A 53,468-nucleotide genomic window follows, 5' to 3' on the forward strand; every position below is an offset into this window, starting at 1 on the left:
GCTCCATCACCGTCGCGCTGGCAGGGCCGGGGGGCGTTTCACCGTCCATCAGGCGGATTGCCAGCTCTTCTAGGCGCTCGATCGTGTCGCCGGTGCTGCGCCATTTGCCGCCCGTCAGAATGTCGGGGCGGGGGCCTGACCAAGGTTGCGCCAGATCGGCCGACAGCGGGTCGAAACCCAGCTTCAGATCGTCAGCCAGTGCACGGATCAGTGACGCGTCCGCGCCTGTGCCATCGCCGCGCGCCACGCGGGTCAGGGCGATGGTCAGGTCACGAGCTTGGACGCCTTCGGGCGAGACCCCGAAAATGTGCAGGCCGTCGCGGATCTGGGCCTCTTTCAATTCGCAGAGATAGGCGTCCAGCTTGGCGAGGTCGGTTTCCTCGTCGCCGGACAGACCTACGTCTTCGGCCAAGCCTGTGGCCGAGGTCATGGACAGGATTTCGCGGCGCAGATGCTCGATGCGACGCGGATCGACGCCTGCGGCCTCGTAGTATTCGTCGACCAGCGCTTCGAGGTCTTTCAGCGGCCCGTAGGTCTCCGCCCGCGTCATGGGCGGGGTCAGGTGGTCGATGATCACCGCTTGCGCACGGCGCTTGGCTTGGGTGCCTTCGCCGGGGTCGTTGACGATAAACGGGTACACGTGCGGCATCGGGCCGAGGGCCGCCTCGGGCCAGCATTCCTCGGACAGGGCGAGCGCCTTGCCGGGCAGCCATTCGAGGTTTCCGTGCTTGCCCAGATGGACGATGGCGTGCGCGCGAAATTCGTGGCGCAGCCAGAAGTAGAAGGCGAGGTAGTTATGCGGCGGCACGAGGTCGGGCGAGTGGTAGGTGTCCGTTGGGTCAATGTTGTACCCACGGGCCGGTTGCAACCCGACGACCACATTGCCGTAATGCAGGACCGACAGGGCGAAGCGTCCGCAATCTACCTCACCCGCTTTGAAGAACGGGTCTGTTTCGGGGGCGCCCCAGCGGTCCTCGATCTGTTGGCGCAGGGCGTAGGGCAGTTGCGCGTAGTCGCGGTGGTAGTCGGCAAGTGACAGATCGACGCCGCCGGTACGCACATGGCGGTCGGTCAGCCAGTTGGTCGGGCCAGCCATCATTGCCTTCATCAGGGCGTCGCTGTCGGGGGGCGGGTTGGCGACGTGGTAGCCTTCATCCGCTAGCAGCTTCAGCACATGAGAGGTCGCGGCGGGCGTGTCTAGGCCGACGCCGTTGGCGAGCCGTCCGTCCTTGTTGGGATAGTTGGCGAGGATCAGCGCGATCTTGCGCTCCGATGTTTTGGCGCGGCGCAGCTTGGTCCAGTTGGCGGCAAGATCGGCCACGAACTGGATGCGGTCGCCGCGTGCGCGATAGGTGGCGATGGGACATTCGGTGGCCTCGTCGAAATAGGCCTCGTCCTTGAAGCTGACCGCGCGGGACAGAACGCGGCCGTCCACCTCGGGCAGGGCCACGTTCATCGCGATGTCGCGGCCGGACAGGCCAGTGAGACCGTCAGCCCACGCGGCCTCGGTCGAGCTGGAGAAGATGACCTGAAAGACCGGGGCCTTATTGGTGAAGGGGGCGGCGAGTGGGTTGAACACCTCCGCGTCGCCTTGATGCGGAGAACCCGTGGCGAAGGAAGTCGCGTTCAGGATTACCTCGGGCGGGGCTTGCCTCAGCAGGTGCTCCAGCGTGGCGAGGCTGACGGGGTCTTTCAGGGAGGCCACAAAGATTGGAAGCGGGTTCAGCCCGTTGCGCAGCAGCGACTTCACCAGCCGGTTCACGGGGTTCAGGCCCGCGCCCTGCACCAACGCGCGGTAGAAGATCAATGGCACGACAGGCGCGTCATCGGCCCATGCCTCTTGCGCGGCGGCGAGGTCGGAGATGCCCGAACCCGGCCAATAGACGCCTGCACGCAGCAGGGGGGAGGCTGGTGACGGGCGCTCGGTTCCGGCGACCATCGCTTGGGCATAGCCTAGGAAGTTTTCCGAATTGGCGGGTCCACCTTCGACGAGATAGGCCCAAAGCGCGTCGTAGTCTTCGTCCGAGACTGTGGAAAGTCCGCGCAACTCGGCGTCGGGTTTGTCGTCGCCGGGGAGCAGCGCCAAAGGGATGCCCGAGTCATGCAGGTGGGCTGCGTATTGCTCCGCGCCGTATTTCCAATAGCCCACACCGCCCAGAACGCGGGCGATCACCAGCTTGGATTTGGTCGCGCAGGCCTCGATATGCAGGTCCACCGACATCGGGTGGATCAGGTGCATCATGGAAGCGAGGCGCAGGCTGGGTGGGGCCGCCATTTCGCCGCGCGCGGCGGAGAGGGCGGCCAGTTCGGTATCGGCGGCGGAGATCACCACGATTTCGGCGGGCGTCTGACCTAAATCAACCGGCTCTTGGCCGTTGTCTATGCTTCCGGGGGTTGCTGCAAGTAGGTGCATGTCAGCGCCTTATGGCTGGCGGAGGATGCCTCCGGCGGGAATATTTTAGCCAAGATGAAACCTAGAGCGGCTTCTCCATGAAGATGCTCGTCTCATTGGCGGCGTAGTCGCCGAACGGGCCGCAGGGTGTAAAGCCGTGCTTGGCGTAGAGGCTGTGGGCGGCGTTCAGGCCTTTACCGGTCTCGAGTTTGAGTGAGGACAGGCGCAGTGCGCGGGTGTGTTTGACGATGTGATCGAGGATGGCGGATGCCGCACCTTTGCCACGGGCGGCCTTGGCGGTGAACATGGATTTCAGTTCTCCATAGTTTCCGATTTGCTTGACCGCGCCGCAGCCGAGCAGCGTGTCATCCTCGCTGGCCACAAAGAAATCAACCTCAGGCGCGCAGAGCGCGTCGATGGAGAGGTAGTGGTTTTCCTCGGGCGGAAACAGCGATGTCATCAGCGCGTGGCTGGCTTGCAAGAGCGCGGTGACCTGCGGGTCACGGGGATCACCGCGCTTTACCATCATGCTTGCAGCGCCGCCGTGATCGCGGCTTGGTCAAGGCCGGATTGACCAATGACGACGAGGCGGGTTTCGCGTGGGGCGCTGCCGAAGGGGCGGTCAAAATACGTATCTACCCGTGGCCCCACGGCTTGCAGGGTCAGGCGCATCGGTTTGCCTTCGACTGCCGCAAAGCCCTTGAGGCGCAAGATGTCGTGGCCGCGGATCACGGTTGCGACTTGCTCGGAGAAAGCCTTGGGGTCTGTAATCTCGCTGCGGGTGACGACGAAGCTCTCGAACTCGTCATGGCCGTGCTCATGTTCGTGATCATGATGGTCGTCGTCATCGTCGTGATGGTGGTGGTGATGCACCTCATGGCGGGCCTCCAGATCGGCCTCTGCGCCCATGCCCTGGCCCAGCAACACATCGACCGGGATTTTGCCCATGGAGGCGCGCACGACCTGAACACCGTCGCGGCTGTCGGCTTTCAGGCTTGCGACCAGCGCGTCCGCCTCATCTTCGCCGAGCAGGTCGGATTTGTTGACCACGATCATGTCGGCGCAGGCGATTTGATCCTCGAACAGCTCTGACAGGGGCGTTTCGTGGTCAAGGTTCTCGTCCAGTTTGCGCTGGGCATCCACGGCGGCGACGTTATGGGCGAAACGGCCTTCGGAGACGGCTTTACCATCGACCACCGTCACCACGCCATCGACCGTTACCTTGGTCGAAATCTCAGGCCAGTTGAAGGCGCGGATCAAGGGTTGGGGCAGGGCGAGACCCGAGGTCTCGATCACAATGTGATCGGGGCGGTTTTCGCGGGCCAGCAGCTTTTCCATGGTCGGGATGAAGTCGTCGGCCACGGTGCAGCAGATGCAGCCGTTGGACAGCTCCATGATGTCATCCTCGGTGCAGGTCTCGTCGCCGCAGCCTTTCAGGATGTCGCCATCCACGCCCAGATCACCGAATTCGTTGATGATGAGCGCGATGCGTTTGCCCTTGGCGTTCTCCAGCATGTGCCGGATCAGGGTTGTCTTACCGGCGCCTAGGAAGCCGGTGACGACGGTGGCGGGGATTTTTTGCATTGGGTTAATCCTGTTGCAGTTTGACCCAGAACCAGGCGCAGCACAGGCCGAGCATGGTCCAAGTCAAAGCGGTTGCGGCCAAAGCGGAGCCGACGAAATGGGCGGCGAGCTCTGGTGCGGCAAAGCCGAAATACGTGTCGAGCCGGGGGGATCCGATGATATGCGGTGCAAATAGCAACACGGCGGCCAAAACCATTGGCCAGACGCCGCGCCCGAAGGCGATGAGGCCAAGCGCGGTTGCAGTACACAGAATGGTTAACAGCCACCAGAGTTGGCGTGGCACCACTTCTGGCCCTGGCGTCGCAGGCAATTGCGGTGGCATGCCCATGGCGGGGGCCAGCTGGAACGTGATAAAGCCGCACAGGCCCCAGATCAGCCCTTGGCGCATGGTCAGCTTGTGGCCATAGCGTTCCGCCAAAGCCATGCCTGCGATCATCAAGAACGCATAGCCCGTGAAGGTCACAACGCTAAATGCGGCAGGCATAAGGTGGCGCGCGGGGTCGTCCATGATGGAGGGGCTGCCCGCGTCGGATTGGGGGGAGCCGTCCACCGCGAAGTGGACCCGCTCACCGGATTCGTAAAGCTCGCCTTCCATGACCATTGGAATGACGGCCCACAGGTTAATGACCGCTGCGAAGAGCCCCGCAACGATCCCAGCGAACACCGCGCTGGTCAAAATATGTTTAAGCATGGCTTAGTGGCAGGGAAACGCCATGGCGTGACGCATGTCGTGGGAGCTGTCGTGCATGACTGTTGCTTGCGCGAAGCCTGCGGAAAACAGCAAGATGGCACCCAGCATGATGGCACCGGCAATGCCCATGAGGCCAGAGTCGACCTTTGCAGTATCTGGCGATTGGGCGATTACTTTAACGTCGTCGTTCATGTCTTTATCTCCTTGCCCCGTCACACCCGACGGGAGGGGTTTCATTGCGCATGGCTGGTCTCCTGGCTCGCGGGTCGATGCATCCTGCCGCCTTCCCAGATTACTCCAGTGGCTCGTTGGCAGGGTGCTCACCGCATACAGTCGCGGGGGCGGCTCCGGAGTTGCGTCCCTAATTGGGTCACGCCTACCGAATTCCCATTTTTCCCCACTGTGCTTTGCACGTCGCGGGGAACCATGCTTGGGCACAATGCGTCAGGGGCGCCGTGCGGGTCAAGGTCGATTCCGACAGCCCACATGCATTTCGCGGCACGCTAACTTAAGCGAAAATTCGCAACATCTTGGGGATAACCCTGTCTAGTCGGCCATATGCAGTGGTTTTACGTTGACTCATAGGGGCTAGGTTCAAACAATAACCCACTACACACCGATTCCCCCGCGAGGTCCGCATTGCGCTTCTCTAAACTCAGACTGAACGGCTTCAAAAGCTTCGTGGACCCCACGGAGCTGGTGATAGCTGACGGCCTGACGGGTGTTGTGGGGCCAAATGGCTGCGGCAAGTCCAACCTTTTGGAGGCGCTGCGCTGGGTGATGGGTGAGAATCGCGCCAAGTCGATGCGCGGCTCTGGTATGGAAGACGTGATCTTCGCGGGGGCGTCGTCGCGTCCGGCGCGAAACTTCGCGGAAGTGTCCCTGCAAATCGACAATTCGGAGCGTTTGGCCCCTGCGGGGTTCAACGATCTCGACACGCTGGAAATCATCCGCCGGATCACCCGAGACGCAGGATCTGCCTACAAGACCAATGGCAAGGATGTGCGGGCGCGGGACGTGCAGATGTTGTTCGCGGATGCATCGACCGGTGCACATTCGCCTGCTTTGGTGCGTCAGGGGCAGATTTCCGAGTTGATCAACGCGCGGCCCAAGGCACGCCGTCGTATCCTTGAGGAAGCGGCGGGTATCTCGGGGCTGTATCAACGTCGCCATGAAGCGGAATTGAAGCTGAACGGGGCGGAGACCAACCTGTCCCGCGTTGATGATGTAATCGAACAGCTTGCGGCGCAACTGGCCCAACTGGCCCGCCAAGCGCGCCAAGCCGCGCGGTATCGCGAAATCGGGGAGGAGTTGCGCAAGTCCGAAGGGATGCTGCTCTACCGTCGTTGGAAAGAGGCCGAAGACGCGAACCTGACCGCCAGCCAAATCCTGACAGAACGCACGAAACAGGCCGCTATGTCCGAAGCGCAAGTGCGTGAGGTCGCCAAACTGCGTCAAGCGATGGAAGACACCTTGCCGCCATTGCGCGAGGAAGAAGCGATCGCCGCCGCCGTTCTGCAACGCCTGCAGGTTCAGCGCGACACGCTGACGGATCAGGAACGTCAGGCCCAGCAAACGATAGAAACACTGACCGCGCGGATTGATCAGCTGGCCCGCGATATCGAACGCGAAACCGCGCTGAACCGCGATGCGGGCGAGACGATCGAGCGGCTGGAATGGGAAGCCCGCGAAATCGCCAAGGCGTCCGAAGGGCATGTTGCGAAGCTGGACGCCGCCGCGACCGAGGCGCGCGAAGCCGCGACCGTGCTGCAAGATCGCGAGACGCAACTGGCCGAGCATACCGAGGACGTCGCCCGCCTTGCTGCGCGCCACCAATCCGCGCACCGTCTGCGCGAAGACGCCGCCAAGACATTGCAGCGTTACGAGGACGAGGCGAACAAAGCCCGTGCCTCGGTTGATCACGCACAGGCCGCCGCGACCAACGCGGATACGTCGCTGATCGCGGCGCAAACGGCGTTGTCCCAAGCGTCGGTTCAGGCTGAAAAATCCGATACCGATTTGACCGCTGCCGAAGCGGCGCGTTCCGAAGCGCAGAACCGCGAAAGCGACGCCCGCTCACAACGCTCGGAGGCTGAGGGCGAAGCAAACGCCCTGCGTGCGGAGGCCACCGCGCTGTCACGCTTGGTGGATCGGGACACGTCGGAGCAAGGCCAGCTGCTCGATGTCGTTCAGGTCAAATCGGGTTATGAGAAAGCGCTTGGCGCGGCCTTGGCCGATGACCTGCGTGCACCGCAAATCGACGATGACGAAGTCACAGGTTGGGCGCGCCTTGCGGCCTATCCTCAGCCGCAACGCTTGCCGGAAGGCGTTAACCCGCTCACCACCTACGTGACGATTCCCGATGTGCTGGCCCGCCGCATGTCGCAAGTAGGTTTGGTGGATGCCAGCGATGGCAACCGCCTGCAAGAGTCCCTGTTGCCGGGGCAGCGATTGGTCTCGGTGGAGGGTGACGTCTGGCGCTGGGACGGGTTCCGCACGGGGGCTGACGATGCACCTTCGGCGGCTGCGATGCGTCTGCAACAGCTCAACCGACTTGAAGAGTTGAAGCAAGCGCTTGAGGGCGCGACGGCACGTGCCGACGGTGCGCGTCAAGCGCATGAGATGCTGACCAAAGAGCTGGCCGAAGCGGCGCAAGCTGACCGTGACGCGCGAGAAGCCCGCAAGGACGCCGACCGTGCAATGGCCGATGCGTCGCGTGCGGTGTCACGTGCCGAGGGCGAGAAGTCCATTGCCGCAGGCCGCGTCGAAAGCCTTGAACTGGCCGTGACCCGCTATGAGGAAGAGGCGATGGCCGCCCGCGAACGCCTTCGTGAAGCCGACAAGGGTGTGGCTGATCTTGGGGATCTGGACGCTGCCCGTGCCGAGGTCGAAGACGTCAAAATGACCGTCGAGGCGTCGCGCATGACCATGCTGGCGAAACGATCCTCACATGATGAATTGCGCCGCGAGGGCGAAGCGCGGACCAAGCGCAGTCAGGAAATCACCACAGAAGTTAGCGGCTGGAAGCATCGTCTGGAAACCGCTGGCAAACGGATCGGCGAGCTGGAGGAGCGCAAGGTAACCTCCGAGGCAGAGCTGAAAGAAGCCTCAGCCGCGCCGTCGGAGCTGGCCGCCAAGCGCGACGAGCTGACAACCGCGATTGACGAAGCCGAGATGCGCCGGAAAGCGGCGGCAGACAATCTGGCGGAGGCCGAAACAGCCCTGCGTGAAGGTGTGCAAACAGAACGCGAGGCTGAACGCGAAGCGTCCGAGGCCCGCGAAGCCCGCGCCCGTGCGGATGCCCGGGCCGAGGCCGCCAAAGAAACGGTGACCTACGCGGTGGAGCGTATTCGTGAGGACATGGAAACCACGCCGCAGGCGTTGCTCGAAACCTTGGACACTAACCCGGATGACATGCCCCCGGCAGAGCGGGTCGAGGCTGACGTGAACCGTCTGAAACGCCAACGGGATGCGTTGGGTGCCGTGAACCTGCGTGCGGAAGAAGACGCCAAAGAGGTTTCGGAAGAGCACGACAACCTGTTCGGTGAAAAGACTGATCTAGAAGCGGCAATTTCTGCCCTGCGCACCGGTATCGCCTCGCTCAACAAAGAGGGTCGTGAGCGTCTGCTGACAGCGTTTGAGGAAGTGAACTCTAGTTTTGCCACGCTGTTCAAGCACTTGTTTGGCGGCGGCGAGGCGAAGCTGGTCATGGTCGAAAGCGACGATCCGCTGGAAGCCGGCCTGGAGATCATGTGCCAACCACCCGGCAAGAAGCTGTCGACCCTGTCACTGCTGTCCGGGGGCGAGCAAACGCTGACGGCACTGGCGCTGATCTTCGCGGTGTTCCTTGCGAACCCTGCGCCAATCTGTGTGCTCGACGAGGTCGACGCCCCGCTGGACGACGCCAACGTGACGCGGTTCTGTGATCTGCTGGACGAAATGGCTCGCCGGACCGACACGCGCTTCCTGATCATCACACACCACGCGGTGACGATGGCGCGGATGGATCGCCTGTTCGGGGTAACCATGGCGGAGCTGGGCGTCTCGCAACTGGTGTCTGTTGATCTGAAGAAAGCGGAACAGCTGGTCGCGTAACGCACGAAAAATGGGCGCGCAGAACCTCCGCGCGCCCAAATATTTTCGGATTAGTAAGTTTAGCCTTTGTCGTTCCATTCAGGCAGCGCTTCCAAAGTTTCCTTTGTCTGATCAACGTAGACCCGCAGGTCGTCGCCATTGGTTTCGCGCAGGATGTTCAGCTCGCTCATCGCCAGTGCGACCGGCTTCTCGCCGAGGCCGATGAAACCACCCACATCAATGACGGCTTGAGTGATCTCGCCGGCGTCATTCAGGAGCAGTTTCGACACCTCACCGATGTGCTCGTCGTTCTGGTCGTACACGGCAGCTCCGGTCACCATTTCAGTTGTCAGCTTCGATGGATCATAGTTGGTGTAACCGTCGCGTTCCGTAGCGAGCCGAGGTTCGGCCTCATCAGACTTCATATCCATGTGGGCTTCGGTCCACCCACCGACTGAATCTTCGTCGAACTCAGGTGCGCCCTCCAAAGTGGCGCGGTTCGATGTGAAGACTACGAAGTAATCGCCGGCATCATCGCCATCTGCCACCAATTTGAGTTCGCCCATGTTCACGGCAACGGTCTTCTCACCAATGCCAAGGAACCCGCCAATATCCAGAAGAATTGCGCGTGTTTTGCCATCGCGAGACATGATCACGTCGTTAATCTCGCCGATATCTTCCCAATCCGTGGACGCCTCATTTGCGACGGCGTCGACATCGGTTTCAGCGGTATAGATGCGTTTGCCGATCAGGTCCGAAACACGAAGTTCGGCTGCGGTCATGGTGCTCTCTTTAGCGCTGTCGAGAAATGTCATGTTGCTGGAGTGGCCGTCGGCAAGCGCAGGCAGTGCAAGGCCGGTTACGAGGGCGGTGGTAATGAGGAAAGTCTTCATCAGTCTATTCTCCTTTGTCAGTTTTTACGCTTGAAGCGTGTCTGATAGGAGAACGTGAAATTGTGCTGTCCGTTCCCAAAATATACATGGAATATTCTTGGAACTTTAGCGCAGGTCGGGCGTTTTCGGCGTTGTCTTAGGGGCTTCCGGAAAAGCCGAAAGCCCCTGAAACAGTATTGTTTAAACCTTGAAGTCTTCCAAAGATTTTCCGGACTTCAACGCATCTTTCAACCAAAGCGGGCGAGCGCCGCGGCCTGCCCATGTTTTGCTGGCATCATCAGGATGGCGATAAGCTGCCTTCGCAGGTTTTTTTGCGGTCGATTTCTTCGCAGATGTGCGGCCTGTCAAATCATCCAGCGAGAAGCCCAGCTCCTTTGCCTTTGCTTTCACAACGGCCAGTGCTTTTGTTTTTTGTTTTTTGTCGTGACGGGCGATTGCTTTTTCGACACGCAATTTCAGCGATTTGAGTTCTGCCAGTGACAGTGGTTTTAGATCAACTTTTGCCATTTGTTTTATTTAGCTCCCCAGCTTTGTGAATGATGGAGGCAATAAAGCAATTTTTTCCCAATTCCAAGAGTTTCGTGTCCTAGAGCTTTTTGAGCAATTCAACAGTTGGCCAGGCATCCGCCGGCAAGCCAAGGCGCTTTTGTTCCGCCTGCACAGCGCCGCGTGTTCCCGAGCCCAGTATGCCGTCAATCTTGCCAACGTCATGCCCGCGCGCAGCCAGTTTTTTCTGAAGGGCCTTCATATTCGCGTCGGAAAGGCCCGGATCGGGATTGCCCGCATTGTAGACCGGTGCGCCGGAAAGGCGGGTGGCGAAATAAGCGGCTGTCGTCACATAGACGAAGCTTTGGTTCCACTCGAAATAAACGCGAAAATTCGGATAAGCGATAAATGCCGGACCTTTCCGGCCCATTGGCAAAAGAATGGAGCCGCTGTTTCCCTGAAAATTTCCTGATCGTGGTTTGACGCCCATTGCCGCCCACTCGGTCACACCTAGCGTGCTGTCCAACCCTGTTTTCGACCAGTCCATTTGGGACGGGACCTGCACCTCTTGCAGCCACGCCTGACCGGGGGTCCACCCCAAAGACCGCAGCATTTTGGCGCCGGACAGAAGCGCGTCCGGGGCTGATGTTTTCAGGCTGACCTTACCGTCACCATCACCGTCCACACCGTTTTCAATGATGTCCTCCGGCAGCATTTGCACCATGCCAATTTCGCCTGCCCATGCGCCTTTGGTGGTTTTCGGATCGAAGTTGCCACGTTCGAACAATTCCAAAGCCGCGAAAATTTGCGGGCGAAAGAGCTCGGGGCGGCGGCAGTCATGGCTTAGGGTCATCAATGCGTTGAACGTGTTGAAGTCGCCTTGCACAGCGCCGTAATCGGTTTCCAGTGCCCAGAACGCGAGCAGGACGCCAGCAGGCACGCCATAGTCCCGCTCGGCGCGTTGGAAAACAGACGCGTATTTTTTAGCGTTGCTCCGGCCTTTATTAATGCGCGACTGAGAAATGACGCGGCGCGAGAAATCAATGAAATCGCGTTTGAACACACCTTGGGAGCGGTCGGCTTTCAGGACCTTGGGATCCTGACGGGCGGATGAAAAGAAGCGATCAACATCGGATTTGGAATGACCCTTCGATATCGCTTCGGTCTTCATATCGCCAACGAATGAGGCCCAGCTTCCCCCGCAAGCAGCAAAGGCGGCGGGGGTGATCAATGAAAAGACAAGGGCAAGGCAGAGGTGGCGCATTTAAAACTCCAAAAACAATTCCGGCGCAGCCTATGCAATCACCCCCCAGAGGGCAACGAACGCTAGCGTGAGGCACCAGGTCTTCCAAAGCACCGTGACCGATGCATCGATGTCGTCTGGTCCCACGTGGCGGCGGCCCTCTGGGTTCACAAAGGGCTCGTCGCGCAAGGTTCCATCATAGCTGCGCGGACCTGACAGCGAGATACCCAGCACCGACGCCATAGCCGCTTCGGGCCATCCAGCATTCGGGGACCGGTGCAGTCCCGCGTCGCGCTGTGCCACTGTCATGGCGTCAGGTCGCAAATGCACCAACGCGATCAGGATCGCGGTAAGGCGGGCAGCGGGCCAGTTCACCAGATCGTCGAGGCGAGCGGAGGCCCAGCCGAATTCTTCGTACCGGTCGTTTTTGTAGCCGACCATGCTGTCAGCGGTATTGATGATTTTGTAGGCCAGCAATCCGGGAAGGCCGAGCAGCGCAAACCAGAAGACCGGCGCGATCACCCCGTCGCTCAGGTTCTCGGCGGCGCTTTCTATCGCGCCCCGCGCCACGCCGGATTGGTCGAGCGTTTTGACGTCCCGCCCGACAATCCTCGCGACCATTATGCGTCCGTCCCCAAGGCTTAGGCGCAGGGCGCGGGCGACGTCTGACACGTGGTCCGCCAAAGAGCGCTGCGCGATCAGAATTGCACCGATGACGATCTCGACAAGCGGCCCGAACGCGGACAGCACAGCGCCTGCGACCAGTGCGGCTGCAACCAGAAGGACAATCAGCAGGATGCCCTTCGCGCGACGGTCCTTGCCGGTATTCAGCCGGGTCTCAAACCATGAAATCCCCTGACCCATCAGCACGGCAGGATGCGGCACGCGGTCCCAAAGCCATTTCGGCTCGCCCAGAACTGCGTCGAGAAGCATCGCAAATACGACAGTCATAACGCGGCCTCCAGTTGGTCCCAGCGATCCGGCGCAGGCAGGCCAAGGCGCAACCAGCGGTCGGAATACGGGAAGATGCGCGACCAGACGTGACCTTGCGCAAGCTTGTCCTGCCACGCCGCCGCATCACCGACATCATAAAGGCGGAACAGTGTGGTACCGCCTTCCAGCTTGGCACCGGCCTTGGCCATCAGCAAATCCAGCCGCGCCGCGTCCTTGCACAGGCGCGCCCGCGTCTCGTCGGCCCAAGCCAAATCCTCCAGAGCCCTTGCTCCGATTTCCAAGGCTGGCCCAGAGACGGCCCATGGCCCCATCAGATCGCCCAAGCGTTCGATGGTCGCGGGATGCGCAATCGCAAAGCCAAGGCGCAGCCCCGCCAGCCCCCAGAATTTGCCGAAGCTTTTCAGCACAACCCTGTCGATGCGCCAACTGTCGGCGACATGGCTCAGCTCTGGCATGACGTCACAAAAGCTTTCGTCGATGATGGTGTTGCCGGATATGTCTTCTGCACCCCAAACCCGTCCATCGGGATTGTTGGGATGCACCAGAACCGTTACGTCTGACGGGTCGCGATCCTGAACCGCCCAAGCGGCGGCACGAAAGGCGGCGGCGTGCTCGTTATAGGTTGGCGTCGGGATGGTGACGGTCGCGCCCTCAAACAGATGTGGCGCGCGTGCGATCAGGGCCGAGGCCCCTGCGGCAGCGATAGTTTCCGCCTCGTCCGGCACGTCCCAAAACCTGCGTGCGGCCAGAATGATCCGGTCTTGCGCAGCGCGGTCGGGCAGGGCGGTCCAGGCGTCGGATTGAATGGTGCCTATCGGATAGGGAACGGGATTGATGCCCGTCGACAGATCCAGCCATTGCTCTCGTAATCCGCCATAGTGTTCGACGGCGGCGTCTAATCCGCCACCGTGGTCGCGGGGGAGGTTACTCATCGGTCGGCAATGGTGGATGGCGGGTTACGAAATGGCCTTTAATAGCCTGAGGCCATTGCTTGTACGGCACCTGCCCGCTCTCGCTTTCGGCGTGCAGGGCGGCATATCCGACGACGGCTTCGGCGGCTTCTTGCGACGGCTCAAACTCACCGACGGTGTAGTTCAACTTGTTCGCCCCTTGGATCGACACATTGCAGCCGCGCGCACAACCCATCAGGCAGGAATGGCGTCGTGTGCGGACATCTGCGGTTCCCGCTGCGGCGGCTTCGATGAGGTCTGCGAACACTTCGCCGTCAGTCACCCCGGGCGCGCGGGCGTCCCAGTCGTCGCGTTTGCATGTGTCGCAGATGGTGATCCAGGTAGTCATCGGGGGGCTCGCGTTGCAATTCGGTTCAGGGGACCATGAAGCGGAAAATCGCAAAAGACGCAAGAAGCTCACGGTGGCTACCGTTTGTTAACCATTCGTTAGGGAGTCGGAGCGCAATATAGGGCGTCCCTTCAGCACAGGGACCAAAAAGAATTGAATTTTGCGGGAAGCGTACCGGCCAACCCTCGCCTAGGTCGGAGTAGTTAATGGAAGTTCTCATTGTTGAAAATGGGGGTGGCCTCGGCCAGCTCTGGGCTGATCATGTTGGTCGGCTCGGGTGCGAAGTTGCCCTCGTTCATACTCAAACGGAAGCAGAGGCGCTGTTGCGACAGCAGTCGTTCGATGTTCTCGTCATAAATCTCAACCTTCACCCGCGTGCGGGTGATGCGTCAGCCATCGCGGATTATGCAAATTTCCGGCGGCCGGAAGCCAAGGTGGTCTTCGTGACCAGCAACAGCTTCTTCTCCGACGGATCGATTTTCCGCTACATGCCAAATGCATGCGCGATGGTTCCCACCAATACCTTGCCGTCAGACTTGGCGGCATTGGTGGAGTATCACGGCCGCTAGGCCCTAGCCCCGACCGTGTGGCTCCTGCCAATCCAGAACCGGATTGATGGGAATGATGCGGTTGGGGTTAATCGTGTCATGGCTGTAGTGGTAATGGCGCACGATGTGATTGAAATTCACCGTCTCGGCCACGCCTTTCCATTGATACAATTCGCGCGTGTAGGCCCATAGCTTGGGATAGTCGATCAGCCGCTTGCGGTTGCATTTGAAGTGCATGTGATACACCAGATCGAACCGCGCCAACGTGGTGAACAACCGCCAATCCGCTTCGGTGATTATATCGCCCATCAGATAGCGGTTTTCACCCAATCGGTTTTCCAGCCAGTCAAGACTGTCAAAGAGCGGGCCGACAGCTTTGTCGTAGGCGCTTTGGGTAGTCGCAAACCCGGATTTGTAGACCCCGTTATTTACCGTGCTGTAAATGCGATCGTTAACCTCTTCGATGCCGTCGCGCAGCGCTTCGGGCCAGAAATCCAGCGTATTGTCGGTGATCCCGTCAAATGCCGAGTTCAACATGCGAATAATTTCAGAGGATTCGTTGCTGACAATCGTCTCGCGTTGCTTGTCCCACAAGATCGGCACAGTGACGCGGCCAGACACCTGCGGATCCGCCTTCAGATAAATATCGCGGGCAAAGGGAAGCCCGTACAACCTGTCACCCGTCGCACCATGGCTGTCTGTTTCAAATGTCCAACCGTCACCCAGCATGTCGGGATGAACGACCGACACGTCGATCAGCTCTTCCAGCCCTTTAAGCTTGCGGAAGATCAGCGTGCGATGCGCCCAAGGGCACGCATGGGATACATAAAGATGGTAGCGACCGGCCTCCGCCTTGAAGCCTCCCTCGCCGGACGGCCCTGCGCTGCCGTCTGCCGTGATCCAGTTGCGAAAACTGGCAGTCGAGCGTTTGAACGCGCCGCCTGTCGATTTTGTGTCATACCAAGTGTCGTGCCAAACGCCGTCTACGAGTTGTCCCAAGGAAATACCCTCCGCTTTCAATCCGAACTCTAGCCCGCGCCGCCACACCCGTCACCTCGCGTGAATGCACAGAAACTGCGCTTCACGCCGGTTTTGGAACCTCGCCCGCCGCTCTGCCCCATTGCAGCGGGCGGTCTCGCCCCATATACCTCCGAGTCGAAAGACGAGGGCTTGAAGCCCAGAGAGGTTGGCGGCCTTCGGATCGACCCAGATAGGGGGTCCAACGGTTGCATCGTCACGATGCGGGTGCGTGCCCCGATCTCTCCCCTATGGAAGTTTGGATGAAAGGCGCCGCAATGACCCGACTGATTTTCACCTCAATTCTAATGCTGTCGGCGTCTGCCGCCTCAGCCCATGTGGGCCATGTGGGCGAGTTTGCCGGTCACGATCACTGGGTCGCCGGTGCCGCTTTGGGGGCCGCATTGGCCGTGTCCATCTGGGGAGCCTTGAAGGGCAAGAAAGACGCCGACAAAGCAGAGCCTGACACGTCTGACGACGCGGAAGAGGAAGCAGCATGAGCAAAATCGGCGTCATGATCTGCGGCCACGGCTCGCGCTCTCAGGCTGCGGTGGACCAGTTTTCCGTCCTCGCAGAAAAGCTGCCATCCTATCTGCCGCCCGATTGGCCCGTTGAATATGGCTATCTGGAATTTGCCAACCCTGTGATCCGCGACGGCTTGGACAAACTGCGCGAACAAGGCTGCGATAAGATTCTAGCCGTGCCTGGTATGCTGTTTGCCGCGATGCATTCCAAGAACGACATTCCCACCGTGCTGAATACCTATGCGGCCAAGCATGACATCGAAGTCAGCTATGGTCGCGAATTGGGTGTCGACCCCAAGATGATCGCCGCCGCAGGTGCGCGCATTCAAGAAGCCGTCGACGCTGCCAATGCGGTGAAGCATGTGCCGAACGAGGAAACCTGCCTCGTAGTCATCGGGCGCGGCGCGTCTGACCCTGACGCCAATGGCAATGTCGCCAAAATCGCCCGTATGCTGCATGAAGGCATGGGCTTCGGCTGGGTCGAGGTCGGCTATTCCGGCGTCACCTTCCCGTTGGTCGAGCCCTGCCTGACCCATGCCGCCAAGCTCGGCTACAAGCGCATCGTGGTGTTCCCTTACTTCCTGTTCACCGGCATCCTGATCGACCGCATCTACGGCTTCACCGATCAAGTCGCGGCGCAGCATTCTGACATCGAGTTTGTCAAAGCAGGCTATCTGAACGACCATGATAAGGTGCTGGAAACCTTTGCCGAACGGATCACAGAACAGATGGGCGCGAACCCGCCCCCCAATTGCGGCATCTGTGCCTATCGCACGCAAATACTGGCAGGCGAGCACGGCGCGTCCGTGACCATTCCCGCAGAGACCCGCCAAGGTCATCCGGCCTTCTCCGATACGCCACCACCCACCTGCGTTTTGTGCAAATACCGCGTGCAGGTTCTGGGGTTTGAGGGCGAGGTCGGTGCCGTGCAAGAATCACATCACCACCATGTCGAAGGCCAAGGGGCCAATGCACCCGGCTCCAACGTTGCAGATTGCGCGCTGTGCGATACCTTCTGCACCGGCATGTGCCGCCTTCAGGATGCAGGTCACCACCACCACCATCATCACGACCATGCGCATGGCCATGATCACCACCACCACGATCACGACCATCACCATGATCACGACCACCATCACGCACCCTATCCCCATGCCAAACACCCGCATGGACCGGAAAGTGCGCGTAAGGCCAAGATCTGACTGTTTCATCTTGGTCTAAATATTCCCGCCGGAGGCTCCGCCCTCACAACCTGAGAACGCCCGTGAGACCCTACGAAAAAGACCCCTCGGCGATCTACGCCCAAAGCTTCGCCACGGTCCGCGCCGAGGCCAATCTGGACCGTTTTCCGAACGGCCTGGATCGCCTCGCCACACGGGTGATCCACGCCTGTGGTATGGTCGAAGTGGCGGACCGTCTGGCTTTCTCGGAAAACGCCTATACCGTGGGCAACCAAGCGCTCGCCGCAGGCAAGCCGATCCTGTGCGATTGCGAAATGGTCGGGGCAGGCATCATCCGCCGCTACCTGCCCGCAGATAACAAGGTCATCGTGACCCTGAACGACCCATCCACCCCCGACCGCGCTGCCGCGATGCGCAACACAAGGTCGGCCGCGGCGGTCGAATTGTGGGAGCCGCATATTGCAGGTGCCGTGGTCGCCATCGGGAACGCGCCGACCGCTTTGTTTCACCTTTTGGACCTCATAGATCAGGGCTTCCCCAAGCCCGCAGTGATCCTCGGATTCCCCGTGGGCTTCGTCGGGGCGGCTGAGTCCAAGGCCGAGCTGGCCGCCAACCCGCGTGGCTGTGAATTCGTCGCACTCAGGGGCCGCAAAGGCGGCTCCGCCCTTGCGTCGGCCGCCGTTAACGCCTTGGCCGCTGGCCTGCCGGAGGATCGTTCATGACCGAAAAATGGCTCCACATCGTTGGCATTGGCGAGGACGGCATGGACGGTCTCACCCCCGTCACCCGCGCTGTGGTCGAGGCGGCGGAAGTCATCATCGGCGGCGACCGTCATCACCAGTTATCCGACGACGTCACCGCCACCCGCGTCGCGTGGCCGTCCCCTTTCGACGCGCTGATCGAGACGCTGCAAGGCTACAAGGGCAAGCGCGTCGTGGTGCTGGCGACGGGCGATCCGCTCTGGTTTTCGGTGGGGGCGCGGATCGGGCGGTCCATTGACCCCTCGCAGATCGTCTACCATCCGCAACTGTCCGCATTCCAACTCACAGCCGCCCGCATGGGTTGGAGCCTCGCCGATGTCGAAACCCTCACCGTGCATGGTCGCCCCGTGCAGCAAATGGTGGCCTTCATCCAACCGGATCAGCGCCTGATCATTCTGACTACCGGCGCGGACACGCCTGCGCAGATTGCGAAATTCCTGACCGAACGCGGTTTCGGCCAGTCGCAGATGACCGTGCTCGCCTCCATGGGCGGCGACAAAGAACAACGCTTCGATGGCACCGCCGCCGATTGGTCCCATGAGGTGCCCGCCTTCAACACCCTCGCCGTCCACTGCATCGCCGCCCCTGACGCGGCGCTTCTGCCGCGTGTTCCTGGCCTCGATGACAGCTTGTTCCAGTCCGACGGCACCATGACCAAGCAAGAGGTCCGCGCCGCGACCGTTGCCAAGCTGATGCCAATGCGCGGTGCGCTTCTCTGGGATATCGGCACAGGCTCCGGCTCCGTCGCCATCGAATGGATGCGGGCAGCGCGATATGCGCGCGCGCTGGGGATCGAACCCCGCGCTGACCGCCGGGCCATGGCCGCCGAAAACGCGCTGGCCCTCGGAGCACCTAAGCTGGAACTCATCGACGGCGAAGTCCCCGCAGCCCTACACGGCCTCGACGCGCCCGACGCGATATTTATCGGCGGCGGTCTCAGCCATGAGACCTTCGACATCGCTTGGGTCAACCTGCGCCCCTTGGGCCGATTGGTCGCCAACGCCGTGACGCTGGAAAGCGAGGCAATACTCATTGACCTGCACAAGCAGCACGGCGGCGATCTGGTGAAAATCAGTGTGCAACGCGCCGAACCCGTGGGTCGCCTGACTGGCTGGCGTCCGTCGATGACCGTCACCCAATGGAGCCTCGTAAAACGATGAGTGGCACGCTTTATGGTGTCGGCCTTGGCCCCGGTGATCCCGAGTTGATCACCCTGAAAGCTGCGCGGCTGATTGAAGGCGCGACCACCATCGCCTACCCGACGCTGGCGGGTGGCGACAGCTTCGCCCGCGCCATCGCGGCTGGCCTCATTGCCAACGGCACCCGCGAAATCCGCATGGACGTGCCGATGAGCACCGAACGCCAGCCCGCCCAGGACGCCTACGACACCGGCGCCGCAGAAATCGCCGCAGTGCTGGACGCTGGCGAAGACGTGGTTTGCCTCTGCGAAGGCGACCCGTTTTTCTACGGCTCCTTCATGTACCTCTTCGCACGCCTCTCCAGCCGGTTCGACACCCAAATCATCCCCGGCGTCACCTCCGTCACCGCCTGCGCCGCCCGCGCGGCGATGCCCTTGGCCGCCCGAAACGAACGCCTGACGATTTTGCCCGGTCCGCTGCCTGAGGAAGAATTGCGCCTGCGCATCGACGGGGCCGAAAGCGTCGTCATCATGAAGGTCGGTCGCCACTTGCCGAAAATTCGCGCTGTGATCGACGATCTTGGGCTGACCGATCAAGCCATGTATGTCGAACGCGCCACGCTACCGGAAGAGGTGGTTCTGCCGCTCTCCCAAGCGCCCGAAAAAGCGCCGTATTTCTCAATCATTCTGCTGACCAAAGGGGCCGATCCATGGCTGTAAAACCCGTCATCCTGTGCCTCAACCGCGCGGGCGAGGCCACCGCGCACCGCATTGCCAAGCTGCTGGACGCCCCCGTGCATGGCCGCGAAACCCGCGTCGACCGCGCGGACGTGTTCTTCGCCAACGCGCTCGACCACACGCGGATGTTGTTCCAAGCGGGCACGCCCGTTATCGGCGTCTGCGCGTCCGGCATCCTGATCCGCGCCGTGGCCCCTGTTCTGGCCGACAAAACAGCCGAGCCACCCGTGCTGTCCGTCTCCGACGATGGCGCGGTCGTGGTGCCGCTTTTGGGCGGTCATCGTGGCGCGAACCGTCTGGCGGCGCAAATCGCGGACGCCTTGGGTGCAACCGCCGCCGTGACCACCGCAGGCGACGTGGCGCTTGGCGTGGCACTTGACGAGCCGCCCGCAGGCTACCGTCTCGCCAACCCCGAGAACGCCAAATACGTCATGGCAAAGATGCTCTCCGGCGCAGGTGCAACCGTTGAAGGCACCGCTCCGTGGCTGGCGGACCTGCCCAAAGGCGACGTTGTCACCATCGCCTGCACCACCGCACCCGCCACAGCAGACCTCGTGTTCCACCCGCAGCAGGCCACCCTTGGCGTAGGCTGCGCCCGCAATTGCGCACCGGAAGAGTTGCACGACCTTGTTATGAAAACCCTGACAGAGGCCGACATCGCACCCGCCGCACTTAAGGCGATCTACACGCTAGACCTGAAAGCCGACGAGCCCGCCGTCCACGCCCTTTCCCGCACGCTCGACATCCCCGTGCGGGTTTTTGACGCCGCCGCATTGGAGGCCGAGACCCCGCGTCTTGAAAACCCGTCCAATGTGGTCTTTGCCGAGGTCGGCACCCACGGGGTCTCCGAGGCCGCGGCCTTGGCTGGTGCCGGAGACAAAGCCACCCTGATCGCACCAAAACAGAAAACCAAGAACGCCACATGCGCCATCGCCTTGGCTCCCGCGCCAATCACCGAATTACGCGGTCGCACCCGTGGCAAGCTGTCGATCATCGGGATCGGTCCGGGCCAGCATTCGTGGCGCACGCCCGAGGCGTCGCAGCTGGTGAACGAGGCCGAAGAACTCGTCGGCTACGGCCTATATATCGACCTGCTCGGACCGCTGGCTTACGGCAAACAGCGCTCCGATTTCCCGCTTGGCGGCGAGGAAGACCGATGCCGCTACGCGCTGGAACGCGCGGGCGAGGGGCGTAACGTGGCGCTGATCTGCTCCGGCGACGCGGGCATCTACGCCATGGGCGCGCTGGTGTTCGAACTGCTCGACCGTAGCCCAGAAGACCTCGGCGTCACCGACGCCGCCCGCCGTGTTGAAGTCGTCTCCACCCCCGGTGTCTCGGCCCTGCAAGGCGCCGCTGCCCGCGCGGGTGCGCCCTTGGGTCACGACTTCTGCGCTATCTCGCTATCGGACCTGCTGACCCCGCGCGAAGATATCGTCAAACGCCTGCACGCCGCCGCCGAAGGCGACTTCGTCATCGCCTTCTACAACCCCGTCTCCATGCGCCGCCGCACGCTTTTGGCCGAGGCACGGGACATCTTGCTGCAACACCGCCCTTCCGACACGCCGGTCATGTTGGCATCGTCGCTGGGCCGTCCCGAAGAACACGTGCGCTATCGCCGCTTGGACGAATTGGAGGTCGATGAGGTCGACATGCTAACGGTCGTGCTGGTCGGCTCCAGCCATTCCAAACTGGCGCAGCTGGGCGAAGGCCCGCGCATGTATACCCCGCGCGGCTATGCGCGGAAAATTGACGGCGACCTCGCCCAGACAGGAACTTCCTCATGACCGTTTATTTCATCGGCGCAGGGCCGGGTGACCCCGAACTGCTGACCCTCAAAGCGCAGAAAACCATCGCGCGTTGCCCCGTCTGCCTCTACGCAGGTTCGCTGGTTCCCGAACAGGTCGTCGCGGGCGCACCCGACGGCGCAAAGGTCATGGACACCGCGCCCATGACGCTGGACGACACCCATGCGGAAATCGTCGCGGCCCATGCCAACGGCCAAGACGTGGCCCGCGTCCATTCCGGCGATCCGTCGCTTTACGGCGCAATTGCCGAGCAAATCCGCCGCCTCAAGGCCGCAGGCATCCCCTACGAAATCATCCCCGGTGTCCCCGCCTACGCCGCTGCTGCTGCTGCCTTAGGGCAGGAATTGACCGTGCCGGAAATCGCGCAATCCATCGTTTTGACCCGCATGTCGATGAAATCGACCTCCATGCCCGCAGGCGAAACGCTGGAAAACTTCGCCCGCACGGGGGCCACTTTGGCGATCCACTTGGGCATCCGCGCCTTGCGCGAAATCGAGCGCCAGTTGATCCCGTATTATGGCGAGGACTGCCCCGTGATCGTCGCCTATCGCGCTTCTTGGCCCGATGAGCTTTACCTGCGTGGCACGCTCAAAGACATCCGCGAGAAGGTCCGCGCAGAGAAGATCACCCGCACCGCGCTGATCCTCGTTGGTCCCGCATTGGCAGAGGTGAAGGACTTCCGCGACAGCGCATTATACGACCCCGAGACGCCGCATGTGCTGCGTCCGAAAGTCAAAGTTTCGTAAAATTGTCGTAAAAACTTGATGTTAACGGGTTCGATGCTCAATAATCCCTGAGGGAGAGCAAAGGAATCGCTGCAATGATCGAGTATTTGCCCAAAGACATTGAAGACGGATTGGCTAAGGCGCGGCTGAAAGCCGCCTCCAAAAAGACCCGCCTTCGCGTGCAATCGGGGGAGGATATGATCCCCTTGGTGCGCCTGACCGGCAGCAATTTTGCGATCGAGCGGGAGCTAGCGCCGCGCTTGCGTGGTCTTGTCGACATCTACGATGGGTCGCGTCATTTATATCAGGCTCTGGTCGTCGCGACGTCATTCGACGGTGATGCCGTTGTGTTCGAATTCAAGCGCAATACCGCAACCGCCAAAGGCCCCGCACTGGATTTCGTGGAAGAAGAGGACGCACCAGTCGCTCTTTTACCAAGCCACTAAAGCTCCGCCAGCAACCACGCCTCGAACGCCCTTGCGCTTTCGCTTGGCAATGCGTTGCCATGTACCAGCCAATAGGCGCGGGGCGATGGCAATTCGAATGGATGCACCTGCATCAACTCCCCCCGCTCCATCGCTGCGCGACTGGTCAAGTGGTCGCCTAACGACACCCCCTGTCCGGCCTTCGCGGCCATCTCCATGATCTGTAAATCCTGAAACACCACGCCCGCGTCAGGCGTATCAGTGCTGCCCGCAGCAGCAATCCAGCGCTGCCAGTCCTGACGGTTGTCGAGATGCAGCAAGGGAAAACGGGTTAAGGCGGTGGCATCATGAACCATTTGCCCGCCGACCATGGACGGGGCGGCGACTGGAAAGAAACCGACATCCATGAGCTTGGTAGATCCCGCCGGCACCTCGTCAGGAAGCAGGAAGCTGATATAGAGATCGTTTCGCCGCGCGCCCAAGTCGCCATAGCCACGCGGGGTATTGATCCGCAGGGCAACACCCGGATGCTTGGCGAGAAAACTGCCGATGCGCGGGGCAAGCCAGCTTGCGGCGAAGCCGGAGGCGACGTTTAAGGTCAGCGATCCGGTCAAGGTCTGCGTTTCAGACGCACGTGCAAGCACCTCAAGAGCAGGGCCGATCTCCGATACATATTGGCGCGCGCGCTCCGTCAGTCGCACCCCGCGCCCTTCGCGGCGGATCAGCGGAAAGCCCAACTGCTCCTCCAAAGCCTTCAGTTTATGGCTGATCGCGGATTGGGTCACCGACAACGCCTCCGCCGTGCCGGTGATGGAGCCGGTACGGGCCAGCGTCACCAAGGCGCGCAGGGCAGAGGTCGACGGGATCGGCATATGAATTCACTTCATGTGATAATTGAATAATAATCGTATGACATGAGAAAAAATACAGGTCAAACTGGTGTCTTACTTTTAGATGGGGACAATTCATGGAAGCCAGCTTCTCTCGCCGCAAACTCGTCACGCCGCAGGAACTCCGCGCGCTGAACGAACGGTCCGATCTGAAGGGCGCGATGCAGATGGCCAGCCACATGGGTGCGATTGCGCTCGTGGTCATCCTGCACGCGCAAGCCATGGGCACCGCTTGGGTTTGGCTCACCGGTGCGGCGCTCGGTATTTTGCTGAACTTCCTCTATGCCGCGCAGCACGAACTTAGCCACGCCACCGTGTTCAAAACCCGCAAGGCGAACGAGGTCTTCGGGCGCATCATCGGTTTCATCCAGCTGTTCCCGCGCGACTTTGATCAGGTGATGCACTTCGCCCACCACACCTATACGCAGGATTGGGAACGCGACGGCGAGCTGGTCCGCGAGCCCTATACGCTCACCACCTACCTGCTCTGGCTCAGCGGCATCACCTATTGGCGCAACCGCATTTTCGGCAATATCCGCCGCGCGCGCGGGATCATTCTGGAGCCGTTCATCCGTGCCGAGGAAGAGGCCAAGATCATCCGCGAGGCGCGTATTCACGTCGTCCTCTACGCCTTGATCGCTGTCCTCTCCGTCGCTTCGAGCTCATGGGTCGCGGTCACATTCTGGCTGCTGCCAATGGTGCTGACCAAGCCCATCCACCAGTTGCAAAACACCATTGAGCATCTGGGCCTCAGTCATGAGGATGACATCCTCGAGAACACCCGTTCGACCCGCACCAACGCATTTATCCGCTGGCTGTGCTGGCAAATGCCTTACCACACCGCGCACCACGTCTTCCCCGCCGTGCCGTTCTGGAAGCTGCGGGACTTGAACGAAAAGATCGAAGCCCAAGCGGGCGAGGTGCACCGCATGGGCTGGATCGAATTCCAGATCGAAGTGATCCGCAAGCTCATGGCAAAAGACGAAAGCCAATACCCGATGGACGAGGTCTGGGTCGTCCCCACCTCCGGCGGCCGCGCCGCGCGGATACCGGCGGAATGAGGCGGCTACAGGTCTACACCTCGCTTTGGGCGATGCAGCCGCATGACCATACTGGGGTGAAACTGCCCTATGATCAGGTCTGCGAAATGGTCGCGGGCGCGGGCTTCGACGGCATGGCGATTGACCTTGGCGCGTCCGATGTAGAGGTCGCGCACGCCGTCCGCCCGCATATGGAGCGCAACAACCTGACGCCCCTGATCGTGGCCTTCCCCAAGACGGTGGAAAGCCTCGAAGACACTCTGAAAATGGCCAAGGATTTCGGCGCGCCGTTTGTCGACGTCATCGGGCAGGTTATGCCAATTGCGCTGGATGATATGGTGCCGGTGATCGAGACTTGGATGGAAATGTCAGACAAAATCGGCATGCCGATCCAGTTCGAAACCCACCGCAACTGCATCACCAACGACCTCTACACCATGCTGCAACTTCTGGACTTCATCCCCGAAATGCGGGTCTGCGCCGACCTTAGCCACTACGTCGTGGACCGAGAATTCTGGTATCCGCTGTCGGATCATGACTTAGGCCTGATCAGCCGCGTTCTTGAACGCTCTGACAGCTTCCAAGGCCGCGTCGCGTCCCGCCAGCAGATCCAGTTGCCGCTGGATTTCCCGCAGCACCAGAAATGGGTGGAGCTGTTCAAAGGCTGGTGGCGCGAAGGCATGACAAGCTGGCGCGACCGCAACGAAACAGGCGACTGCATCTTCCTGTGCGAGCTTGGCCCGCCCGAATATGCGATGACGGGGCCGGACGGCAAAGAGCTGTCCAACCGCTGGGAGGAATCGCTGAAAATCAAAGGTTGGGTTGAAGATATCTGGTCCGACTTGAGTGAAGATGAATAATCTTCGATAAATCGGCGCCTGAGCGGGAGTTTCTCCCACCTCATAGCTGCAAGTCAGGATATCACGGACAAAATCCGCAAAACGGCCACCTATGCTGCCTCCAAATCACGCATACGGAGACCTGCCATGATCCAGACCCCATACCTCCTGTTCCTCGGCGACGCACCTGACGCCCTGTCTGCAAAAGTCGCCCAAGGCATCAAGGACTGGCGTCCCGAAAACGCCGTGGGCCAGTTCCGTATGAAGGGCTGCGGCACCACCGTGGGTCTGACCGACATGACCTTGCAAGAGGGTCTGGACGCAGGCGCCAAAACGCTGGTGATCGGGGTGGCAAATCGGGGCGGCTATATCTCGGAAGCGTGGACTAAGGTTCTCGTTGAGGCGCTGGAAATGGGCTACGATATCGCCTCCGGCCTGCACAATCTGCTGCGCGACGAGAACGAAATCCAGCGCGCAGCGAAGGTCCATGGCGGAACGCTGCATGACGTGCGCATCCCCTCGGTTGCCTACCCGATTGCCAATGGCGTCAAGCGTACCGGAAAGCGTTGCCTTGCGGTTGGCACCGATTGCTCGGTCGGTAAAATGTATACTGGTCTGTGCATGGACGCTGAAATGCTCAAGCGCGGGATGAAATCCACCTTCCGCCCCACTGGCCAAACCGGCATCCTGATCACCGGCGGCGGCGTGCCGTTGGACGCTGTGATCGCCGACTTCATGGCAGGCGCGGTCGAATATTTAACGCCCGACAATGACGACGACCACTGGGACCACATCGAGGGGCAAGGCTCGCTCTACCACGTATCCTATTCCGGCGTGACCATGGCGCTGATCCATGGCGGTCAACCGGATGCGCTGGTGCTGTGCCACGAACCGACCCGCAAGCACATGCGCGGCCTGCCAGACTACCAGCAACCGTCGCTCGAAGAGTTACGCGACACGGCGCTGCTGATGGCGCGGGTGGCAAATCCGGCCTGTCAGGTCACCGGTATCTCGATCAACACGCAGCACATGGCCGAGGACGAAGCCCGCGCCTACATCAAAGAGGTCGAGGACCGCATGGGCCTGCCCACCACCGACCCGTTCCGCTTCGGGGCGGAGCGTCTCGTGGATGCGCTCGAAGCACTTTAGGGGGATCGCGCCATGAGCATCACAGTCACCAAGGACGTGTTCCAGCTGGCCGAGGTGTTTACCATCTCGCGCGGCTCGCGCACCGAGGCGCAAGTGCTGACCGTCCGCGTCGACCGCGACGGCGTGGTCGGGCAGGGCGAATGCGTCCCCTATGCCCGCTATGACGAGACGCTGGATTCCGTTATCGCGGAGATCCTGTCGCTGCCCTCCGAGATCACGCGCACCGCCTTGCAAGGCGCGTTACCCGCAGGGGCGGCGCGCAACGCGGTTGATTGCGCCTTATGGGATTGGGAGGCCAAGAAAAAAGGCGTCCGCGTTTGGGACTTGCTGGGCCTGCCCGCACCCAAGCCGGAAATCACCGCATACACCTTGTCACTGGCCGAGCCGGACGCGATGGAGGCAAGTGCGCGCAAGCACAGCCATCGTCCGCTCTTGAAGATCAAGCTCGGCACCCCCAACGACATGCCCCGCCTAGAGGCCGTTCGTCGTGGTGCGCCCGACACGCCGATCATCATCGACGCCAATGAAGGCTGGACGGCGGAGGTCTATTCCGACCTCGCCCCGCATCTTGTGCGCCTTGGCGTGAAGCTGGTGGAACAACCCTTGCCCGCAGGCGCGGACGACATGCTGGCCGAAATCGACCGCCCGCTGCCGGTCTGCGCCGACGAGGCCTGCCACGACCGCGCCTCGCTGCCATCGCTCAAGGGCAAATACGATGTCATCAACATCAAGCTCGACAAAACCGGCGGCCTGACAGAGGCGCTCGCCTTGAAGGATGCAGGGCTGGCGCAAGGATACGGCGTGATGGTCGGCTGCATGGTAGGCTCGTCGCTGGCAATGGCTCCGGCGACCATTTTGGCGCAGGGCGTGGCTTTCACCGACCTTGACGGCCCGCTGCTTCTGGCCGAAGACCGTAGCGAACCTTTGATTTTTGACGAGGCCGGCGTCCACGCGCCCAAGCCCGAGCTATGGGGATAAAAACATGAGCCGCATCGTTTACGTGAACGGAGACTACTTGCCGGAAGAAGAGGCCAAGGTCTCGGTTTTTGATCGCGGCTTCCTGTTTGCCGATGCGGTCTACGAGGTGACGTCGATCCTTGACGGAAAGATCATCGCCTTTGACGGCCACGCCAAACGCCTGAAACGCTCGCTGGGCGAGTTGCAAATGCAGAACCCGATCACGACGGAGGATTTGCTGGAGGTGCATCACCAACTGGTCAAACGCAACGAGCTGACCGAGGGCATGATCTACCTGCAAATCTCGCGCGGCAATCCCGGCGACCGGGACTTCGCCTTCCCGTCCGAGGATGTGACGCCGACAGTGGTGCTATTCACCCAAACGGCCAACTTGCTGAACAACCCGAAAGTTGCGACCGGCATGAAGGTCATCTCGGTTGAAGACCAACGCTGGGCGCGCCGCGACATCAAGACGACGCAGCTTCTGTTCCCGTCCATGGCCAAGATGATGGCCAAAGCCGCTGGCGTCGATGATGCGTGGATGGTCGAAGACGGCCACGTCACCGAGGGCAGCTCCAACAACGCTTATATCGTGAAAGACGGCAAGATCATCACCCGCAATCTGGGCCACGAAATCCTGCACGGCATCACCCGCGCGGCGGTTCTGGCCTATGCCGAAGCGGCACAGATGCAGATCGAGGAACGCCCGTTCACCATCGACGAGGCCAAGAACGCGGACGAGGCATTTATCACCTCGGCCTCGACCTTCGTTATGCCCGTGGTGGAAATTGACGGGGTCGCCTTGGGCGATGGCAAGCCAGGCAAGTCTGCGGCTCGTCTGCGCGAGATTTACCTAGATGAAAGCATGAAGCAGGCGCTCTGAGCGCCTGTCGCGCGTGGCAAATTCTCCCCGAGAATTTGAAATCAGACTTTCCTCGAAAGTCTGGCGCCTACTTCTTCTCGGTGCCGTCCCATCGCAGAATTGTCAGCAACTCCTGACGGAACATATGTGAACGCCCGGAAAACCTAGACGGGGCGTTGCCTAGCTTCATATGCAAAGCTGCTGCCTGCGAGGTCGTCAGTGCTTTATAGTCCACAGGCCCGACGTTCCAGAATGCGAGCCTGTGTTCGATAGAGCGCAGCAATTGCTCGTTCGGCGCGGCACTCACGGGTGCGGATAGCGCCAGCAGAACCGCAAGAAACCCTGCGCGTATCATTGGCGTCCGAACAGCGTTTTCAACAAGCTGTCACCCAGAATAGCTCCGATATTGCCGCGGATTTGCGCTGGCGATTTGTTGCTGTGAAGCAGGTGGTTGATATGCACGACCTGCGCACGGGTCAGCCCGTCCACATCCACGTCGGAATAGCCCCAAGTGGGTAGCTCTTGCTTCAGGTGCTCGCGCATAGGCGCCTGGCTGGCGGCAACCGGCAAGGCCAGTGCGGTCAACAGGGCAGTTAGGGTCAGGCGTTTCATCTTGGTCTCCTTTGCAGTCATCCTATCACATAAGGACGCTGCGACCCAATTCACAGTTAAGTGGCGTCTTTGTGCGAAATCTCGAACGCAGCTTTTTGCGCGTCATTCGCCTCGGTCTGGAATTTCTCGCGCCAGTCGCTGTAGGGCATGCCGTAAAATTCCTCGCGGGCCTCGTCTTTGCTCATCTCGATCCCACGCTCAATCGCGGCTTCCTGATACCAACGGCTCAGGCAATTGCGGCAAAACCCCGTCAAATTCATCATGTCGATATTTTGCACATCCGTGCGCTTTTGCAGGTGGGCTTGCAGCGTGCGGAAAGCGGCGGCTTCCAGTTCCAGCTTGGTTTGGGCGTCCATGGTCAAGGCTCCTTTAGCGTTCGGCATCCGCGACTGCGGCGGTGATCATGGGCGCCAATCGCGCGGCCCATGCCTGTTGTTGTGTCTCACTAGAGATGAGGTCGTTGCGCAGTTCAATCAAGACGTGCAGATGCCCGTGCGTCAAAGCGTGGCGCTCCATCGTGTCGCCGGGAAGGCGTCCGGTATAGGGTTCGTTGTCGCCGACGCACAGATCGCTTTCGGCGCGCAGTCGCGACAGCAGTGGTGCGGCCAGCCGTTCATCATGGGCATACAGCACGCCTACGTGCCAAGGGCGCGGCGGGCGGCCTGCTAATTGTGGCGTGAAGCTGTGGACCGACACGATCACTGGTGCCTCTCGTTGGGCAACAAGGCCTGTGGCGGCATGGTGATAGGGTCGGTGATATGCGTCGAGCCTGCGTTCGCGTTCCAAGTGGCAGGCGTTACGGTTCGCCGGAATGATCGAGCCGTCATAAAGGCGCATCAAAAGCGTCGGGTCGTCCTCGCCGCGGTTCGGATCGATCACCAGACGCGAGAACCGCGACATCAGCGCAGGCCCGTCAAAAGCGTCCGCGAGGGCGCGGGTCACACCCTCCGCGCCGATGTCATAGGCAATGTGGCGGGCCATGTCGCTTTCCGGAAGTCCAAGACGCGGGGGCAGACCATGCGGGACTGTGTTTGTTGCGTGGTCACAAAGGCAGACCACGCGCGACGGGCGGGTCTTGCCCACAATTTCGTAGCTTTCAGCGGTCACGGGATATTTTGCCTGTTACAATTTGGCCCATAATAGCTTTGAATAAGACAAAGCGCCAGTTGCGGTAAGGTGCAAATTCCGTCATATGATACCGCTAACATTTACGCCGACCGAGGGACAATTATGCAAAGACGACTACGCAAGGTAAAGATCGTGGCCACTCTGGGTCCGGCGTCCAATGACTACGATATGATCCGTGCGCTGTTCGAGGCGGGCGCAGATGTGTTCCGTCTGAATATGTCCCATGGCGACCACAGCGAAATTCGCGTGCGCCACCAGATCATACGGCAGATCGAGAAAGATCTGGGGCGGCCCATCTCCATTCTGGCCGACCTTCAGGGGCCAAAACTGCGCGTCGGCGTTTTTGCGAACGGAGAAGAAGAGCTTGTCGTAGGCGCCCCCTTCCGGCTTGACCTTGATCCTGCCGAAGGTGACGTAAACCGTGTGCAGCTACCCCACAAAGAAATTTTCGCAGCGCTAGAGGTAGGCTCCAGCCTGCTGGTGAATGACGGTAAAATCCGCCTCAAGGTTAAAGATTGCGGTGCTGATTTCGCCAATTGCGAAGTTGTTGTTGGCGGCACGATTTCCAACCGCAAGGGCGTGAACGTACCGGACGTTGTGCTGCCATTGGCGGCGCTGTCCGACAAAGACCGCAAGGATCTGGAATTCGTATGCCAACTTGGCGTCGACTGGCTGGCGCTGTCTTTCGTGCAGCGCCCCGAGGACGTAGAAGAGGCCCGGAAACTAGCCGATGGTCGCGCCGCGATCCTGTCGAAGATCGAAAAGCCGGCCGCTGTCACGGCGTTTGACGAAATCCTTGCGGTGTCCGACGGCATCATGGTTGCCCGTGGCGATCTGGGGGTCGAACTTCCGGTGCAAAATGTGCCGCCAATCCAGAAGCGCCTGATCCGCCGCTGCCGCACAGTTGCCAAGCCGGTGATCGTGGCGACACAGATGCTCGAATCGATGATCGACAGCCCCATGCCGACCCGCGCCGAAGTTTCGGACGTGGCGACGGCCATTTACGAAGGCACCGACGCAATCATGCTATCCGCTGAATCTGCGGCTGGCAGCTTCCCGATCGAAGCGGTGACCACGATGAACAACGTGGCCATCGAGGTGGAAAGCGACCCGAACTATCTTGAAATCATCGCAGCACAACGCGGCGGCAAGAAAACGACGATTGCCGATGGCATCGTGGTGGCCGCCCGCGAGATTGCAGAGACGACGAACATCAAGGCCATCTGCTGCTTTACCCAGTCCGGCACAACCGCGTTGCTGGTTTCGCGGGAGCGGCCGCATGTCCCGATCATCGCGCTGACGCCACTGGTCGGCACCGCACGGCGTCTTGCGCTGAGCTGGGGGACGCATTGCGTTGTCACCGCAGGCGTGGTCGAGCGGTTCAAAACCGCTGTGGTCAGCGCTGCACGTGCCGCGCGCGAGGACGGCTTCGCGTCGGAGGACGACCAGATCGTGGTCACCGCCGGTGTTCCGTTCAACCAACCGGGCACAACCAACATTCTTCGCGTGGCCCCATGCGAGGAAAGGTTGATTTACAGCTCCGACCCTGAGTAAATCGTTACATTCCTGTTTGGGAGACGATTATGGACTACGACCTGATCCTTGTTCTGGGTATTATTATTGGTGTGCTCACGGTCCCGGCCATGCTTTCGGCATTCTTGGATGGCAGCGCCCCGCGGGTGGCGACTATCGCTGCCGTGGTGTCGGGCGGGATGATCGTCTTCGCCGCCTATAATGCGCCGGGCGGGTACACCTTTGCGGAACTCCCCGACGTATTCACCAAGGTCGTGGCAGGGTTTGTGCGCTAAACGGGCCACAAGGTAATCCTAATGCTTGCAATGGGTGCGCTTTGGTCCTACGAAGCGCGCTCAAGCCCGTGCGTCCGGCGAATGGCATGCCGAGTCGCGCGTTTTACCACTCGATCTTTGAGGAGATGGAAATGCCGAAGATGAAGACAAAATCAGGCGCTAAAAAGCGCTTTTCGATGACGGCCTCCGGTCGCGTCAAAGCTGGTCAAGCAGGCAAACGCCACGGCATGATCAAGCGCTCGACCAAGTTTATCCGCACCGCCCGTGGCACCACGATCCTCTGCGCAGCAGATGAGAAGATCGTGAAAAAATACATGCCATACGCGCGCTAAGGAGAATTTGAAATGTCCAGAGTTACATCCGGCGTCGTAACACACGCCCGCCACAAGAAAATCATCAAAGCCGCCAAAGGCTACCAAGGTCGCCGCAAGAACACGTTCCGCGTTGCTACGCAGGCCGTGGACAAGGCGAACCAATACGCGACACGTGACCGCAAGAACCGCAAGCGCAACTTCCGCGCGTTGTGGATCCAGCGGATCAACGCTGGCTGTCGTGCCATCGACGAAGCGCTGACATACTCGCGCTTCATCAACGGTCTGTCGCTGGCTGGTATCGAAGTCGACCGCAAAGTTCTGGCCGATCTGGCCGTGAACGAGCCTGAGGCATTTGCCGCAGTGGTCGAAAAAGCGAAAGCCGCATTGGCCTAAGACACTCCGCCATCTGAGGGACAGATGACGACGCGCCGCTCCGGGAAACCGGGGCGGCGTTTTCTATTGCGCAGTTTTGGGTGGTTTATCTGTGGATAAACTGTTTAAACGGGCAGGTTTCACTTGATCTTGTCCTATGCGGCTTACAACACTACTAAATGTGGTTTTAACGATTACCTAGGGAGGCCAGCATGAACCTCACCCGCCTCGTGTATTACAGCCAGCGAAACCCGTCCGAGGATTTGGACATCAATTCGCTGATCGAGACGTGCAAGCGCAACAACCCGCGCCAGAACCTGACGGGCTTGCTTCACTATAATGGTGACCACTTTATTCAGGTGATCGAGGGTGGCCGCGTAGAGGTGTCTGCGTTGTACCACCGCATTGCCCGAGACCCGCGTCATTCCAATATTATTCTGCTGTCTTGCACCGATGTCCGTGAGCGCATGTTCCCGACATGGTCGATGGCCTTGCACCAAGGCATGGACTCGCAAACGCGGAAGGTGTTCCTGCGCTACTTCGCCACCGATATGATGAATCCCGAGGCGGTGAATGTCGACACATTGCTCGACGTCTTGCAGGATCTGATGATGGAAACGCCGACCAAGTTGACGATTTCCGTTTAGCGTCGCTTGCCAGAGGTTCGCTTCATCTTGTCACATTCGAATTTGGAGCGGGCGCTTTGCGCCTCCGCATCGCGCGTGCGTCTGCGCATTCGTAGAACTTCCGATCCCAACATGCGCAATTGCTTGTCGCTTTGCCCAAGATAGCGGTCACGGGCCAAAAAGTATCCGATAGCGCCGCTGGCGGTCATGGCGAACAGCAGGATCAGGAAATTTAGCATGAAACTCGTCCTTCTTTAGCTGTCGGGATCGTTGCGCAGGATTACAAACTCAACGCGGCGATTGCGGTCGTCGTCAGACGCGTCGCCCTGAGAGAGCGGCATACGCGCGCCAAACCCGACAGGCTCGAACTGTGACGTGTCCAACCCTAGCTGCGTAAGAGCGTTCATAGTGCTATCGGCGCGCTTCCAGCTCAGATCAAAGTTGATCAGATCGCTGCCAGTGGTATCGGAATGCCCTGTGATCTGGATTTTCGCTTCGGGGCAGGCATTGGCCATCCGTCCCAGTTGCGACAGGCGTACGAGGTCCGTGCCGTTGAGTTGGGCGCTACCCACCCCGAAATAGAATGTTGCGTTGTCAGCAATCTGCCGCAGCTCGACAAGGCAATCCGGGGCCTCTGGCGCGGTTGATGCCACTTGCGGCGCTGGGGCCGGTGCGACGACCTCGAGGGTTGCGGCTTCCACTATGGCGGGGGCAGGTGCCACTACGGGTTCCACTGGGGCCGGCAGTGTCAGTGAGGCTTGAATCACAGAGGCGTTTTGTGATGCGGGCGCGTCCGCCAGTGGCTCGGGGGTGGTATCTTCGATGCGTGGTTGATCCAGAATTGCTGCAGGTTCTGCCTGTACCGCGGTGACCTGTTCGGAGCGTGCGCTTGCCCCCCCGACCGATTGCATCGCGATGAAAGACAGGCTGCCAACCAGCATGAAGGCAAGGGCGGCAACGACTTCCGTACTTTTGAAATCGAGTTTCGAAAGGTTTGTTTCAAGTCGAAACGCCTGCATGAGGTTCAGCCCCTCGGCACGGTATTTCGCTGCGTTAATTGTACTGAATAGTCCCATTTAAGTCACCCACACACTATACTACCGATAAAAAGTCACCGTTGTCGCGTTCGTCGATTTTTGAATGTCCACCTGAATCCCAAGCGCAGACGCCGTCTCCACCAACACGGCCTCATTGTCTGACAAAGAGACCTTGGCGGTCTCGTCGTCGATCGACATGGTTAGGCCCAGATCAACAACGGTGTGTTGCAGCACCGTCTTGAGGCGATGGGCATAGAGAGTGGCCTGCATTGCTTTCCCCAGCAACTGCTATGTCTTTTGACAGCATTCAATGTAGGCCTACACACATTATTTAGTGTTTTGAACCTCAATCGGCTCTTAGTTTTGTGATATTCGAACTTTTCGCGGGGAATGAGTCCTCTTTGCAACCCCTCAGCCGCGCCGCGCCGTCCACTTGCAATCGGGCCATGTGGCGGATAGCAGAGCGGTAACACCAAATCGGGGGCCGTCATGGACGATCTTAAAGCCAAATATCTAAGCCAAATTGCTGACGCAGCGGATGAAGCCACGCTCGAAGACCTGCGGGTTTCCGCGCTTGGCAAAAAGGGCGAGATCAGCCTGCGGATGCGCGAATTGGGCAAGATGACCCCCGAAGAACGCCAAGTGGCCGGCCCTGCGTTGAATGCGCTGAAGGATGAAGTGAATTCGGCGCTGGTGGCCAAGAAGGCAGGGCTTGCGGATGCGGCTTTGGATGCCCGCCTGCGCACCGAATGGCTGGACGTGACCTTGCCGGGTCGTAGTCGTCCCGCCGGGTCGATCCATCCGATTAGTCAGGTCACCGAAGAGGTGTCCGCCATATTCGCCGATCTGGGCTTCGCGGTTGCCGAAGGTCCGCAGGTCGAAGACGACTGGCACAATTTTGACGCGCTGAACATTCCAAGCCACCACCCCGCCCGCGGCGAGATGGACACGTTTTACATGCACCGCAACGAAGGCGACGACCGCCCGCCGCATGTGCTGCGGACGCATACATCGCCGGTGCAAATCCGCTCCATGTTGGGGCAGGGCGCGCCGATCCGTATCATCTGTCCAGGCCGCGTGTACCGCGCCGACTATGACCAGACCCACACGCCGATGTTCCATCAGGTCGAAGGTTTGGCGATTGATACCGACATCTCCATGGCGAACCTGAAATGGGTGTTGGAGGAGTTTGTGAAATCCTTCTTCGAGGTCGACGACGTCGAGCTGCGCTTCCGCGCATCGCACTTCCCGTTCACCGAGCCTTCCGCAGAAGTCGATATCCGCTGTTCTTGGGAAGGTGGCGTTCTGAAAGTGGGCGAGGGGGACGACTGGTTGGAAATCCTCGGCTCCGGCATGGTGCATCCGAGGGTTCTGGAAGCGGGTGGCATTGACCCGACCAAGTATCAGGGCTTCGCCTTCGGTATGGGCATCGACCGCATCGCGATGCTGAAATACGGCATCCCCGACCTGCGCGCATTCTTCGATAGCGACCTGCGCTGGCTGCGCCACTACGGCTTTGCCGCGCTGGACCAGCCGAATTTGGCAGGCGGGCTTAGTCGGTAGGATGACGCTTGTTTGGGCGGCGCTGCTGCACCTGCATTACGTGACCGCCTTCATCTTCGCTGCTCTATATTACTGCCTTCGCATCACACGCGACTACCGTCTGCGCGTGCGCTTATACATGGCGACCGAAGGCCTTGATGCCGACGCGCTCTATGCGCAATTTCGTCATGCAATGTGGATCGTGGGACTTTACGCCGCCAAGCCGTTTCGCCCCGTGCTTCCGCATCGCAAGGCCGAGGTGGCGCTGGTGCTGGCTACGGTTCTCCGGGAGCGCATTCTTGAACAATCAGGAGGCCCGCTCCCGCGCAGCTATCTGCGCTCGCGAAGGCAACTCCTACGCGAAGCCAAGCGGTACGTGCGTGCCTATGCGTCCGCCGGACCAAATTCCAACTGACGTGCAATATCACAGGCCACGTCATAAAGCTCGAACTCCTCTGCCCAGTGGGCGCGGAGGGCTCGTTCAGCTTGCGGGTTGAGCTTGGGTGCCGGAGCAGGCGCAGTATGGGCTTTCGGCTTCGGTGGCATGTCGAAATCAGGCAGACCCAGTCGCGCCATGATCGCGGGCAAATGCGCGTCGAGATGGGCTAGGTCCACGCAAACGGCGATGTTATCGCGCGCTGCCAGAAGTGTTTCCACCCCGCCCAGATAGTGGCGCAGATCGCCCTTCAGGTGCTGGATAGCGTCGAAGGCAAAGAGTGCTGCAGACTTTTCCCGCTCGTTTTTAGAGGCCAATGCGAGTGCCAGCTCCTCCGCCGTTTCGAACCACAAGAAGGCGGCGGCTTCCTCGGCACTCCATAGGGACTGGTAGGTCGGGCGGCCTTGCCGCTGGCGCGAGTAGAATGCGGATGAAAAACGGGTCACCGGATCGCGCACAACGAAAGCCAGCTGCCGGTCCGCCCCGAACCGTTTCGCAGTGCCTTTCAGCGTCGCACCATGCCCCAGCAGATGCAGGGGGCGAGTCCACCGCGCTTCATTATGTTTGAGGATGGAACGCAAATAGCTGCCACCGGTCTTGCCGATATGCAGCATGCAAATTGAAGGAGTACTTTTGTTCACGATGCCCATTCAGCGACACCTTTGGAAAACGATGCGCCAGGTCCCTGAGCCCGGAATGAAGACCAGCGCTTTAGCGCAGGATACCGTTCGGGCCGCAAACAACGCTCAACAGGCTAGGGCAGCCGAGATTGCTTAGATCAATTGAGTTCTTTTTGACTGAATATGGCGAGTCGTTGAACGAGATGACAGCCAATCCAAACGCGATGGAAAGGGCAATGATCGACGGTTTGAAAACCGAAGCCATGATGTCAAACAAAAAATGCATAACTTTTACCTTAGAACTTAAGAATCACAGTTGTATGCCCCACTTGTGGCTAAGTTGGTTCCAAATTGTGGCGAGAATATGGCCTGAAGCCACAATCCTCAACGCCTGTGCAGTTTCGGATTAGCGCCGAGGCACTTTCACTTGCCTTATTGATGGGGTAGCACGGGGCCAACCGGGCCTGATGGCCCCGACTTATATATATAGACGAAGGCGCGTGGCATGAAATTCACCCTCTCCTGGCTCAAGGACCACCTCGACACCGAGGCCAGCCTTGATGACATCCTCTATGCGTTGACTGACCTTGGCCTTGAGGTCGAAGGCGTCGAGAACCCGTCGGAGCGTCTGTCCGCCTTTACCATCGGCTACGTCAACTCCGCCGAGAAGCACCCCGACGCGGACAAGCTGCGGGTGTGTCAGGTGCAAACCGACGAGGGCGAGTTGCAGATCATCTGTGGCGCGCCCAACGCGCGGCAGGGGATCAAGGTTGTCGTGGCCAAGCCGGGCGTCTATGTGCCGGGCATCGACACTACCATCGGCGTCGGCAAAATCCGCGGCGTGGAAAGCTACGGCATGATGTGTTCCGAGCGCGAAATGGAGCTGTCGGAAGAGCATGACGGCATCATTGAGCTGGACTCCGGTGAGGTCGGGCAGAAATTCACCGATTGGCTGGCGGAAAATGACCCGTCCAAAGTCGACACGGTGATCGAGATCGCCATTACTCCGAACCGCCCCGACGCTTTGGGCGTGCGCGGCATTGCGCGTGACCTGGCGGCGCGTGGTCTAGGCACCTTGAAGGCGCGCGATACTGATCCGATCACAGGCACCTTCCCGTGCCCGATCAACGTGACCATCGACGACACCGACGCCTGCCCTGTTTTCTATGGCCGCGTCATCAAGGGCGTGAAGAACGGCCCCAGCCCTGCGTGGTTGCAGGACGTGTTGAAGGCCATCGGGTTGCGTCCGATTTCGACGTTGGTCGATATCACCAACTTCTTCACCTATGACCGCAACCGGCCTTTGCACGTGTTTGACGCGGCGAAGGTAAAGGGAGACCTGCGGGTACATCTGTCTAAGGGCGGCGAGACATTCGCGGCGCTGGATGACAAAGAATATACGCTGGAAGAGGGTATGACCGTGATCTCCGACGAGAATGGCGTCGAGAGCCTTGGCGGCATTATGGGCGGTTTGAATTCCAGCTGCGACGAGACCACCACCGACGTGTTCCTCGAAGCCGCGTTCTTCGATCCGATCCGCACGGCGCATACGGGGCGCAAGCTCAAGATCAACTCTGACGCGCGGTACCGGTTTGAGCGCGGCATCGACCCCGAATGGACTCCGATCGGCATCGAACACGCGACCCGCATGATTATGGACCTGTGTGGTGGTGAGGCGTCCGAGGTCGTCGTGGCGGGCGCAATGCCTGACCACTCCCGCGCCTACAAGCTCGACTCCGACCGCGTGCAGTCGCTGGTGGGCATGGATATTCCCGCTGCAACCCAACGCGCCTCATTGGAGGCTTTGGGCTTCGTGTTGGATGGCGACATGGCGCAAGTGCCGTCATGGCGGCCCGACGTGATGGGCGAGGCTGACCTGGTGGAAGAGGTCGCCCGCATCGCGTCGCTGACCAAACTGGAAGGCCGCCCGCTGCCCCGCGTTGATGCGGGCATTCCTAAGCCGATCCTGACACCTATGCAAAAGCGCGAGCAGATCGCGCGGCGCACGATGGCGGCGCTAGGATACAACGAGTGCGTTCACTATTCCTTCATCGACGCCAAATCTGCGGCGATGTTTGGTGGCGGTACTGATGCGACCAAGCTGGAAAACCCGATCAGCTCGGAGATGTCCCATATGCGGCCTGCGCTTTTGCCCGGTCTGCTGCAAGCTGCGGCCCGCAATCAGGCGCGTGGCTATAGTGACATGGCGCTGTTCGAAGTCGGGCCCGCATTTCATGGTGGCGAGCCGGAAGAGCAGCACTTGTTGGCGAGCGGCTTGTTGATTGGTCACACAGGCCCCAAGGACGTGCATGGCACCCGCCGCGCCGTCGACGTGTATGACGTGAAGGCAGACGCCGAGGCGGCATTATCCGCGATGGGAGCGCCCACCAAGGTGCAAATTCTGCGCGGTGCGGATGACACATGGCATCCCGGTCGCCACGGCAAAATCTGTCTTGGCCCGAAAAAGGTGCTGGGCGTGTTCGGTGAGGTTCACCCGAAGGTGCTGGCGGCCTACGACATCAAAGGCCCCGCGATGGCGTTTACCTTGTGGCCTGCTGAAATCCCGTTCCCGAAATCGAAAACCGCCACCCGTGCGGCTCTGACCTTGCAGGACTTGCAAGCGGTGGAGCGCGACTTCGCCTTTGTGGTCGATGCCGAGGTCGAGGCGTTGACGCTGGTGAACGCTGCGGCCGGTGCTGACAAGGCGCTGATCGAAGAGGTCCGTGTGTTCGACGAGTTCATCGGCGGCAGCTTGGGCGAGGGGAAGAAATCCCTGGCGATCACGGTGCGCATGCAGCCGGCTGACAAGACTCTGAAGGACGATGATATCGAGGCCGTGAGCGCCAAGATCGTCGAGAAGGTTTCAAAGGCGACTGGTGGCACTTTGCGTGGCTAATTCCGGCTTTCCCGCCTGATTGGGTAGGGAATTCGGGACACATCCTAAAATTGTCTTAAGATTGCTCAGATACCGCCATGGTTTGGTGGTGTCTGTGCCGTGATCCGATGTGTCTGGGGGCATGCGTCGATACTGTGAACGAAGTAAGGATTATGTAATGGTAACGACAGTTTTAGGTACGTCTGGAAACGACGACATCAGCATCCCGCTCCTTGGTCTGGAGGATGAAGAGGGATTTCTGGTTCGCGCGGACAAAGGTAACGACCGCGTCGTTGGTAGCGCTGAAGATGATGTTCTAAGGGGCGGCAAAGGCGAGGATACGCTGTTGGGCGGCTTCGGAGACGACACGATCATCGCGGGCAAGCATGACGACTTCGTCAATGGCGGCGATGGTTCGGACGATATTTCCGGCAACCTTGGCAATGACACGCTGTATGGCGGCAAGGGTGCCGACGTGATCGACGGCGGGTCAGGTGACGACTTCATCTTCGGGGTGAAGGGCAACAACACCCTGAATGGCGGCGCTGGCAGGGATACGATCGACACCGGCCTGCATGGCTCGGTTGTGGATGGGGGATCCGGTCAGGATCACATCATGGCAAACGCCACCAAAGGCGGCTGGCATACGTTAACCGGTGGTTCGCAGGCGGACACGTTCGAATTCTACGGCATGGGGGCCAAAAAACGCTCCCTCGTGACAATTACCGATTTTGAGATTGGCTTGGATGATTTTGTCATCGCGGGCGTGTCGGATGATGACTACATGGCAAGCCTGCTGGCGGGGGAGGCTGACGCGACGCTGACCCAAAGCGGTGACGATCTGGTCTTGCGGCTGGATAGGGGGCTGACGCTGACCTTCGCGGATACCGACATGGATGAATTCGTGGCCGAGTACAGCGCGCCGATGATCGGCTAAATCCACCACAAAATTTTATGAAAACGCCCGCCCCTCGCAAAAGGGGCGGGCGTTTTTTGTGAATTAGCATTTAGAGGTGTTCAAATATAGCGCAACTACACCATCGCCTTAGAGGGTATAAGCGAGACTGACTTCATGGCATTCTATGTCGAAGACCCGATGGCTATCGTCTAAAAGCGCTTGCCTTCGGCGTCGATCACGTCACTTTGCTGCCGAAGCAGAACGAGGAGGACGGAACATGACGCTGAAAGTTTACCTGTCGGGCGAGATTCACACAGATTGGCGCGAGCAGATTATTGCAGGCTGCAAAGGGCTCGATGTGAGCTTCGATGCACCGGTGACCGATCATGATGCCTCGGATGATTGCGGCGTGGCCATTCTGGGCGCCGAGGACCAGAAATACTGGCATGACCACAAGGGCGCGATGGTCAATGCGATCCGCACCCGCAAGGGCATCACAGATGCCGATGTGGTCGTCGTGCGGTTTGGCGAGAAATACAAACAGTGGAACGCGGCGTTTGATGCGGGCTTTGCCGCAGCACTTGGCAAGTCGCTGATCGTGGTGCATGGGCCGGAGCATCAGCATCCGCTCAAAGAGGTCGACGCCGCGGCTTTGGCCGTGACCGAAGACCCTGCGAAGGTGGCTGAAATTCTGCGCTACGTGCTGACGGGCAAACTGCCCGCATAAAGCACAAGCACCAACGCCGCGCGGCCCTGTTTCGGGCGGCGCGGTTTGGCGTGTCTCGGTGTTGTATCTTGCAAAGTGGCGGCGCCGCCGTTTGTGGTCGCGCTGGACGGGGCTTTAATCCCGCACCTTCTGGGGCTTTGTGGCCCCGTTCACCGGTGATCAAAGGCGGCTTCCATAGTACCGGAAGCCCAATTGACCGAATGCTGTCTAGACGGGACAGGTTGTATGCCAAGCGGGTTTAAGAGTTGCTACCCTTGCGTTCGCAGCCCTGCCCGGCGACGTGTGGGGTGTTGTGAGCATCAAAAATTCGATTTCCCCCTAAATCTTAGGGAAACAATCAGTTAAAAAGGGGTGGATTGGTGCATAAAAATGCTATGCACGTTCACAGATGCGCACACACAAAGCAGGCGCACACAAAACGAACAAGGGACGAATGAAACTATGCTTAACGAATTTAAGGATTTTATCGCCAAGGGCAATGTCATGGACATGGCCGTTGGTATCATCATCGGCGCAGCCTTCACCGCAATCGTAAGCTCGCTTGTGGCAGACCTGATCAACCCGATCATCGGGCTGGTTATCGGGGGCATCGACTTCTCCAACATGTACTGGGTGCTGTCCGGCGAAGTTCCTGAGGGCGCATCTTTGGAAGCCGCGCGTGAATCCGGTGCGGCGGTCTTCGCCATCGGATCGTTCATCATGGCGATCATCAACTTCCTGATCATCGCGTTCGTGGTGTTCATGCTGGTGCGCTACGTCAACAAGGTGAAAGCGGCGGCAGAAAAACCGGAAGAAGTGGCACCAGAAGTTGACTCCGGTCCGTCGGAGCTGGACGTATTGCTGGAAATCCGCAACAGCCTCGCGAAGAAATAGGCTTCGCCACGTTTGAATTGAAAAGGCCCGCCGGATGTGGCGGGCCTTTTTGCGTTCAGACGTCGAGCGCTTGCTGCGGTGTGATCGCATCGATCCCAAGCGCCTCGCCCACGGCGGCATAGGTCAGCTGGCCCGCATGGACGTTCAGGCCGTTCAGCAGGTTGGCGTCGTCCTTGCAGGCTTGCTTCCAGCCCTTACCCGCCAATGCAAGCATGAACGGCATGGTGGCGTTGCCAAGGGCGATGGTCGAGGTCCGCGCCACCGCGCCGGGCATGTTGGCGACGCAGTAGTGCACGATGCCGTCGACCTCGTAGATCGGGTCTTGGTGGGTGGTTGCCTTCGAGGTCTCGAAGCAGCCGCCTTGGTCGATGGCCACATCAACAAGCACCGAGCCGGGTTGCATGAGTGACAGTTGTTCGCGGGTGACAAGCTTGGGCGCGGCGGCACCGGGGACGAGTACGGCACCGACGACCATGTCCATACGTGGCAGCAACTCCTCCATCGCGCCCTTGTCCGAGTATTGCGTGGTCAGGCGGCCCATAAAGACATCATCCAGATAGGACAGGCGCGGGACCGAGCGGTCCAGCACAGTGACGTTGGCCCCCATCCCCACCGCAACGCGCGCGGCCGCCGTGCCGACGACCCCACCGCCGATGATGGCCACGTTGGCAGGCCGCACGCCGGGGACGCCGCCCATCAACACGCCGCTCCCACCGTTGGCTTTTTGCAAAGCCCACGCACCCGCTTGCGGTGCAAGACGGCCCGCGACCTCCGACATAGGCGCAAGCAAAGGCAAGCCGCCTTTCGCGTCGGTCACGGTCTCATAGGCAATACAGGTCGCGCCGGAGGCCAACAGGTCCTTGGTCTGCTCGGGGTCCGGAGCAAGGTGCAGGTAGGTAAACAGCAACTGACCCTCACGCAGCATTTTGCGCTCTGGGGCCTGTGGCTCTTTCACCTTCACGATCATGTCGGCCTTGGCAAAGAGGTCTTTCGCCGTCGCCTCGATCTGCGCACCTGCGTCGATATAGGCGGCGTCGTCAAAACCCGCGCCAAGACCTGCGCCGGTTTCGATCAGCACTGTGTGGCCATGGGCCACGGCTTCCCGTGCAGCATTTGGCGTCACTCCGACGCGGAACTCTTGTGGTTTGATTTCCTTCGGGCATCCGATAATCATGGCTGTTTCCTCCTCTAAGCCTTGTCATGACGATAGCGCCGCACCGGATGCAAATTTTCGCAATTTATCTCTTGTGGAACCTAAGCTGAGCACGTTTCATGCGATTTCAGGCCAATTCTTGAGAGGAATCTTCGTTATGACGCTATTCGACGACACGGATGCGCGAATCCTGCGCGTGTTGCAAAAGTCCGGGCGCATGTCGAATGCCGACCTTTCGGAAAAGGTGAACTTGTCGGCCTCGGCCTGTCACCGCCGTGTGCAACGGCTGGAGAAAGAGGGCATCATTCGCGACTATGTGGCGATGTTGGACCCGCGCAAAGTGGGGCGGCCTACGACGGTGTTTGTGGAGATCACCCTGCGCGGTCAGACCGACGAGGTGCTGGACGCGTTCGAGCGGGAGGTGGCCCTGATCCCCGAAGTTCTGGAATGCCACCTGATGGCAGGCACGGCGGACTATCTGCTGAAGGTCGTGGCCGAAGACACCGAAGGCTTCGCCGCTATCCACCGCCGCGCGCTGGCGCGACTGCCGGGGGTGGCGCAGATGCAATCGAGTTTTGCCCTGCGCACGGTGTTCAAGACGACAGCTTTGCCTGTGTGAGAACCGTGTGATGTTGTATTTCATGATTGGAGTCGCGGTGTTGTTCTGGGCGGTTGTCGTTTGGGTTTTAAAGCGAACACCCCGAGCACCGGAAAACCACATTCTCATTGATGGTTCGAACGTGATGTTTTGGGATGATCACACACCCAGAATTGAGACCGTTCAGGATGCAGTTTGCCTTCTTGTCGAGCGAGGATACACGCCCAACGTGATGTTTGATGCGAATGCCGGTTACCTCGTGTCCGAACGGTACCAACATGATCATAACTTTGCGCAGATGCTCGGAATGCCAGAAAATCAGGTGATTGTCGTGGGAAAGGGCGTTCCGGCTGATCCGTTCCTGTTGAAGGCTGCACGCCAATTGGATGCTCGGATTGTCACCAATGATCTCTTTCGTGACTGGGCGAAGGATTTCCCCGAAGTGCGCAACCGCGGGCATCTGATCCATGGCGGGTATCACAAAGGCAAGCTGTGGCTCGACTTTGACGGATCACGGCAGCGCGCGCAAAAACACCGGCGCCGCAAAAAGCGTTAGCCAAGCATGTACTGGACCGCAAATAGGGTGATTGCCCCGCCAAGCATTGCGCGTACTACGCCTTTGGTCCAATACCCTATCCCCACCGTGACAGCCGCCGCCAACAGGCGGGCGGGATCGGGCGAGCCACCTGTCGCCGCAGGAAAGGCAACCAACGGGGCCACAAGCCCGGGCAGGATCGCCACCGACGTGTAGCGAAGGTGGCGCAGTACCCAAGGCGGCATCGGGCGCGACCCGATGAGGCCGATGAACGAGAAGCGGATCAGGAAGGTGCCCACGCCAAGGATGGCGATGATCCACCAAATCGTGGTGTCTGAATAGGTCATGCCATGCGCCTTTCTACTTCCGCGCCAACCATCATGGCGATTATGGCTGCGGCCAGCAGGCCAAGGTTCAGCGGGATGAACCCAAGCGCCAGCGCCAGCACCACGGAGGTGACCGCAGCAGCGATATGCGCCACCGTCCGCAAGGCGGGCGCAACCATGGCGAGGAAGGCGATGGGCAGGGCGAAGTCCAGCCCGTATTCCGGCGGGATTTGCCCGCCCAAGGCTGCCCCCACCCAAGTGAAGCCGATCCACAGCGGGATCAGCGGCAGGGAGCATCCGACGAAAAACGCGGTGCGCTGGGCGGTGGTCTGGTTGGGGTTTTCCTCAAACTCCAGAATCGCGAGGTTGTAGGTCTGGTCCACCAGAACGTAGCTGAGCAGCGCCCGCTTCCATAACGGCTGGTCACCCAGATAGGGCGTGATCGCGGCCGAATACATCGCCATGCGCAGATTCACCGCCAGCGCCGAGGCGAGGATCACCAACACCGGTGCGTTTTCGATCATGAATTGCAGCGCGGTGAATTGCGACGCGCCCGCGACGACGAGCACCGTAAAGCCCATGACCTGTTCAATGGGCAGTCCGGCTTCGGTCGCCGCCACGCCAAAGAGCATGGCAAAAGGGACCACCACGATGATGAAGGGCAGGCTGGAGTAAACCCCGCGCCAGAGAGCGGATTTGGTGGTGGAAGGGGACATGCTCTGCCTTTAAGGTTACGGTCTGAACAGTGCTAGTGCGCCTTGGGAGCGGGTTCAAATGGCAAATGCTGATACATCAGATCACGGCTGGCTTCTGGCCCCAGATCCCGACCGTCCGGGGCTGACCCGTGCTGTGACCGGGACGGACCACGAGGGTCGCGAGACCGAGATCCGTGTGGTTGAGGAACGGCCTTTGACGATTTACCTGAATTCCCGCGAGATCGTCACCGCCATGACCATTGGCGACTACCCTGAATATCTGGCGCTGGGGTTCTTGCGCAATCAGGGGATGATTGGTCCGGAGGATGAAGTCACCGGCATCGACTACGATGACGAGATTGCCACCGTCGTGGTGCGCACCGCCGTCGTGACAGACCACGAGGAGAAGCTGGCGAAGAAAACCCGCACCTCGGGCTGTGCCGTGGGGACGGTATTTGGTGACATGATGGAAGGGCTGGAGGGGCTGAGTTTGCCTGCAACGCGAGTGCGGACATCAGACCTTTATGCTTTGGCTAAAGCCATCAACACGGTCCCGTCGCTCTACCTGACCGCAGGCGCGATCCATGGCACCGTGCTGTGCCAAGGCGATCGCCCGTTGGTCTATATGGAAGACGTGGGGCGACATAACGCCGTCGACAAGGTGTCCGGCTGGATGGCGCTGAACGCGGCTACGGCTGCCGACAAGGTGCTCTATACCACTGGGCGGCTGACCTCGGAGATGGTGATCAAGACGGCGCTGATGGGCATTCCGGTGCTGGTGTCACGGTCCGGCTTCACCGCGTGGGGCGTGGAGATTGCGCAACAGGTGGGGCTGACCTTGATTGGCCGGATGCGCGGGCAGAGGTTTGTGTGCCTGTCCGGCGCGGAGCGTCTGGTCTGGGATGCGGACCTGTCGAAAGTGTCTGACGAGCCGAAGAAATCGGGTCGGAAGGGGGCAGCATGAAGCAACCAGCAGGGGTCATTCTGGCAGGTGGCCAGTCGCGGCGCATGGGCGGCGGCGACAAGGGTATGCTGACGCTGGGTGGCGAGACGTTGTTGGCGCGGGTGATCGCGCGTCTGGAGCCTCAGGTAGCGGAAGTTGCGTTGAACGCCAATGGCGATGTTACGCGGTTTGAACCTTTCGGTTTGCCCGTCATTGCCGACAGCATTTCCGAGTTTCCCGGCCCCTTGGCGGGGGTGCTGGCAGGCATGGATTGGGCGGCAGCGCAGGGGCATAGCCATATTGTGACCGCCGCCGCAGACACGCCATTTTTTCCCTGCGATCTGGTGCCGCGCTTGATGCTGGCAGCCGAGAGAGCGCCAATCGCATTGGCAGCCACGCCGGACCCAGAGCGCGGCTTGGCGCGGCATCCGACCTTCGGGCTGTGGCCGGTTGATTTGCGCGACGACCTGCGCGCGGCGCTGGCAGATGGCGTGCGCAAAGTGGTGGCTTGGACCGACAAGCATGGCACGGCCATGGCCGAGTTTCCCTCCACGCCGTTCGATCCGTTTTTCAATGTTAACACGCCCGATGACATGGCGCGGGCGGAAGGGTTCCTATGAAGGTTTTTGGCGTCACCGGCTGGAAGAATTCCGGCAAGACGGGATTGATGGAGAGGCTAGTCTCGGAGATCACGGGGCGCGGGTTTACGGTCTCGACGCTTAAGCATGCGCATCATTCCTTTGACGTCGATCACGCGGGCAAGGACAGCTATCGCCATCGCGAAGCGGGGGCGTCGCAAGTGATCCTGGCCTCGCGTAACCGCTGGGCCTTGATGGCGGAATTGCGCGACGCGGAGGAGCCTTCGCTGGAAACGCTTTTGGACAAACTGGACCCTGTCGATCTGGTGCTGGTCGAGGGTTATAAACGCGAAGGGCATGACAAGATCGAAGCCCACCGCGCCGCAACGGGTCAGCCACTGATTGCACCCCAAGACGAAACCATCGTGGCGGTGGCCTCGGACAGCTCGCCGGAGGTCTCGGTTCCGCTGATGCATCTGGATGACACCACCGCGGTTGCGGATTTCATACTGGCCCGCGTCGGCTTGTGAGCCTGTTCGACACATATATCGCCGTCGATTGGTCGGGCGGCAATGACCGTGGGGCCAAGCCCAAAAAGGATGCAATCTGGGCCTGTGCGGCAGGGGAAGAACCCGTTTATTTGCGCAACCGGCAGGTGGCCGAAGACTGGCTCGCCGCGCGGCTGGAGGCCGAGGCTGGCCGGCAGGTCTGCGTCGGGTTCGACTTCCCGTTCGGCTATCCGGCGGGTTTTGCCGAACATCTGACGGGCCACGAGGACGCCTTGGCGCTCTGGGACTGGTTCGAAGCGCGCATCGAGGATGCGCCCAAGGTGAACAACCGGTTTGATATCGCCGGAGAGATCAATGCCGGGGTTTCAGGCGTCGGGCCATTTTGGTTCAATGGGCTGAAACGCGAGATTGATCATTTGCCGCGCAAGGGGCTTGACCGGACCAACGCAGACTTCCCCGAAAAACGTCACGTAGAGACGCGCGCCAAGGGAAGCTTTACCTGCTGGCAAATGGCCGGAGCGGGATCGGTCGGTTCTCAGGTGATGATGGGCCTGCCGGTACTGGCGCGATTGCGCCGCAAGTATGGTGCGAAGGTCTGGCCGTTCGAGGCTTTGGATAGTGCGGTCGCTTTTGTGGAAATCTGGCCGTCACTTCTGGCACCGACTTTTCCGGACGGTGTGATCAAGGATGCCGCACAGGTGCGGGCGGTGGCCCGTGCCATGGCCGTGATGGACGGGCAAGGCAGCTTGGAACAGGCTCTTGCTAAGGGTGAAGGCTCTGGCGCGGAAGGCTGGATATTGGGCGTGGGAGCCGAGGACATATTGGAGGCCGCGATGAAACCGACAGACTTGCCGAGACCCCCGAAATTGCGCGACGACTGCTTTGCCCTGCCTGCGGGAGTGGATTGGACGCCGGTTGACGAGGCGTTGGGGCGTCTGGATGCTGCGCTGCGCTGCGTTGTCGGGATCGAGCAAGTGTCGCATACGCAAGTGGTCGGGCGCGTCGTGGCGGAGCCCGTAACGGCACGGCGGTCGAACCCGCCTGCGCCCAACTCGGCGGTGGATGGCTACGGCTTCGCGCATGACGCGACGGGTGAAGGTGATCAGGTGTTGCCCTTGCTCGCCGGTCGCGCTGCTGCGGGCGGTGCCTATGGTGGCACAGTCCCTCATGGATCGGCCATCCGAGTGCTGACCGGCGCGGTGCTGCCTGACGGAGTGGACACGGTGGTGTTGGAGGAAGATTGCAGCGTGACCGATACGCATTTGGCGTTTCGCGGCCCTGTAAAGCCGCGTGCCAATACCCGTAAGGCGGGTGAGGATGTGGTCGCGGGGGGCGACGTGTTCGCCAAAGGGCATATGCTGCGCGCGCAGGATGCGGGTCTGCTGGCGGCGCTTGGCGTTGACGCTTTGCCCGTGTTCAAACGCCTGCGCGTCGGGGTTTTGTCCACGGGGGACGAATTGGTTGATCCTTCGCAAGAAGCCCCGCCCGACCGGACCTATGATGCCAACCGCCCGATGCTGTTGCAGCTCGCCGAGGCGTGGAACTTCGAGGCGGTGGATTTGGGACATGTGCGCGACGACCGCGCGGCCCTGAAGACGCGGCTGGATACAGCGGTGGGGCAGTGTGACGTGATCCTAACCTCCGGCGGGGCGTCGGCGGGGGACGAGGACCACGTCTCCGCACTATTGAGCGAACAGGGGAATTTGCAGGCATGGCGGATCGCATTGAAGCCGGGGCGGCCTTTGGCGCTGGCTTTGTGGCAGGGTGTTCCGGTGTTTGGCCTGCCGGGCAATCCGGTCGCAGCGTTCGTTTGCGCGCTGATCTTTGCGCGGCCTGCCTGTCTGAAACTGGCAGGGGCCGCGTTCGCTGAACCGCAAGGGTTCATGGTTCCGGCGGCGTTCGAGAAGCGCAAAAAGCCGGGACGGCGCGAGTATTTGCGCGCCCGTATGGGGCCGGACGGGGTGGAGGTGTTTGCCTCGGAAGGCTCCGGCCGCATCTCGGGTCTGAGCTGGTCGGACGGGATGGTCGAGCTGCCGGACGGCGCGATGGATATCGCCCGCGGCGATCTGGTCCGCTACCTGCCGTATGGCAGCTTCGGGTTGTGATGCGGATCGTGCGCGGCTTTGACGAGACGCAGCGCGACCATGTCGCGCGGCTGTTTTGGGGTGCGTTCTCGGGCAAGCTGGGTCGGGTGTTGGGGCCGGAGGAGAAAGCGCTGCGGTTTATCGCGCCCGTTTTGCAACCGGATTTCGCATTCTGTGCGGTCGAGGGAGAGCGGCTGCTGGGTGTAGCAGGGTTCAAGACCGCTGAAGGGGGACTTGTCGGTGGTCAGTTGTCGGACCTGACGCCCGTTTACGGGGCGTTTGGTGGGCTGTGGCGCGGGGTGCTGCTGGATCAGCTGGAGCGAGACCTTGCGGATGGGCAATTGCTGATGGACGGGATTTTCGTGGATGTGGCGGCGCGTGGCAAAGGCGTCGGAACGGCCTTGCTGGATGCGATCATCGAACAGGCGCGCGATGCTGGATGCCATGATGTCCGGCTGGATGTCATCGACACCAACCCGCGGGCGCGGGCGCTGTATGAACGGCAGGGATTTGTGGCCTCGGGCGAGGTTGACGCGTGGCCGTTGCACCGCGTGTTCGGGTTCCGCAAGGCGACGACGATGGTGCGGGAAATCGCGCGGTAGGACCCGGCGCGAGGCGACCCTCCGGGGGGAATATTTGCGGCCAAGATGAAACTAAGAGCGGGGCGCGTTAACCTTAACGGCGGGTTAATCGAACGTGCCGGTGACGCGACCGAGCAGCATGAAGCAGCGTGCGGTGCGGGTGTCGGCCAGTTTGGTGATATCCTGATCGCTGGCCCCTTCGGCGAAGCGGGCGAAGGTCTTGTCGAACTGGCGCAGGAAGTGGTGGACCGCGTCGCGGAACACTGCGTCGGAGCGCATCCGGCCCGAGGCCAGCGCCAGCGAGGAGCGGTCATGCACGCCGCCGATCCCTGCGACCGCTGCGCCGCGCTCGCCCTTGGCAAACTGTCGCCATAGTTCGGGGCGGGAGCGGTCGGGGGTCAGGTCATCCATATAGATGCCGTCCTGGCTGAGCAGGGTCAGCACATCCTGCGATGCGCGTACCAGTTTGGAGCTTTCGTGATCGGCCAACGCACGGCGCAACTGGCGGAAGCCCTCCATATCGTTTTCGTCCTCGGGGAAGTCCAGCGCACCGATGAAATCATCGACCGAGAGCGGCGGGTTCATCGATTCCGACGGGGTCCCGAGGGCCAATGCCGGCTGGCTGTCGGCAGACACACCCGGCTTCACCAGCGCGGGCTGCATCGGCGTTTGGGACACAACAGACTGGCGCGAGGTGGCGAAGGTGGCCATGGCGTTCTGGGTTTGCTTGGTGGCCGAGGCGATTTCGTCGAGTTTCCGCTCCACCGCCGGTTTGATGCCCATGCCGGAAGTTTGTGCCTGAGAGACGTAGGCCTGACGCATCGCGTCGATGGCTGATTGCAGGCGCGAGGCTTCTTCGCGCATGACGCGGGCGGTTTTGACCACCGTGGCCCCGATCCAGATCAGCGCGATGGGCAGGAAGATCGCCAGCATGGCAACAATGAAGCTGCCGCGGGTTGTTTCTTCGGCGGGGGACAGAACGAAGAAATAGATCAGAACCGCGAGCAGCCAAACCGCCGACAGGGCAATGGCGATGATATCCGCCGCCGCCAACCCGCGGTCCGGGCGTGCGTAGACCCCCAGTTCCAGGTGTTTGTCGGTGATAATTTCGGGCTCTCGGTCTGACATGGTTCTTGTGTCTCTGCCGCCGTTGTCAGGCGTATTTGATTTCCAGAATCTCGTAGTCTTTGGTGCCGCCAGGGGTTTTCACCTCGACGCTGTCACCTTCGTCCTTGCCGATCAGGGCGCGGGCCAGTGGCGATGCGATGTTGAGCAGGCCGTTATGGATGTCGGCCTCCTGCTCGCCCACGATCTGGTAGGTTTTCTCTTCCTCGGTGTCTTCGTCCACCAGCTTGACGGTGGCGCCGAACTTGATCGGGCCCGACAGCTTGGCGGGATCAATGACCTGTGCCAGGCCGATCATGCCCTCGAGTTCCTTGATGCGGCCTTCGATGAAGGACTGCTTTTCCTTGGCCGAATGATATTCAGCGTTTTCCGACAGGTCGCCATGCTCGCGGGCTTCAGCGATGGCTTGAATGATTGCCGGGCGTTCCACCACTTTGAGGTTTTTCAACTCTCCGTCGAGCGCCTTGAACCCCTTTGGGGTCATTGGGATTTTTTCCATTGTCTCACTTACCGTTTGCGTGGCGCGTTGCCCGCGCCCTTTATTCACTTCACCCGTGCCGCTGTCCATTTGCAAGCGGTAGGTGCGGCGGGGGATCGCCTATTTTGGCTGCTTTAGCCGAAGACTACCACTTTTTGCCCACGCCAACTTCGGCGCGGCCGGTGATTGTGATGCCCGTCTTGGTGGCGGCTTCCGGTTCCGGTGTGCTGGGTTCGCCGTCGATGCCGCAAGCGGCCAGCATGGCGGTTAAGACCAGTGCTATTGCGTATTTCATGACAGTTTCTCCTTCCAGAGTGTGACCTGCGCGCGGACATTGTCGGGCGCAGTTCCGCCATAGCTGGTGCGGCTGGCGACCGAATTGTGAACCCCGAGCACGTCGAAGACGTCGCGTGTGATCTTAGCATGCACGCCAGTCATGTCGGCAAGGCTGAGGTCGGGCAGGTCGCAGCCCTTGTCCTCGGCCAGCTTTACCAGCGCGCCTGTTACATGGTGGGCGTCGCGGAACGGCATATCAAGGGCGCGGACCAGCCAGTCGGCCAGATCGGTCGCGGTGGAGAAGCCTGACGCGGCGGCTTTTTCCAGTTCCGGCGTGTTGGCGGTCATATCGGCGACCATGCCGGTCATCGCGGCCAAGGCCAGCATCAAGCTGTCAGCGGCGTCGAAGGTCATTTCCTTGTCTTCCTGCATGTCCTTGGAATAGGTCAGCGGCAGCCCCTTCATCACGATCATCAGCGCGGTGTTGGCCCCGTAGATGCGGCCGATCTTGGCGCGGATCAGCTCTGCGGCGTCCGGGTTTTTCTTTTGCGGCATAATCGACGAGCCGGTGGAGAAACGGTCGCTCAGCGTCACGAAGCGGAATTGGGCGGAGGACCAGATCACCAGCTCCTCGGACAGGCGGGACAGGTGCATGGCGCAGATGGACGCCGCGCCAAGGAAATCGAGCACGAAATCGCGGTCGGCGACCGCATCCAGCGAATTGGCAGCGGGGCGATCGAAGCCCAAGGCTTCCGCCGTCATGTGGCGGTCGATGGGGAAAGACGTGCCAGCAAGCGCAGCCGTGCCGAGGGGCGATTCGTTCATACGGGCGCGGGCATCGGTGAAACGGGATACGTCGCGGCCCAACATCTCGACATAGGCCAGCATGTGGTGGCCCCATGTTACAGGTTGCGCGGTTTGCAGGTGGGTGAAGCCGGGCATGACCCAGTCCGCTCCGGCTTCCGCCTGTGCCAAAAGCGCCTTTTGCAACGCCTGTATGCTGACGATGGCGGCGTCCACTTGGTCACGCACCCAAAGGCGGAAATCCAGTGCAACCTGGTCATTGCGGGACCGTCCGGTGTGCAACCGACCCGCGGCGTCGCCGATAAGGTCTCGCAGGCGGGCTTCCACGTTCATGTGGATGTCTTCCAAGGCGGCGGAAAACTGGAACTTTCCTGTCTCGATCTCTGACAAGACCGTGAGGAGGCCTTCCCTGATTGCCTCGGCATCGTTACCCGTAATAATGCCTTTGGCGCCAAGCATGGCGGCGTGGGCGCGGGAGCCCTCGATATCCTGACGGGCGAACCGTTGGTCGAACCCGATGGAAGCGTTGATTGCTTCCATTATGGCGTCTGGACCGGCGGCGAAGCGCCCGCCCCACATGGCGTTGGATGCGTCTTTTTTCTGGTCGGTCATGGGACTGGCTCTTTGGAGTAATGAAATGCGGTTTTTGAAGCTCTTGGTGCTATACGCGGGCCTTGCGGCGGGTGCAAACCCTGTGGTC

General features: G+C 60.5%; 63 protein-coding genes and 1 riboswitch (2 of these 64 only partly in view). Of the genes, 34 read left to right on the plus strand and 29 right to left on the minus strand.

Annotated features, from left to right (window positions below; translation table 11 throughout):
• The 5 genes from cobN to BDE40_RS13220 all read right to left on the minus strand — a co-directional run.
• Window positions 1-2,413 carry the 5' portion of a cobaltochelatase subunit CobN gene (cobN, locus tag BDE40_RS13200; RefSeq protein ID WP_134015245.1) on the minus strand. It extends 1,259 nt beyond the left edge of the window, so only the first 2,413 of its 3,672 coding nucleotides appear in the window; its start codon is at window positions 2,411-2,413; the stop codon falls past the left edge of the window.
• A 61-nt stretch (window positions 2,414-2,474) separates the two neighbouring features.
• The gene (locus tag BDE40_RS13205) at window positions 2,475-2,921 is read right to left on the minus strand and encodes a GNAT family N-acetyltransferase (protein ID WP_134015247.1); all 447 of its coding nucleotides are present in this window, start codon (window positions 2,919-2,921) and stop codon (window positions 2,475-2,477) included.
• On the minus strand, window positions 2,918-3,976 hold the full coding sequence (gene cobW / locus BDE40_RS13210) for a cobalamin biosynthesis protein CobW (protein WP_134015248.1): 1,059 nt from the start codon (window positions 3,974-3,976) through the stop codon (window positions 2,918-2,920). The genes BDE40_RS13205 and cobW overlap by 4 nt, the downstream gene beginning before the upstream one ends.
• 4 nt (window positions 3,977-3,980) lie before the next feature.
• Window positions 3,981-4,667, minus strand: a complete 687-nt coding sequence (locus BDE40_RS13215; RefSeq protein WP_134015250.1) for a CbtA family protein — start codon at window positions 4,665-4,667, stop codon at window positions 3,981-3,983.
• A gap of 3 nt (window positions 4,668-4,670) precedes the next feature.
• Window positions 4,671-4,859, minus strand: coding sequence for a CbtB domain-containing protein (locus tag BDE40_RS13220; RefSeq protein WP_134015252.1), 189 nt, complete (start codon window positions 4,857-4,859; stop codon window positions 4,671-4,673).
• A gap of 35 nt (window positions 4,860-4,894) precedes the next feature.
• A riboswitch (cobalamin riboswitch) is annotated at window positions 4,895-5,111 on the minus strand.
• Window positions 5,112-5,306: 195 nt separating this feature from the next.
• On the opposite strand from BDE40_RS13220, the gene smc reads away from it, so the two are divergent.
• Window positions 5,307-8,762, plus strand: a complete 3,456-nt coding sequence (gene smc / locus BDE40_RS13225) for a chromosome segregation protein SMC (RefSeq protein ID WP_134015254.1) — start codon at window positions 5,307-5,309, stop codon at window positions 8,760-8,762.
• Between the two features lie 59 nt (window positions 8,763-8,821).
• Here the strand turns inward: smc and BDE40_RS13230 are convergent, their stop codons facing one another.
• The 6 genes from BDE40_RS13230 to BDE40_RS13255 form a co-directional block, all read right to left on the minus strand.
• On the minus strand, window positions 8,822-9,634 hold the full coding sequence (locus BDE40_RS13230; protein WP_134015255.1) for a PRC-barrel domain-containing protein: 813 nt from the start codon (window positions 9,632-9,634) through the stop codon (window positions 8,822-8,824).
• A gap of 180 nt (window positions 9,635-9,814) precedes the next feature.
• Window positions 9,815-10,141, minus strand: a complete 327-nt coding sequence (locus BDE40_RS13235; protein WP_134015257.1) for an H-NS histone family protein — start codon at window positions 10,139-10,141, stop codon at window positions 9,815-9,817.
• A gap of 79 nt (window positions 10,142-10,220) precedes the next feature.
• The gene (locus BDE40_RS13240; protein WP_134015258.1) at window positions 10,221-11,384 is read right to left on the minus strand and encodes a lytic murein transglycosylase; all 1,164 of its coding nucleotides are present in this window, start codon (window positions 11,382-11,384) and stop codon (window positions 10,221-10,223) included.
• 30 nt (window positions 11,385-11,414) lie between these two features.
• The gene (gene cbiB, locus BDE40_RS13245; RefSeq protein ID WP_134015259.1) at window positions 11,415-12,314 is read right to left on the minus strand and encodes an adenosylcobinamide-phosphate synthase CbiB; all 900 of its coding nucleotides are present in this window, start codon (window positions 12,312-12,314) and stop codon (window positions 11,415-11,417) included.
• The gene (locus BDE40_RS13250; protein WP_134015261.1) at window positions 12,311-13,249 is read right to left on the minus strand and encodes a threonine-phosphate decarboxylase; all 939 of its coding nucleotides are present in this window, start codon (window positions 13,247-13,249) and stop codon (window positions 12,311-12,313) included. Before BDE40_RS13250 ends, cbiB begins: the two co-directional genes overlap by 4 nt.
• Window positions 13,242-13,616, minus strand: coding sequence for a DUF1636 family protein (locus BDE40_RS13255; protein ID WP_134015263.1), 375 nt, complete (start codon window positions 13,614-13,616; stop codon window positions 13,242-13,244). The genes BDE40_RS13250 and BDE40_RS13255 overlap by 8 nt, the downstream gene beginning before the upstream one ends.
• A gap of 206 nt (window positions 13,617-13,822) precedes the next feature.
• On the opposite strand from BDE40_RS13255, the gene BDE40_RS13260 reads away from it, so the two are divergent.
• On the plus strand, window positions 13,823-14,185 hold the full coding sequence (locus BDE40_RS13260) for a response regulator (protein ID WP_073143836.1): 363 nt from the start codon (window positions 13,823-13,825) through the stop codon (window positions 14,183-14,185).
• Window positions 14,186-14,188: 3 nt separating this feature from the next.
• Here the strand turns inward: BDE40_RS13260 and BDE40_RS13265 are convergent, their stop codons facing one another.
• Window positions 14,189-15,163 carry a glutathione S-transferase family protein gene (locus BDE40_RS13265; RefSeq protein ID WP_134015264.1) on the minus strand — a complete coding sequence of 325 codons (975 nt, stop codon included), beginning with the start codon at window positions 15,161-15,163 and terminating at the stop codon, window positions 14,189-14,191.
• Window positions 15,164-15,459: 296 nt separating this feature from the next.
• On the opposite strand from BDE40_RS13265, the gene BDE40_RS13270 reads away from it, so the two are divergent.
• From BDE40_RS13270 to BDE40_RS13305, 8 genes are all read left to right on the plus strand, one after another.
• Window positions 15,460-15,681 (plus strand): DUF6732 family protein, encoded by a 222-nt coding sequence (locus tag BDE40_RS13270; RefSeq protein ID WP_134015266.1) that lies wholly within the window; start codon window positions 15,460-15,462, stop codon window positions 15,679-15,681.
• Window positions 15,678-16,907 (plus strand): sirohydrochlorin chelatase, encoded by a 1,230-nt coding sequence (locus tag BDE40_RS13275; protein WP_134015267.1) that lies wholly within the window; start codon window positions 15,678-15,680, stop codon window positions 16,905-16,907. Before BDE40_RS13270 ends, BDE40_RS13275 begins: the two co-directional genes overlap by 4 nt.
• A 62-nt stretch (window positions 16,908-16,969) precedes the next feature.
• A complete protein-coding gene (locus BDE40_RS13280) occupies window positions 16,970-17,608 on the plus strand; it encodes a precorrin-8X methylmutase (protein ID WP_134015269.1) in 639 nt (212 codons plus the stop codon).
• Complete coding sequence (gene cbiE / locus BDE40_RS13285; protein WP_134015271.1) at window positions 17,605-18,807, plus strand: precorrin-6y C5,15-methyltransferase (decarboxylating) subunit CbiE; 1,203 nt, start codon at window positions 17,605-17,607, stop codon at window positions 18,805-18,807. Before BDE40_RS13280 ends, cbiE begins: the two co-directional genes overlap by 4 nt.
• Entirely contained in the window at window positions 18,804-19,505 is a 702-nt protein-coding gene (cobI, locus tag BDE40_RS13290; RefSeq protein ID WP_134015272.1) for a precorrin-2 C(20)-methyltransferase, read from the plus strand. Before cbiE ends, cobI begins: the two co-directional genes overlap by 4 nt.
• On the plus strand, window positions 19,496-21,307 hold the full coding sequence (gene cobJ, locus BDE40_RS13295; RefSeq protein WP_134015274.1) for a precorrin-3B C(17)-methyltransferase: 1,812 nt from the start codon (window positions 19,496-19,498) through the stop codon (window positions 21,305-21,307). Before cobI ends, cobJ begins: the two co-directional genes overlap by 10 nt.
• Window positions 21,304-22,074: a precorrin-4 C(11)-methyltransferase gene (gene cobM / locus BDE40_RS13300; protein WP_134015276.1), complete on the plus strand. Its 771-nt coding sequence runs from the start codon at window positions 21,304-21,306 to the stop codon at window positions 22,072-22,074. Before cobJ ends, cobM begins: the two co-directional genes overlap by 4 nt.
• Before the next feature lie 74 nt (window positions 22,075-22,148).
• Window positions 22,149-22,499 carry a hypothetical protein gene (locus BDE40_RS13305; RefSeq protein WP_134015278.1) on the plus strand — a complete coding sequence of 117 codons (351 nt, stop codon included), beginning with the start codon at window positions 22,149-22,151 and terminating at the stop codon, window positions 22,497-22,499.
• Here the strand turns inward: BDE40_RS13305 and BDE40_RS13310 are convergent.
• The gene (locus BDE40_RS13310; RefSeq protein WP_134015280.1) at window positions 22,496-23,350 is read right to left on the minus strand and encodes a LysR substrate-binding domain-containing protein; all 855 of its coding nucleotides are present in this window, start codon (window positions 23,348-23,350) and stop codon (window positions 22,496-22,498) included. The two genes, BDE40_RS13305 and BDE40_RS13310, sit on opposite strands and share 4 nt — an antisense overlap.
• 95 nt (window positions 23,351-23,445) lie before the next feature.
• Between BDE40_RS13310 and BDE40_RS13315 the strand changes: the two genes are divergently transcribed.
• From BDE40_RS13315 to BDE40_RS13335, 5 genes are all read left to right on the plus strand, one after another.
• Window positions 23,446-24,429 (plus strand): fatty acid desaturase, encoded by a 984-nt coding sequence (locus BDE40_RS13315; RefSeq protein WP_134015282.1) that lies wholly within the window; start codon window positions 23,446-23,448, stop codon window positions 24,427-24,429.
• Complete coding sequence (locus tag BDE40_RS13320) at window positions 24,426-25,268, plus strand: sugar phosphate isomerase/epimerase family protein (RefSeq protein ID WP_134015284.1); 843 nt, start codon at window positions 24,426-24,428, stop codon at window positions 25,266-25,268. The genes BDE40_RS13315 and BDE40_RS13320 overlap by 4 nt, the downstream gene beginning before the upstream one ends.
• Before the next feature lie 126 nt (window positions 25,269-25,394).
• Entirely contained in the window at window positions 25,395-26,396 is a 1,002-nt protein-coding gene (gene dgcN, locus BDE40_RS13325; protein ID WP_134015285.1) for an N-acetyltransferase DgcN, read from the plus strand.
• Window positions 26,397-26,408: 12 nt separating this feature from the next.
• The gene (dgcA, locus tag BDE40_RS13330; RefSeq protein ID WP_134015287.1) at window positions 26,409-27,374 is read left to right on the plus strand and encodes an N-acetyl-D-Glu racemase DgcA; all 966 of its coding nucleotides are present in this window, start codon (window positions 26,409-26,411) and stop codon (window positions 27,372-27,374) included.
• A 4-nt stretch (window positions 27,375-27,378) separates the two neighbouring features.
• Window positions 27,379-28,236 carry a D-amino-acid transaminase gene (locus BDE40_RS13335; protein ID WP_134015289.1) on the plus strand — a complete coding sequence of 286 codons (858 nt, stop codon included), beginning with the start codon at window positions 27,379-27,381 and terminating at the stop codon, window positions 28,234-28,236.
• Between the two features lie 67 nt (window positions 28,237-28,303).
• Here the strand turns inward: BDE40_RS13335 and BDE40_RS13340 are convergent, their stop codons facing one another.
• Genes BDE40_RS13340 through BDE40_RS13355 form a run of 4 tightly spaced genes read right to left on the minus strand, consistent with a single transcriptional unit; the run spans window position 28,304 to window position 29,934 of the window.
• Window positions 28,304-28,570: a hypothetical protein gene (locus tag BDE40_RS13340; protein ID WP_134015291.1), complete on the minus strand. Its 267-nt coding sequence runs from the start codon at window positions 28,568-28,570 to the stop codon at window positions 28,304-28,306.
• A complete protein-coding gene (locus BDE40_RS13345) occupies window positions 28,567-28,827 on the minus strand; it encodes a hypothetical protein (RefSeq protein WP_134015293.1) in 261 nt (86 codons plus the stop codon). Before BDE40_RS13345 ends, BDE40_RS13340 begins: the two co-directional genes overlap by 4 nt.
• Before the next feature lie 56 nt (window positions 28,828-28,883).
• Entirely contained in the window at window positions 28,884-29,183 is a 300-nt protein-coding gene (locus BDE40_RS13350; RefSeq protein WP_134015295.1) for a DUF1244 domain-containing protein, read from the minus strand.
• Between the two features lie 13 nt (window positions 29,184-29,196).
• Window positions 29,197-29,934: an N-formylglutamate amidohydrolase gene (locus tag BDE40_RS13355; protein WP_134015297.1), complete on the minus strand. Its 738-nt coding sequence runs from the start codon at window positions 29,932-29,934 to the stop codon at window positions 29,197-29,199.
• A 123-nt stretch (window positions 29,935-30,057) separates the two neighbouring features.
• Here BDE40_RS13355 and pyk point away from each other — a divergent pair, with 123 nt between their 5' ends.
• From pyk to BDE40_RS13380, 5 genes are all read left to right on the plus strand, one after another.
• Window positions 30,058-31,509: a pyruvate kinase gene (pyk, locus tag BDE40_RS13360; protein WP_134015298.1), complete on the plus strand. Its 1,452-nt coding sequence runs from the start codon at window positions 30,058-30,060 to the stop codon at window positions 31,507-31,509.
• A gap of 29 nt (window positions 31,510-31,538) precedes the next feature.
• Window positions 31,539-31,763, plus strand: coding sequence for a hypothetical protein (locus tag BDE40_RS13365; protein ID WP_073143817.1), 225 nt, complete (start codon window positions 31,539-31,541; stop codon window positions 31,761-31,763).
• A 131-nt stretch (window positions 31,764-31,894) separates the two neighbouring features.
• A complete protein-coding gene (gene rpmI / locus BDE40_RS13370; RefSeq protein WP_073144367.1) occupies window positions 31,895-32,095 on the plus strand; it encodes a 50S ribosomal protein L35 in 201 nt (66 codons plus the stop codon).
• Window positions 32,096-32,107: 12 nt separating this feature from the next.
• Window positions 32,108-32,470 carry a 50S ribosomal protein L20 gene (gene rplT, locus BDE40_RS13375; RefSeq protein WP_090211534.1) on the plus strand — a complete coding sequence of 121 codons (363 nt, stop codon included), beginning with the start codon at window positions 32,108-32,110 and terminating at the stop codon, window positions 32,468-32,470.
• Between the two features lie 191 nt (window positions 32,471-32,661).
• Window positions 32,662-33,096 (plus strand): BLUF domain-containing protein, encoded by a 435-nt coding sequence (locus tag BDE40_RS13380; protein ID WP_134015299.1) that lies wholly within the window; start codon window positions 32,662-32,664, stop codon window positions 33,094-33,096.
• Here the strand turns inward: BDE40_RS13380 and BDE40_RS13385 are convergent.
• Genes BDE40_RS13385 through BDE40_RS13395 form a run of 3 tightly spaced genes read right to left on the minus strand, consistent with a single transcriptional unit; the run spans window position 33,093 to window position 34,382 of the window.
• The gene (locus BDE40_RS13385; protein WP_134015301.1) at window positions 33,093-33,314 is read right to left on the minus strand and encodes a hypothetical protein; all 222 of its coding nucleotides are present in this window, start codon (window positions 33,312-33,314) and stop codon (window positions 33,093-33,095) included. The genes BDE40_RS13380 and BDE40_RS13385 overlap by 4 nt on opposite strands.
• A 15-nt stretch (window positions 33,315-33,329) precedes the next feature.
• A complete protein-coding gene (locus BDE40_RS13390) occupies window positions 33,330-34,151 on the minus strand; it encodes an OmpA family protein (protein ID WP_134015302.1) in 822 nt (273 codons plus the stop codon).
• 21 nt (window positions 34,152-34,172) lie between these two features.
• Window positions 34,173-34,382, minus strand: a complete 210-nt coding sequence (locus BDE40_RS13395; protein ID WP_134015304.1) for a hypothetical protein — start codon at window positions 34,380-34,382, stop codon at window positions 34,173-34,175.
• Between the two features lie 219 nt (window positions 34,383-34,601).
• Between BDE40_RS13395 and pheS the strand changes: the two genes are divergently transcribed.
• Together pheS and BDE40_RS13405 are read left to right on the plus strand one after the other, a co-directional pair.
• Window positions 34,602-35,675 carry a phenylalanine--tRNA ligase subunit alpha gene (pheS, locus tag BDE40_RS13400; RefSeq protein WP_134015306.1) on the plus strand — a complete coding sequence of 358 codons (1,074 nt, stop codon included), beginning with the start codon at window positions 34,602-34,604 and terminating at the stop codon, window positions 35,673-35,675.
• Window position 35,676: 1 nt separating this feature from the next.
• Window positions 35,677-36,069, plus strand: a complete 393-nt coding sequence (locus BDE40_RS13405; RefSeq protein ID WP_134015308.1) for a hypothetical protein — start codon at window positions 35,677-35,679, stop codon at window positions 36,067-36,069.
• Here the strand turns inward: BDE40_RS13405 and BDE40_RS13410 are convergent.
• Both BDE40_RS13410 and BDE40_RS13415 read right to left on the minus strand, forming a co-directional pair.
• Window positions 36,039-36,740 carry a hypothetical protein gene (locus BDE40_RS13410; protein ID WP_134015309.1) on the minus strand — a complete coding sequence of 234 codons (702 nt, stop codon included), beginning with the start codon at window positions 36,738-36,740 and terminating at the stop codon, window positions 36,039-36,041. The genes BDE40_RS13405 and BDE40_RS13410 overlap by 31 nt on opposite strands.
• Window positions 36,741-36,801: 61 nt before the next feature.
• On the minus strand, window positions 36,802-36,996 hold the full coding sequence (locus BDE40_RS13415) for a hypothetical protein (protein WP_134015310.1): 195 nt from the start codon (window positions 36,994-36,996) through the stop codon (window positions 36,802-36,804).
• Window positions 36,997-37,215: 219 nt separating this feature from the next.
• Here BDE40_RS13415 and pheT point away from each other — a divergent pair, with 219 nt between their 5' ends.
• From pheT to mscL, 4 genes are all read left to right on the plus strand, one after another.
• Window positions 37,216-39,606, plus strand: coding sequence for a phenylalanine--tRNA ligase subunit beta (gene pheT, locus BDE40_RS13420; protein ID WP_134015312.1), 2,391 nt, complete (start codon window positions 37,216-37,218; stop codon window positions 39,604-39,606).
• Window positions 39,607-39,763: 157 nt separating this feature from the next.
• Window positions 39,764-40,522, plus strand: coding sequence for a calcium-binding protein (locus BDE40_RS13425; RefSeq protein WP_162848093.1), 759 nt, complete (start codon window positions 39,764-39,766; stop codon window positions 40,520-40,522).
• Between the two features lie 238 nt (window positions 40,523-40,760).
• Entirely contained in the window at window positions 40,761-41,210 is a 450-nt protein-coding gene (locus tag BDE40_RS13430) for a YtoQ family protein (protein WP_134015316.1), read from the plus strand.
• 441 nt (window positions 41,211-41,651) lie between these two features.
• Window positions 41,652-42,083: a large conductance mechanosensitive channel protein MscL gene (gene mscL, locus BDE40_RS13435; protein WP_134015320.1), complete on the plus strand. Its 432-nt coding sequence runs from the start codon at window positions 41,652-41,654 to the stop codon at window positions 42,081-42,083.
• A gap of 55 nt (window positions 42,084-42,138) precedes the next feature.
• On the opposite strand, the gene ald is transcribed toward mscL, so the two are convergent.
• A complete protein-coding gene (ald, locus tag BDE40_RS13440; protein ID WP_134015322.1) occupies window positions 42,139-43,257 on the minus strand; it encodes an alanine dehydrogenase in 1,119 nt (372 codons plus the stop codon).
• Between the two features lie 136 nt (window positions 43,258-43,393).
• On the opposite strand from ald, the gene BDE40_RS13445 reads away from it, so the two are divergent.
• On the plus strand, window positions 43,394-43,855 hold the full coding sequence (locus tag BDE40_RS13445; RefSeq protein WP_134015324.1) for an Lrp/AsnC family transcriptional regulator: 462 nt from the start codon (window positions 43,394-43,396) through the stop codon (window positions 43,853-43,855).
• Window positions 43,856-43,877: 22 nt separating this feature from the next.
• Window positions 43,878-44,390, plus strand: coding sequence for an NYN domain-containing protein (locus tag BDE40_RS13450; protein ID WP_246030453.1), 513 nt, complete (start codon window positions 43,878-43,880; stop codon window positions 44,388-44,390).
• Here BDE40_RS13450 and BDE40_RS13455 read toward each other — a convergent pair.
• Together BDE40_RS13455 and BDE40_RS13460 are read right to left on the minus strand one after the other, a co-directional pair.
• A complete protein-coding gene (locus BDE40_RS13455; RefSeq protein ID WP_134015326.1) occupies window positions 44,387-44,716 on the minus strand; it encodes an AzlD domain-containing protein in 330 nt (109 codons plus the stop codon). The genes BDE40_RS13450 and BDE40_RS13455 overlap by 4 nt on opposite strands.
• Window positions 44,713-45,411: an AzlC family ABC transporter permease gene (locus BDE40_RS13460; protein WP_134015328.1), complete on the minus strand. Its 699-nt coding sequence runs from the start codon at window positions 45,409-45,411 to the stop codon at window positions 44,713-44,715. The genes BDE40_RS13455 and BDE40_RS13460 overlap by 4 nt, the downstream gene beginning before the upstream one ends.
• A gap of 58 nt (window positions 45,412-45,469) precedes the next feature.
• Between BDE40_RS13460 and BDE40_RS13465 the strand changes: the two genes are divergently transcribed.
• Genes BDE40_RS13465 through BDE40_RS13485 form a run of 5 tightly spaced genes read left to right on the plus strand, consistent with a single transcriptional unit; the run spans window position 45,470 to window position 50,106 of the window.
• Entirely contained in the window at window positions 45,470-46,354 is an 885-nt protein-coding gene (locus BDE40_RS13465; RefSeq protein ID WP_134015330.1) for a formate dehydrogenase accessory sulfurtransferase FdhD, read from the plus strand.
• A complete protein-coding gene (mobA, locus tag BDE40_RS13470; protein WP_134015332.1) occupies window positions 46,351-46,953 on the plus strand; it encodes a molybdenum cofactor guanylyltransferase MobA in 603 nt (200 codons plus the stop codon). Before BDE40_RS13465 ends, mobA begins: the two co-directional genes overlap by 4 nt.
• The gene (mobB, locus tag BDE40_RS13475; protein ID WP_134015334.1) at window positions 46,950-47,441 is read left to right on the plus strand and encodes a molybdopterin-guanine dinucleotide biosynthesis protein B; all 492 of its coding nucleotides are present in this window, start codon (window positions 46,950-46,952) and stop codon (window positions 47,439-47,441) included. Before mobA ends, mobB begins: the two co-directional genes overlap by 4 nt.
• Window positions 47,438-49,525 carry a molybdopterin-binding protein gene (locus BDE40_RS13480; protein ID WP_134015336.1) on the plus strand — a complete coding sequence of 696 codons (2,088 nt, stop codon included), beginning with the start codon at window positions 47,438-47,440 and terminating at the stop codon, window positions 49,523-49,525. Before mobB ends, BDE40_RS13480 begins: the two co-directional genes overlap by 4 nt.
• Window positions 49,525-50,106, plus strand: coding sequence for a GNAT family N-acetyltransferase (locus tag BDE40_RS13485; RefSeq protein ID WP_134015338.1), 582 nt, complete (start codon window positions 49,525-49,527; stop codon window positions 50,104-50,106). Before BDE40_RS13480 ends, BDE40_RS13485 begins: the two co-directional genes overlap by 1 nt.
• Window positions 50,107-50,190: 84 nt before the next feature.
• On the opposite strand, the gene BDE40_RS13490 is transcribed toward BDE40_RS13485, so the two are convergent.
• From BDE40_RS13490 to argH, 4 genes are all read right to left on the minus strand, one after another.
• Window positions 50,191-51,213, minus strand: a complete 1,023-nt coding sequence (locus BDE40_RS13490) for a hypothetical protein (RefSeq protein ID WP_134015340.1) — start codon at window positions 51,211-51,213, stop codon at window positions 50,191-50,193.
• A gap of 25 nt (window positions 51,214-51,238) precedes the next feature.
• On the minus strand, window positions 51,239-51,709 hold the full coding sequence (gene greA / locus BDE40_RS13495) for a transcription elongation factor GreA (protein WP_073144364.1): 471 nt from the start codon (window positions 51,707-51,709) through the stop codon (window positions 51,239-51,241).
• Window positions 51,710-51,833: 124 nt separating this feature from the next.
• Window positions 51,834-51,983 carry an argininosuccinate lyase gene (locus BDE40_RS13500; RefSeq protein WP_134015342.1) on the minus strand — a complete coding sequence of 50 codons (150 nt, stop codon included), beginning with the start codon at window positions 51,981-51,983 and terminating at the stop codon, window positions 51,834-51,836.
• On the minus strand, window positions 51,980-53,380 hold the full coding sequence (argH, locus tag BDE40_RS13505) for an argininosuccinate lyase (protein WP_134015344.1): 1,401 nt from the start codon (window positions 53,378-53,380) through the stop codon (window positions 51,980-51,982). Before argH ends, BDE40_RS13500 begins: the two co-directional genes overlap by 4 nt.
• 25 nt (window positions 53,381-53,405) lie before the next feature.
• Here argH and BDE40_RS13510 point away from each other — a divergent pair, with 25 nt between their 5' ends.
• Window positions 53,406-53,468, plus strand: the start of a protein-coding gene (locus tag BDE40_RS13510) for a TlpA disulfide reductase family protein (RefSeq protein WP_134015346.1). The gene runs 495 nt beyond the window's last position; 63 of the gene's 558 nt are visible here — the first part of the coding sequence; the start codon lies at window positions 53,406-53,408; its stop codon lies off the right edge, out of view.

This window comes from Litoreibacter halocynthiae (assembly GCF_004365635.1).
Lineage (GTDB): Bacteria > Pseudomonadota > Alphaproteobacteria > Rhodobacterales > Rhodobacteraceae > Litoreibacter > Litoreibacter halocynthiae.

Excerpts from the sequence above, each read along its gene's own strand:
- BDE40_RS13205 (WP_134015247.1), bottom strand. The coding sequence starts at position 2,921 with ATGATGGTAAAGCGCGGTGATCCCCGTGACCCGCAGGTCACCGCGCTC.
- cobW (WP_134015248.1), bottom strand. The coding sequence starts at position 3,976 with ATGCAAAAAATCCCCGCCACCGTCGTCACCGGCTTCCTAGGCGCCGGT.
- BDE40_RS13215 (WP_134015250.1), bottom strand. The coding sequence starts at position 4,667 with ATGCTTAAACATATTTTGACCAGCGCGGTGTTCGCTGGGATCGTTGCG.
- BDE40_RS13220 (WP_134015252.1), bottom strand. The coding sequence starts at position 4,859 with ATGAACGACGACGTTAAAGTAATCGCCCAATCGCCAGATACTGCAAAG.
- BDE40_RS13230 (WP_134015255.1), bottom strand. The coding sequence starts at position 9,634 with ATGAAGACTTTCCTCATTACCACCGCCCTCGTAACCGGCCTTGCACTG.
- BDE40_RS13235 (WP_134015257.1), bottom strand. The coding sequence starts at position 10,141 with ATGGCAAAAGTTGATCTAAAACCACTGTCACTGGCAGAACTCAAATCG.
- BDE40_RS13240 (WP_134015258.1), bottom strand. The coding sequence starts at position 11,384 with ATGCGCCACCTCTGCCTTGCCCTTGTCTTTTCATTGATCACCCCCGCC.
- cbiB (WP_134015259.1), bottom strand. The coding sequence starts at position 12,314 with ATGACTGTCGTATTTGCGATGCTTCTCGACGCAGTTCTGGGCGAGCCG.
- BDE40_RS13250 (WP_134015261.1), bottom strand. The coding sequence starts at position 13,249 with ATGAGTAACCTCCCCCGCGACCACGGTGGCGGATTAGACGCCGCCGTC.
- BDE40_RS13255 (WP_134015263.1), bottom strand. The coding sequence starts at position 13,616 with ATGACTACCTGGATCACCATCTGCGACACATGCAAACGCGACGACTGG.
- BDE40_RS13260 (WP_073143836.1), top strand. The coding sequence starts at position 13,823 with ATGGAAGTTCTCATTGTTGAAAATGGGGGTGGCCTCGGCCAGCTCTGG.
- BDE40_RS13270 (WP_134015266.1), top strand. The coding sequence starts at position 15,460 with ATGACCCGACTGATTTTCACCTCAATTCTAATGCTGTCGGCGTCTGCC.
- BDE40_RS13275 (WP_134015267.1), top strand. The coding sequence starts at position 15,678 with ATGAGCAAAATCGGCGTCATGATCTGCGGCCACGGCTCGCGCTCTCAG.
- cbiE (WP_134015271.1), top strand. The coding sequence starts at position 17,605 with ATGACCGAAAAATGGCTCCACATCGTTGGCATTGGCGAGGACGGCATG.
- cobI (WP_134015272.1), top strand. The coding sequence starts at position 18,804 with ATGAGTGGCACGCTTTATGGTGTCGGCCTTGGCCCCGGTGATCCCGAG.
- cobJ (WP_134015274.1), top strand. The coding sequence starts at position 19,496 with ATGGCTGTAAAACCCGTCATCCTGTGCCTCAACCGCGCGGGCGAGGCC.
- cobM (WP_134015276.1), top strand. The coding sequence starts at position 21,304 with ATGACCGTTTATTTCATCGGCGCAGGGCCGGGTGACCCCGAACTGCTG.
- BDE40_RS13305 (WP_134015278.1), top strand. The coding sequence starts at position 22,149 with ATGATCGAGTATTTGCCCAAAGACATTGAAGACGGATTGGCTAAGGCG.
- BDE40_RS13310 (WP_134015280.1), bottom strand. The coding sequence starts at position 23,350 with ATGCCGATCCCGTCGACCTCTGCCCTGCGCGCCTTGGTGACGCTGGCC.
- BDE40_RS13315 (WP_134015282.1), top strand. The coding sequence starts at position 23,446 with ATGGAAGCCAGCTTCTCTCGCCGCAAACTCGTCACGCCGCAGGAACTC.
- BDE40_RS13320 (WP_134015284.1), top strand. The coding sequence starts at position 24,426 with ATGAGGCGGCTACAGGTCTACACCTCGCTTTGGGCGATGCAGCCGCAT.
- dgcN (WP_134015285.1), top strand. The coding sequence starts at position 25,395 with ATGATCCAGACCCCATACCTCCTGTTCCTCGGCGACGCACCTGACGCC.
- dgcA (WP_134015287.1), top strand. The coding sequence starts at position 26,409 with ATGAGCATCACAGTCACCAAGGACGTGTTCCAGCTGGCCGAGGTGTTT.
- BDE40_RS13335 (WP_134015289.1), top strand. The coding sequence starts at position 27,379 with ATGAGCCGCATCGTTTACGTGAACGGAGACTACTTGCCGGAAGAAGAG.
- BDE40_RS13340 (WP_134015291.1), bottom strand. The coding sequence starts at position 28,570 with ATGATACGCGCAGGGTTTCTTGCGGTTCTGCTGGCGCTATCCGCACCC.
- BDE40_RS13345 (WP_134015293.1), bottom strand. The coding sequence starts at position 28,827 with ATGAAACGCCTGACCCTAACTGCCCTGTTGACCGCACTGGCCTTGCCG.
- BDE40_RS13350 (WP_134015295.1), bottom strand. The coding sequence starts at position 29,183 with ATGGACGCCCAAACCAAGCTGGAACTGGAAGCCGCCGCTTTCCGCACG.
- pyk (WP_134015298.1), top strand. The coding sequence starts at position 30,058 with ATGCAAAGACGACTACGCAAGGTAAAGATCGTGGCCACTCTGGGTCCG.
- BDE40_RS13365 (WP_073143817.1), top strand. The coding sequence starts at position 31,539 with ATGGACTACGACCTGATCCTTGTTCTGGGTATTATTATTGGTGTGCTC.
- rpmI (WP_073144367.1), top strand. The coding sequence starts at position 31,895 with ATGCCGAAGATGAAGACAAAATCAGGCGCTAAAAAGCGCTTTTCGATG.
- rplT (WP_090211534.1), top strand. The coding sequence starts at position 32,108 with ATGTCCAGAGTTACATCCGGCGTCGTAACACACGCCCGCCACAAGAAA.
- BDE40_RS13380 (WP_134015299.1), top strand. The coding sequence starts at position 32,662 with ATGAACCTCACCCGCCTCGTGTATTACAGCCAGCGAAACCCGTCCGAG.
- BDE40_RS13385 (WP_134015301.1), bottom strand. The coding sequence starts at position 33,314 with ATGCTAAATTTCCTGATCCTGCTGTTCGCCATGACCGCCAGCGGCGCT.
- BDE40_RS13390 (WP_134015302.1), bottom strand. The coding sequence starts at position 34,151 with ATGGGACTATTCAGTACAATTAACGCAGCGAAATACCGTGCCGAGGGG.
- BDE40_RS13395 (WP_134015304.1), bottom strand. The coding sequence starts at position 34,382 with ATGCAGGCCACTCTCTATGCCCATCGCCTCAAGACGGTGCTGCAACAC.
- pheS (WP_134015306.1), top strand. The coding sequence starts at position 34,602 with ATGGACGATCTTAAAGCCAAATATCTAAGCCAAATTGCTGACGCAGCG.
- BDE40_RS13405 (WP_134015308.1), top strand. The coding sequence starts at position 35,677 with ATGACGCTTGTTTGGGCGGCGCTGCTGCACCTGCATTACGTGACCGCC.
- BDE40_RS13410 (WP_134015309.1), bottom strand. The coding sequence starts at position 36,740 with ATGGGCATCGTGAACAAAAGTACTCCTTCAATTTGCATGCTGCATATC.
- BDE40_RS13415 (WP_134015310.1), bottom strand. The coding sequence starts at position 36,996 with ATGCATTTTTTGTTTGACATCATGGCTTCGGTTTTCAAACCGTCGATC.
- pheT (WP_134015312.1), top strand. The coding sequence starts at position 37,216 with ATGAAATTCACCCTCTCCTGGCTCAAGGACCACCTCGACACCGAGGCC.
- BDE40_RS13425 (WP_162848093.1), top strand. The coding sequence starts at position 39,764 with ATGGTAACGACAGTTTTAGGTACGTCTGGAAACGACGACATCAGCATC.
- BDE40_RS13430 (WP_134015316.1), top strand. The coding sequence starts at position 40,761 with ATGACGCTGAAAGTTTACCTGTCGGGCGAGATTCACACAGATTGGCGC.
- mscL (WP_134015320.1), top strand. The coding sequence starts at position 41,652 with ATGCTTAACGAATTTAAGGATTTTATCGCCAAGGGCAATGTCATGGAC.
- ald (WP_134015322.1), bottom strand. The coding sequence starts at position 43,257 with ATGATTATCGGATGCCCGAAGGAAATCAAACCACAAGAGTTCCGCGTC.
- BDE40_RS13445 (WP_134015324.1), top strand. The coding sequence starts at position 43,394 with ATGACGCTATTCGACGACACGGATGCGCGAATCCTGCGCGTGTTGCAA.
- BDE40_RS13450 (WP_246030453.1), top strand. The coding sequence starts at position 43,878 with ATGATTGGAGTCGCGGTGTTGTTCTGGGCGGTTGTCGTTTGGGTTTTA.
- BDE40_RS13455 (WP_134015326.1), bottom strand. The coding sequence starts at position 44,716 with ATGACCTATTCAGACACCACGATTTGGTGGATCATCGCCATCCTTGGC.
- BDE40_RS13460 (WP_134015328.1), bottom strand. The coding sequence starts at position 45,411 with ATGTCCCCTTCCACCACCAAATCCGCTCTCTGGCGCGGGGTTTACTCC.
- BDE40_RS13465 (WP_134015330.1), top strand. The coding sequence starts at position 45,470 with ATGGCAAATGCTGATACATCAGATCACGGCTGGCTTCTGGCCCCAGAT.
- mobA (WP_134015332.1), top strand. The coding sequence starts at position 46,351 with ATGAAGCAACCAGCAGGGGTCATTCTGGCAGGTGGCCAGTCGCGGCGC.
- mobB (WP_134015334.1), top strand. The coding sequence starts at position 46,950 with ATGAAGGTTTTTGGCGTCACCGGCTGGAAGAATTCCGGCAAGACGGGA.
- BDE40_RS13485 (WP_134015338.1), top strand. The coding sequence starts at position 49,525 with ATGCGGATCGTGCGCGGCTTTGACGAGACGCAGCGCGACCATGTCGCG.
- BDE40_RS13490 (WP_134015340.1), bottom strand. The coding sequence starts at position 51,213 with ATGTCAGACCGAGAGCCCGAAATTATCACCGACAAACACCTGGAACTG.
- greA (WP_073144364.1), bottom strand. The coding sequence starts at position 51,709 with ATGGAAAAAATCCCAATGACCCCAAAGGGGTTCAAGGCGCTCGACGGA.
- BDE40_RS13500 (WP_134015342.1), bottom strand. The coding sequence starts at position 51,983 with ATGAAATACGCAATAGCACTGGTCTTAACCGCCATGCTGGCCGCTTGC.
- argH (WP_134015344.1), bottom strand. The coding sequence starts at position 53,380 with ATGACCGACCAGAAAAAAGACGCATCCAACGCCATGTGGGGCGGGCGC.